General features: G+C 70.4%; 61 protein-coding genes (2 of these 61 running past the window's edge). 26 read left to right on the forward strand and 35 right to left on the reverse strand.

Annotated features, from left to right (window positions below; all coding sequences use genetic code 11):
• The 3 genes in view from AXK60_RS14110 to AXK60_RS14120 are tightly spaced (at most 36 nt apart) and all read right to left on the reverse strand, a layout consistent with a single transcriptional unit that may run on beyond the window.
• A protein-coding gene (locus AXK60_RS14110; protein ID WP_425315223.1) for a sirohydrochlorin chelatase crosses the window boundary here: on the reverse strand, positions 1 to 130 show its start. It extends 563 nt beyond the left edge of the window; 130 of the gene's 693 nt are visible here — the first part of the coding sequence; the start codon lies at positions 128 to 130; the stop codon falls past the left edge of the window.
• Entirely contained in the window at positions 127 to 981 is an 855-nt protein-coding gene (locus AXK60_RS14115; protein WP_068571780.1) for a TIGR02569 family protein, read from the reverse strand. The genes AXK60_RS14110 and AXK60_RS14115 overlap by 4 nt, the downstream gene beginning before the upstream one ends.
• A gap of 36 nt (positions 982 to 1,017) precedes the next feature.
• On the reverse strand, positions 1,018 to 1,458 hold the full coding sequence (locus tag AXK60_RS14120; protein WP_068571782.1) for a nitroreductase/quinone reductase family protein: 441 nt from the start codon (positions 1,456 to 1,458) through the stop codon (positions 1,018 to 1,020).
• Positions 1,459 to 1,496: 38 nt separating this feature from the next.
• Here AXK60_RS14120 and AXK60_RS14125 point away from each other — a divergent pair, with 38 nt between their 5' ends.
• On the forward strand, positions 1,497 to 2,084 hold the full coding sequence (locus AXK60_RS14125) for a hypothetical protein (RefSeq protein ID WP_139057973.1): 588 nt from the start codon (positions 1,497 to 1,499) through the stop codon (positions 2,082 to 2,084).
• Position 2,085: 1 nt separating this feature from the next.
• Here AXK60_RS14125 and AXK60_RS14130 read toward each other — a convergent pair whose 3' ends face one another.
• The gene (locus tag AXK60_RS14130) at positions 2,086 to 2,778 is read right to left on the reverse strand and encodes an alpha/beta fold hydrolase (RefSeq protein ID WP_068571896.1); all 693 of its coding nucleotides are present in this window, start codon (positions 2,776 to 2,778) and stop codon (positions 2,086 to 2,088) included.
• A gap of 98 nt (positions 2,779 to 2,876) precedes the next feature.
• Here AXK60_RS14130 and AXK60_RS14135 point away from each other — a divergent pair, with 98 nt between their 5' ends.
• Both AXK60_RS14135 and AXK60_RS14140 read left to right on the forward strand, forming a co-directional pair.
• Entirely contained in the window at positions 2,877 to 4,406 is a 1,530-nt protein-coding gene (locus tag AXK60_RS14135) for an acyl-CoA synthetase (protein ID WP_068571785.1), read from the forward strand.
• Between the two features lie 101 nt (positions 4,407 to 4,507).
• Positions 4,508 to 4,774: a (4Fe-4S)-binding protein gene (locus AXK60_RS14140; RefSeq protein WP_068571787.1), complete on the forward strand. Its 267-nt coding sequence runs from the start codon at positions 4,508 to 4,510 to the stop codon at positions 4,772 to 4,774.
• Positions 4,775 to 4,793: 19 nt separating this feature from the next.
• On the opposite strand, the gene AXK60_RS14145 is transcribed toward AXK60_RS14140, so the two are convergent.
• From AXK60_RS14145 to AXK60_RS14155, 3 genes are read right to left on the reverse strand one after another with little or no spacing between them, the layout of a single operon-like run.
• On the reverse strand, positions 4,794 to 5,408 hold the full coding sequence (locus AXK60_RS14145) for a DedA family protein (protein WP_068571898.1): 615 nt from the start codon (positions 5,406 to 5,408) through the stop codon (positions 4,794 to 4,796).
• Between the two features lie 9 nt (positions 5,409 to 5,417).
• Entirely contained in the window at positions 5,418 to 6,221 is an 804-nt protein-coding gene (locus AXK60_RS14150) for a COG4705 family protein (RefSeq protein WP_068571788.1), read from the reverse strand.
• Positions 6,218 to 6,961, reverse strand: a complete 744-nt coding sequence (locus AXK60_RS14155; RefSeq protein ID WP_082778046.1) for a phosphatase PAP2 family protein — start codon at positions 6,959 to 6,961, stop codon at positions 6,218 to 6,220. The genes AXK60_RS14150 and AXK60_RS14155 overlap by 4 nt, the downstream gene beginning before the upstream one ends.
• Positions 6,962 to 7,014: 53 nt before the next feature.
• Between AXK60_RS14155 and AXK60_RS14160 the strand changes: the two genes are divergently transcribed.
• Positions 7,015 to 8,367: a sensor histidine kinase gene (locus AXK60_RS14160; protein ID WP_231855412.1), complete on the forward strand. Its 1,353-nt coding sequence runs from the start codon at positions 7,015 to 7,017 to the stop codon at positions 8,365 to 8,367.
• Here AXK60_RS14160 and AXK60_RS14165 read toward each other — a convergent pair.
• The 5 genes from AXK60_RS14165 to AXK60_RS14185 all read right to left on the reverse strand — a co-directional run bounded on the left by AXK60_RS14165 (position 8,348) and on the right by AXK60_RS14185 (position 12,691).
• Positions 8,348 to 9,025, reverse strand: a complete 678-nt coding sequence (locus AXK60_RS14165) for a response regulator transcription factor (protein WP_068571900.1) — start codon at positions 9,023 to 9,025, stop codon at positions 8,348 to 8,350. The two genes, AXK60_RS14160 and AXK60_RS14165, sit on opposite strands and share 20 nt — an antisense overlap.
• Positions 9,026 to 9,073: 48 nt before the next feature.
• On the reverse strand, positions 9,074 to 9,316 hold the full coding sequence (locus AXK60_RS14170) for a hypothetical protein (RefSeq protein ID WP_068571792.1): 243 nt from the start codon (positions 9,314 to 9,316) through the stop codon (positions 9,074 to 9,076).
• A 74-nt stretch (positions 9,317 to 9,390) separates the two neighbouring features.
• The gene (moeZ, locus tag AXK60_RS14175; RefSeq protein WP_175400035.1) at positions 9,391 to 10,572 is read right to left on the reverse strand and encodes an adenylyltransferase/sulfurtransferase MoeZ; all 1,182 of its coding nucleotides are present in this window, start codon (positions 10,570 to 10,572) and stop codon (positions 9,391 to 9,393) included.
• Between the two features lie 97 nt (positions 10,573 to 10,669).
• Positions 10,670 to 11,671: a DUF3152 domain-containing protein gene (locus AXK60_RS14180; protein ID WP_068571796.1), complete on the reverse strand. Its 1,002-nt coding sequence runs from the start codon at positions 11,669 to 11,671 to the stop codon at positions 10,670 to 10,672.
• A 51-nt stretch (positions 11,672 to 11,722) separates the two neighbouring features.
• Positions 11,723 to 12,691, reverse strand: coding sequence for an alpha/beta fold hydrolase (locus tag AXK60_RS14185; RefSeq protein WP_068571798.1), 969 nt, complete (start codon positions 12,689 to 12,691; stop codon positions 11,723 to 11,725).
• A gap of 129 nt (positions 12,692 to 12,820) precedes the next feature.
• On the opposite strand from AXK60_RS14185, the gene fasR reads away from it, so the two are divergent.
• The 4 genes from fasR to AXK60_RS14205 all read left to right on the forward strand — a co-directional run bounded on the left by fasR (position 12,821) and on the right by AXK60_RS14205 (position 17,774).
• Positions 12,821 to 13,492: an HTH-type transcriptional activator FasR gene (fasR, locus tag AXK60_RS14190; protein WP_068571800.1), complete on the forward strand. Its 672-nt coding sequence runs from the start codon at positions 12,821 to 12,823 to the stop codon at positions 13,490 to 13,492.
• A 132-nt stretch (positions 13,493 to 13,624) separates the two neighbouring features.
• The gene (locus tag AXK60_RS14195) at positions 13,625 to 14,776 is read left to right on the forward strand and encodes an EfeM/EfeO family lipoprotein (RefSeq protein ID WP_068571802.1); all 1,152 of its coding nucleotides are present in this window, start codon (positions 13,625 to 13,627) and stop codon (positions 14,774 to 14,776) included.
• On the forward strand, positions 14,773 to 15,915 hold the full coding sequence (locus AXK60_RS14200; RefSeq protein ID WP_068571804.1) for a Dyp-type peroxidase: 1,143 nt from the start codon (positions 14,773 to 14,775) through the stop codon (positions 15,913 to 15,915). The genes AXK60_RS14195 and AXK60_RS14200 overlap by 4 nt, the downstream gene beginning before the upstream one ends.
• The gene (locus AXK60_RS14205; RefSeq protein ID WP_068571806.1) at positions 15,912 to 17,774 is read left to right on the forward strand and encodes a phospholipase C; all 1,863 of its coding nucleotides are present in this window, start codon (positions 15,912 to 15,914) and stop codon (positions 17,772 to 17,774) included. Before AXK60_RS14200 ends, AXK60_RS14205 begins: the two co-directional genes overlap by 4 nt.
• Before the next feature lie 68 nt (positions 17,775 to 17,842).
• On the opposite strand, the gene AXK60_RS14210 is transcribed toward AXK60_RS14205, so the two are convergent.
• Both AXK60_RS14210 and AXK60_RS14215 read right to left on the reverse strand, forming a co-directional pair.
• Positions 17,843 to 18,991, reverse strand: coding sequence for a DUF418 domain-containing protein (locus tag AXK60_RS14210; RefSeq protein ID WP_068571808.1), 1,149 nt, complete (start codon positions 18,989 to 18,991; stop codon positions 17,843 to 17,845).
• A 75-nt stretch (positions 18,992 to 19,066) separates the two neighbouring features.
• Positions 19,067 to 20,635 carry a DEAD/DEAH box helicase gene (locus tag AXK60_RS14215; protein ID WP_068571810.1) on the reverse strand — a complete coding sequence of 523 codons (1,569 nt, stop codon included), beginning with the start codon at positions 20,633 to 20,635 and terminating at the stop codon, positions 19,067 to 19,069.
• Between the two features lie 266 nt (positions 20,636 to 20,901).
• On the opposite strand from AXK60_RS14215, the gene AXK60_RS14220 reads away from it, so the two are divergent.
• From AXK60_RS14220 to AXK60_RS14230, 3 genes are all read left to right on the forward strand, one after another.
• Positions 20,902 to 21,573 carry a ferritin-like fold-containing protein gene (locus tag AXK60_RS14220; RefSeq protein ID WP_068571812.1) on the forward strand — a complete coding sequence of 224 codons (672 nt, stop codon included), beginning with the start codon at positions 20,902 to 20,904 and terminating at the stop codon, positions 21,571 to 21,573.
• Between the two features lie 78 nt (positions 21,574 to 21,651).
• On the forward strand, positions 21,652 to 21,879 hold the full coding sequence (locus tag AXK60_RS14225) for a DUF3107 domain-containing protein (RefSeq protein WP_068571814.1): 228 nt from the start codon (positions 21,652 to 21,654) through the stop codon (positions 21,877 to 21,879).
• 36 nt (positions 21,880 to 21,915) lie between these two features.
• Positions 21,916 to 23,157, forward strand: a complete 1,242-nt coding sequence (locus AXK60_RS14230) for an Rv3212 family protein (RefSeq protein ID WP_175400030.1) — start codon at positions 21,916 to 21,918, stop codon at positions 23,155 to 23,157.
• Between the two features lie 5 nt (positions 23,158 to 23,162).
• On the opposite strand, the gene AXK60_RS14235 is transcribed toward AXK60_RS14230, so the two are convergent.
• The gene (locus AXK60_RS14235; RefSeq protein WP_068571818.1) at positions 23,163 to 23,981 is read right to left on the reverse strand and encodes a ParA family protein; all 819 of its coding nucleotides are present in this window, start codon (positions 23,979 to 23,981) and stop codon (positions 23,163 to 23,165) included.
• 37 nt (positions 23,982 to 24,018) lie between these two features.
• Here AXK60_RS14235 and AXK60_RS14240 point away from each other — a divergent pair, with 37 nt between their 5' ends.
• The gene (locus tag AXK60_RS14240; protein WP_068571820.1) at positions 24,019 to 24,633 is read left to right on the forward strand and encodes a histidine phosphatase family protein; all 615 of its coding nucleotides are present in this window, start codon (positions 24,019 to 24,021) and stop codon (positions 24,631 to 24,633) included.
• A gap of 6 nt (positions 24,634 to 24,639) precedes the next feature.
• Here AXK60_RS14240 and AXK60_RS14245 read toward each other — a convergent pair whose 3' ends face one another.
• The 4 genes from AXK60_RS14245 to AXK60_RS14260 form a co-directional block, all read right to left on the reverse strand.
• The gene (locus AXK60_RS14245) at positions 24,640 to 25,068 is read right to left on the reverse strand and encodes a hypothetical protein (RefSeq protein WP_068571824.1); all 429 of its coding nucleotides are present in this window, start codon (positions 25,066 to 25,068) and stop codon (positions 24,640 to 24,642) included.
• Between the two features lie 137 nt (positions 25,069 to 25,205).
• The gene (locus AXK60_RS14250; protein WP_139057975.1) at positions 25,206 to 27,974 is read right to left on the reverse strand and encodes a hypothetical protein; all 2,769 of its coding nucleotides are present in this window, start codon (positions 27,972 to 27,974) and stop codon (positions 25,206 to 25,208) included.
• 307 nt (positions 27,975 to 28,281) lie between these two features.
• Positions 28,282 to 29,208: a hypothetical protein gene (locus AXK60_RS14255; protein WP_068571828.1), complete on the reverse strand. Its 927-nt coding sequence runs from the start codon at positions 29,206 to 29,208 to the stop codon at positions 28,282 to 28,284.
• 44 nt (positions 29,209 to 29,252) lie between these two features.
• On the reverse strand, positions 29,253 to 29,606 hold the full coding sequence (locus tag AXK60_RS14260) for a hypothetical protein (RefSeq protein WP_068571830.1): 354 nt from the start codon (positions 29,604 to 29,606) through the stop codon (positions 29,253 to 29,255).
• 419 nt (positions 29,607 to 30,025) lie between these two features.
• On the opposite strand from AXK60_RS14260, the gene AXK60_RS14265 reads away from it, so the two are divergent.
• The gene (locus AXK60_RS14265) at positions 30,026 to 30,907 is read left to right on the forward strand and encodes an MspA family porin (RefSeq protein WP_082778043.1); all 882 of its coding nucleotides are present in this window, start codon (positions 30,026 to 30,028) and stop codon (positions 30,905 to 30,907) included.
• 66 nt (positions 30,908 to 30,973) lie between these two features.
• Here AXK60_RS14265 and AXK60_RS14270 read toward each other — a convergent pair whose 3' ends face one another.
• Positions 30,974 to 31,432: a hypothetical protein gene (locus AXK60_RS14270; protein ID WP_068571833.1), complete on the reverse strand. Its 459-nt coding sequence runs from the start codon at positions 31,430 to 31,432 to the stop codon at positions 30,974 to 30,976.
• Between the two features lie 40 nt (positions 31,433 to 31,472).
• On the opposite strand from AXK60_RS14270, the gene AXK60_RS14275 reads away from it, so the two are divergent.
• Positions 31,473 to 32,468 (forward strand): diacylglycerol/lipid kinase family protein, encoded by a 996-nt coding sequence (locus AXK60_RS14275; protein ID WP_068571904.1) that lies wholly within the window; start codon positions 31,473 to 31,475, stop codon positions 32,466 to 32,468.
• A 385-nt stretch (positions 32,469 to 32,853) separates the two neighbouring features.
• The gene (locus tag AXK60_RS14280; protein WP_013125780.1) at positions 32,854 to 33,108 is read left to right on the forward strand and encodes a WhiB family transcriptional regulator; all 255 of its coding nucleotides are present in this window, start codon (positions 32,854 to 32,856) and stop codon (positions 33,106 to 33,108) included.
• Positions 33,109 to 33,165: 57 nt separating this feature from the next.
• Here the strand turns inward: AXK60_RS14280 and AXK60_RS14285 are convergent, their stop codons facing one another.
• Positions 33,166 to 34,659, reverse strand: a complete 1,494-nt coding sequence (locus AXK60_RS14285; RefSeq protein ID WP_068571835.1) for a sensor histidine kinase — start codon at positions 34,657 to 34,659, stop codon at positions 33,166 to 33,168.
• A gap of 84 nt (positions 34,660 to 34,743) precedes the next feature.
• Between AXK60_RS14285 and AXK60_RS27965 the strand changes: the two genes are divergently transcribed.
• On the forward strand, positions 34,744 to 34,818 hold the full coding sequence (locus AXK60_RS27965; RefSeq protein WP_371820987.1) for a 50S ribosomal protein bL37: 75 nt from the start codon (positions 34,744 to 34,746) through the stop codon (positions 34,816 to 34,818).
• Positions 34,819 to 34,898: 80 nt separating this feature from the next.
• Here the strand turns inward: AXK60_RS27965 and rsrA are convergent, their stop codons facing one another.
• The 3 genes from rsrA to AXK60_RS14300 all read right to left on the reverse strand — a co-directional run bounded on the left by rsrA (position 34,899) and on the right by AXK60_RS14300 (position 36,421).
• Positions 34,899 to 35,180 carry a mycothiol system anti-sigma-R factor gene (gene rsrA / locus AXK60_RS14290; protein WP_082778044.1) on the reverse strand — a complete coding sequence of 94 codons (282 nt, stop codon included), beginning with the start codon at positions 35,178 to 35,180 and terminating at the stop codon, positions 34,899 to 34,901.
• Complete coding sequence (locus tag AXK60_RS14295) at positions 35,177 to 35,848, reverse strand: sigma-70 family RNA polymerase sigma factor (RefSeq protein WP_082778045.1); 672 nt, start codon at positions 35,846 to 35,848, stop codon at positions 35,177 to 35,179. Before AXK60_RS14295 ends, rsrA begins: the two co-directional genes overlap by 4 nt.
• A 102-nt stretch (positions 35,849 to 35,950) precedes the next feature.
• Positions 35,951 to 36,421, reverse strand: coding sequence for a nitroreductase family deazaflavin-dependent oxidoreductase (locus tag AXK60_RS14300; RefSeq protein WP_068571838.1), 471 nt, complete (start codon positions 36,419 to 36,421; stop codon positions 35,951 to 35,953).
• Positions 36,422 to 36,724: 303 nt separating this feature from the next.
• On the opposite strand from AXK60_RS14300, the gene ybaK reads away from it, so the two are divergent.
• Together ybaK and AXK60_RS14310 are read left to right on the forward strand one after the other, a co-directional pair.
• Positions 36,725 to 37,213 carry a Cys-tRNA(Pro) deacylase gene (ybaK, locus tag AXK60_RS14305; protein WP_068571840.1) on the forward strand — a complete coding sequence of 163 codons (489 nt, stop codon included), beginning with the start codon at positions 36,725 to 36,727 and terminating at the stop codon, positions 37,211 to 37,213.
• An 80-nt stretch (positions 37,214 to 37,293) separates the two neighbouring features.
• The gene (locus tag AXK60_RS14310; protein ID WP_068571841.1) at positions 37,294 to 39,402 is read left to right on the forward strand and encodes an SDR family oxidoreductase; all 2,109 of its coding nucleotides are present in this window, start codon (positions 37,294 to 37,296) and stop codon (positions 39,400 to 39,402) included.
• Here the strand turns inward: AXK60_RS14310 and AXK60_RS14315 are convergent.
• Complete coding sequence (locus AXK60_RS14315) at positions 39,392 to 40,069, reverse strand: helix-turn-helix domain-containing protein (RefSeq protein WP_068571843.1); 678 nt, start codon at positions 40,067 to 40,069, stop codon at positions 39,392 to 39,394. The genes AXK60_RS14310 and AXK60_RS14315 overlap by 11 nt on opposite strands.
• 61 nt (positions 40,070 to 40,130) lie before the next feature.
• Between AXK60_RS14315 and AXK60_RS14320 the strand changes: the two genes are divergently transcribed.
• Together AXK60_RS14320 and AXK60_RS14325 are read left to right on the forward strand one after the other, a co-directional pair.
• The gene (locus AXK60_RS14320) at positions 40,131 to 40,523 is read left to right on the forward strand and encodes a VOC family protein (protein WP_197466734.1); all 393 of its coding nucleotides are present in this window, start codon (positions 40,131 to 40,133) and stop codon (positions 40,521 to 40,523) included.
• 81 nt (positions 40,524 to 40,604) lie between these two features.
• Positions 40,605 to 41,957 carry an NAD-dependent succinate-semialdehyde dehydrogenase gene (locus AXK60_RS14325; RefSeq protein ID WP_068571847.1) on the forward strand — a complete coding sequence of 451 codons (1,353 nt, stop codon included), beginning with the start codon at positions 40,605 to 40,607 and terminating at the stop codon, positions 41,955 to 41,957.
• A 21-nt stretch (positions 41,958 to 41,978) separates the two neighbouring features.
• Here AXK60_RS14325 and AXK60_RS27055 read toward each other — a convergent pair whose 3' ends face one another.
• From AXK60_RS27055 to AXK60_RS27060, 5 genes are all read right to left on the reverse strand, one after another.
• Positions 41,979 to 42,155: a hypothetical protein gene (locus AXK60_RS27055; protein ID WP_156485544.1), complete on the reverse strand. Its 177-nt coding sequence runs from the start codon at positions 42,153 to 42,155 to the stop codon at positions 41,979 to 41,981.
• Positions 42,152 to 42,484, reverse strand: a complete 333-nt coding sequence (locus AXK60_RS14330) for a hypothetical protein (RefSeq protein WP_068571849.1) — start codon at positions 42,482 to 42,484, stop codon at positions 42,152 to 42,154. The genes AXK60_RS27055 and AXK60_RS14330 overlap by 4 nt, the downstream gene beginning before the upstream one ends.
• Positions 42,485 to 42,553: 69 nt before the next feature.
• A complete protein-coding gene (locus tag AXK60_RS14335) occupies positions 42,554 to 43,312 on the reverse strand; it encodes an SOS response-associated peptidase (protein ID WP_068571851.1) in 759 nt (252 codons plus the stop codon).
• Positions 43,313 to 43,316: 4 nt separating this feature from the next.
• Positions 43,317 to 43,769, reverse strand: coding sequence for a redox-sensitive transcriptional activator SoxR (gene soxR / locus AXK60_RS14340; protein WP_068571853.1), 453 nt, complete (start codon positions 43,767 to 43,769; stop codon positions 43,317 to 43,319).
• A 33-nt stretch (positions 43,770 to 43,802) separates the two neighbouring features.
• Complete coding sequence (locus AXK60_RS27060) at positions 43,803 to 44,663, reverse strand: hypothetical protein (protein ID WP_175400031.1); 861 nt, start codon at positions 44,661 to 44,663, stop codon at positions 43,803 to 43,805.
• 70 nt (positions 44,664 to 44,733) lie between these two features.
• Here AXK60_RS27060 and aroA point away from each other — a divergent pair, with 70 nt between their 5' ends.
• From aroA to AXK60_RS27065, 5 genes are all read left to right on the forward strand, one after another.
• A complete protein-coding gene (gene aroA, locus AXK60_RS14350) occupies positions 44,734 to 46,023 on the forward strand; it encodes a 3-phosphoshikimate 1-carboxyvinyltransferase (RefSeq protein ID WP_139057976.1) in 1,290 nt (429 codons plus the stop codon).
• Between the two features lie 9 nt (positions 46,024 to 46,032).
• Positions 46,033 to 47,025: a ribosome small subunit-dependent GTPase A gene (gene rsgA / locus AXK60_RS14355; RefSeq protein WP_068571858.1), complete on the forward strand. Its 993-nt coding sequence runs from the start codon at positions 46,033 to 46,035 to the stop codon at positions 47,023 to 47,025.
• Between the two features lie 75 nt (positions 47,026 to 47,100).
• A complete protein-coding gene (locus AXK60_RS14360; RefSeq protein ID WP_068571860.1) occupies positions 47,101 to 47,694 on the forward strand; it encodes a molybdopterin-dependent oxidoreductase in 594 nt (197 codons plus the stop codon).
• Complete coding sequence (locus tag AXK60_RS14365) at positions 47,691 to 48,416, forward strand: FAD-binding oxidoreductase (RefSeq protein WP_244881111.1); 726 nt, start codon at positions 47,691 to 47,693, stop codon at positions 48,414 to 48,416. The genes AXK60_RS14360 and AXK60_RS14365 overlap by 4 nt, the downstream gene beginning before the upstream one ends.
• Before the next feature lie 2 nt (positions 48,417 to 48,418).
• A complete protein-coding gene (locus AXK60_RS27065; protein ID WP_068571862.1) occupies positions 48,419 to 48,670 on the forward strand; it encodes a DUF6510 family protein in 252 nt (83 codons plus the stop codon).
• A gap of 39 nt (positions 48,671 to 48,709) precedes the next feature.
• Here AXK60_RS27065 and msrA read toward each other — a convergent pair whose 3' ends face one another.
• A complete protein-coding gene (gene msrA, locus AXK60_RS14375) occupies positions 48,710 to 49,246 on the reverse strand; it encodes a peptide-methionine (S)-S-oxide reductase MsrA (protein WP_068571864.1) in 537 nt (178 codons plus the stop codon).
• A 443-nt stretch (positions 49,247 to 49,689) separates the two neighbouring features.
• Entirely contained in the window at positions 49,690 to 50,160 is a 471-nt protein-coding gene (locus AXK60_RS14380) for a GNAT family N-acetyltransferase (RefSeq protein WP_068571865.1), read from the reverse strand.
• A 112-nt stretch (positions 50,161 to 50,272) separates the two neighbouring features.
• On the opposite strand from AXK60_RS14380, the gene AXK60_RS14385 reads away from it, so the two are divergent.
• A complete protein-coding gene (locus AXK60_RS14385; RefSeq protein ID WP_068571867.1) occupies positions 50,273 to 51,763 on the forward strand; it encodes a carboxylesterase/lipase family protein in 1,491 nt (496 codons plus the stop codon).
• A 10-nt stretch (positions 51,764 to 51,773) separates the two neighbouring features.
• On the opposite strand, the gene AXK60_RS14390 is transcribed toward AXK60_RS14385, so the two are convergent.
• The 3 genes from AXK60_RS14390 to AXK60_RS14400 form a co-directional block, all read right to left on the reverse strand.
• Entirely contained in the window at positions 51,774 to 53,141 is a 1,368-nt protein-coding gene (locus AXK60_RS14390; RefSeq protein ID WP_068571869.1) for an FAD-dependent oxidoreductase, read from the reverse strand.
• A gap of 61 nt (positions 53,142 to 53,202) precedes the next feature.
• Positions 53,203 to 54,621, reverse strand: a complete 1,419-nt coding sequence (locus AXK60_RS14395; protein ID WP_068571871.1) for a fatty acid desaturase family protein — start codon at positions 54,619 to 54,621, stop codon at positions 53,203 to 53,205.
• Positions 54,622 to 54,654: 33 nt separating this feature from the next.
• Positions 54,655 to 55,169, reverse strand: partial view of a fatty acid desaturase family protein gene (locus AXK60_RS14400; protein ID WP_068571873.1) — the end only. It continues 772 nt past the right edge of the window; only the last 515 of its 1,287 coding nucleotides appear in the window; its start codon lies beyond the right edge, outside the window — the gene reads right to left on this strand; it ends in the stop codon at positions 54,655 to 54,657.

Here is a 55,169-nt window from a genome sequence, read left to right on the forward strand (position 1 = left end):
CGTCGACGAAGGCGACGTCGAGCGGGCCGGTCCGGGCGGCGACGGCGTCCGCGAGCTGGCGGACCATCGCAACGCCGTGTGCCGAGCGCGTGCCGTGGGCGACGAGGATCCGCCGGACGGGCTCGGTCAGAGGAGCCACCGGCCGATCTCGGCGATGTGCTCGAGCCCGGGCAGCGCGTCGGCCTCCGAGCGCGGATGCAGGGCGTGCACCGCGAGCCGGAAGATGAGGGCCCGCAACACCATCTGCGGCCACTCGGGCAGGTCGTTCCAGCGCATGAGCAGGCCGTCGTCGGCCCCGCCCCAGGAGAGCCCGTCGACGGCGACGACCGCGGACGCCCAGGCCGCGGGGCGCCAATAGGGCGTGAAATCGGTGATGCCCGGTGCAGCGGCGCCGGCGAACAGCACCGAGCTCGCGAGGTCGCCGTGCACCAGTTGGGGCTTCGACTCGACCGGGGTGCGCAGCGCGGCGAGCTCGCCGACGAGCTCGACGGCGCGGGCGCGGTGCTCCACGGTCTCGTCGAGTGCGCCGAGCTTGCGCGCCATCGACAGCGGTTTGTCGTCCCATGCGGCGCGGTCGGCGAAACCGAAGTAGTCGACGTCGGTGTACGGGGCCACCGCGGGCGCCGCGAGGAACCGGGGACGCTCGAGCTTCTCCGTCACCTCGTGCAGCCGGTTCGCCATCGAGATGATCTCGTCGTACCGCGGTTCGGGCGATCCCGCGATGAACGTGTCTGCGCGCCACGAGGACACGACGTACCGGCCGTCGGTGGCGCGGAACGGACGCGCCAGGCGCATGCCCTCGACGTAGATGTCCTCGCGGACTTTCGCCGACCACGCCGCGCGGGCGTGGTCGGCGATCAGCGAGAGCACGACCTCGCCGCAGCGCCAGCCGCCGTCCCACTCCGCCCCCAGGGCGATGGGTTCGGTCTCGTCCAGTCCGAAGGTGGAGAGGACGTGCGCGGGGGGTTCGACGGGGCTCACGATAGTGAATCTACCCGCGCGCGGCTGTCGAGGTGGCTAGGCGCGGCCCGGTTCGACGAGGACGATGGGGATCAACCTGTCGGTCTTCTCCTGGTACTCGGCGTACGGCGGGTACGCGGCGACGCCACGGGCCCACCACTCCTCGCGCTCGGCGCCGTGGATCTCGCGCACCGTCCCGGTCATCACAGCGGTACCGTCCTGAACCTCGACTTCGTCATTGCTCAGCAGTGCCGAGTACCAGACGGGGTTGTCGGGGGCGCCGCCCTTCGACGCGAACGCCGCGTAGACGCCGTCGTGCTCGACGCGCATGAGCGGGCGCCGGTAGAGCTTGCCGGACTTGGGGCCGCGGTAGGTGAAGATCACCACCGCCATCCCTGCGACCGACACCGAGGCGGTGGTCCCGGTCTCGTCGATCTTCGCCAGCTGGTCCGCAACCCAGCCGGCCTTCTCCGTTGCGTAATCACCTTCGAGGGCCATGTCCCCACCCTAGAACGATCTTCGGGACAATGGAGGGCGTGCCAGACTCCCGCCCCGTCGTGACCGTCTCCGTCCAGTTCCCCGACCTCACCGCCGGAGAGTTCGACGGTGTCCGTGCCCGCCTCACGGCCGAACGGCCGGACCGGCTCGTGGTGCCGCACGAGGCACATCGGTGGTACGCGGCATCGTCGGACCCCGAGACCGTGCGGGGACTGGTATCGGCGCTGCGCGCGGCGGTCGAGGGGCGCACGCTCTCCTTCGACGACGAGGAGGCGCTCGACGACCTGAGCCAGGAGTACGCCGACTGGCTGGAGGAGTCGGAGGAGGTCGACGACGCCGATACCGGAGCGGTCATGAGCTTCTCGGTACATCTCCCCGCACTGGACCGCGACGAGTTCGATGCACTCGCACAGGCGCTGCGAGCGGATCACCCGCGGCGGATCGTGCTCGGCGAGCAGCGCGGGCTCAGCCACCACGAGCTCTCCGAGCGCAACCGGATCGGCGCCCGCGTGCCCGGGATCCGCGCCGCGCTGCGGGGCGAGCGGGTCGGCACCGTCGACGCCCTCCCCCTGGTCGCGCTCCTCAACGACTACGCGTCCTGGCTGTCCGCGAATCCGGTGGGGTGAGTCAGCGGATCGCGGCCACGATCAGCCCACCCAGCCGCTCGGGGATCGAGAACTGGGGCCAGTGCCCGGAATCGATCCGCACCACCTCGCGGCCGGTGATCGCGGTGTACTCCTGGAAGTGCCCGCTCCACTGAGCGAGCTGCGCCTCGAGCGCGTTCTCGTCGAGGCCGCCCATCAGCAGCGTGACCGGGATCCCGTGGCGCCGAGCATCACCCAAGGAGATCGGATCGTGCGGGATGCGCTCCGGCACCGAGCGCGCCAGCGGAGCGGCCTGCGCTCGAACGGCGGGATCGAGGTCGTGGACGTCCTCGTCGTCGAAGAAGTCCCAGCCCGGAAACGGCACGACGCCGTCGACGACCTCGAACTCGTTGATCGGCGTACCGTCGGGCGGCGGGACGGTGTCGACGAACACGACGCGAGCCACGCGGTCCGGGCGCGCGTCGGCGGCACCCCACGCGGCGTTGCCGCCGCCGGAATGCCCCACCAGGACGACCGGGCCGTCGGCCGCGTCGACCGCCGCCGTCACCGAGGCGATCCAGTCGGCGAGCCCCACCTCGGCCGCGCTGTCCGACGGTGCGCCGAGCCCGGGCGGGCGGAGCGGGACCGGACGATGCCCCGCGGCGACGATCGACGGGAGGACCGCGTCCCAGCTCGCCGCGTCCAACCACAGGCCCGGAATGAGGATGACGTCCACGCCACCCATCCTTCCAGGCCTGCGACTTCGCTTGAACGCCTTCCACGGATCCGGCCCGGCGCTACCGTGGAGCCACCGACAAGTTAGAGGTGGTTCTCATGTATCCCGGAGCGTTCGCAGAGCTCACCCCCGGCAAGCCCGCGGCGATCGACGCCGCCACCGGCGACATCCTCACCTACGCCCGGCTGAACGACGAGTCCACGCGGCTGGCGCACCACCTCCACGCGCTCGGGCTGCGGCGCGGTGACACGATCGCGATCGTGGCGGGCAACGACCTGCGCATCTTCTGCGCCTACGTGGCGGCGATCCGCAGCGGCCTCTACGTGGCGGCGGTGAACTTCCACCTCACTCCCGGCGAGGTGAACTACATCCTCGAGGACTGCGAGGCGCAGGCCCTGTTCGCCGGAGCGGATGTGGCGCAGGCGGTCTCGCAGGCGCGCGAGCTGCCCGCGCTCGCCGGCGCGGGGCACACGATCGCGTGGGGCGGCGACATCGCCGGTTTCGACGACTACGACGCGGTCCTCGCCGCGGCGGACGCGGCACCGCTGATCGATCAGCCGCGCGGCACCGACATGCTCTACTCGTCGGGCACCACGGGCCGCCCGAAGGGCATCCGCATCCCGCTGCCGGAGGGGCGGGTGGACGAGATCCCCGACGCCTACACCGCGATCTTCGCGCCCGCGTACGGCATGGACGCCGACACCGTGTACCTCTCCCCCGCACCGCTGTACCACGCTGCGCCGCTGCGGTTCTGCGGCGTCACGATGTCGGTGGGCGGCACCGTGATCATGATGCACCGGTTCGACCCCGAGGAGGCCCTGGCGCTCATCGAGAAGTACCGCGTGACGCACAGCCAGTGGGTGCCGACCATGTTCGTGCGGATGCTCAAGCTGCCCGACGAGACGCGCGCGCGGTACGACACGAGCAGCCTCAAGGTCGCGATCCACGCCGCCGCACCGTGTCCGGCGGAGGTGAAGCGGTCGATGATCCAGTGGTGGGGCCCGGTGATCCACGAGTACTACGCGTCCACCGAGGCGGCCGGCGCCACCTTCATCGGCCCGCAGGAGGCGCTGGAGCGCCCCGGGTCCGTGGGGAAGGCCGGGCTGGGCGTCGCCCGGATCTGCGGGGCCGACGGTGCCGTGCTCCCCGCCGGGGAGATCGGTACGATCTACTTCGAGCGCGAGGCGATGCCCTTCCAGTACCACAACGCGCCCGAGAAGACCCGGGCCGCACAGCATCCCGACCACGACAACTGGGCCACCACCGGCGACATCGGCTACCTCGACGAGGACGGATACCTCTACCTCACCGATCGCAAGGACTTCATGATCATCACCGGCGGGGTGAACATCTACCCGCAGGAGTCGGAGAGCGCCCTGATCATGCACCCCGCCGTCGCCGATGTCGCGGTGATCGGCGTGCCCGACGCCGAGCTCGGCGAGACGGCGCTGGCCTGTGTGGAACTCGCGCCGGGTGCGACTGCGTCCGACGAGCTGGCGCAGGAGCTGATCGCTTGCGCCGGACGGGAGTTGGCCCGCTACAAGCTGCCGCGCGCCGTGCGCTTCGTCGAGTCCCTGCCGCGCACGCCCACCGGGAAGCTGGTCAAGCGACTCATCGCGCTCGACTAACTCTCCGCCGCGAGCGGAGGACGTCGGCCGCCGACGCTCCATCCGCGGAATCATCCGGCGAGCGTCCCTTCCCGGTGGAACCATCGAAGTCGGAGGTCGCCATGAGCAACGAAGCGGAGCGCCCACGGGTGCTCGAGTACCCCGGAAACGGATTCGTGATCACCTGGGAGCCGGCGCGATGTCGCCACGCGGCGGAGTGCGTCCGCGGGCTTCCCCGGGTCTTCGACAACACCCGCCGCCCGTGGATCGTCACCGACGGTGCGACCGCCGACGAGGTCGTCACCGTCGTCGACCGCTGCCCCAGCTACGCACTCGGCTACCGCACGGCCGACGGTCGCAGCCGCACGGCGCCCGATACCGTCCGCTGAGCGACCCCCGACGAGGACCTCACGCCTCGTCCAGGCCCTCTCGCCCACCACGCCGGCGGTAGAAGACCCACGCCGCGCTGCAGAAGGCCACACCCACCAGTGCGGCGATGACGTACGTCGGGCCGTGGCAGGCGTTGGCGATGGACTCCCAGCGGGTACCGACGGCGTAGCCGGCGACCGCGAGGGCCGCCGTCCACGGCAGGCATCCGGCGAAGGTCAGGAGCCCGAACCGCACGGGCGGCATGCCCGCGATGCCGGCGGGGAGGGAGATGAAGGTCCGGATCACGGGTAGCAGCCGGCCGGCGAAGACCGACACCGATCCCCGACGCTGGAACCACTCCTGCGCCCGGTCCAGATCCGACTCGTGCAGGCGCACGTAGCGACCCCAGCGGCGCACGGCGGGGCGTCCGCCCTCCCGTCCGATCCACCAGGCGAGGTAGCTCCCGGCGACGTTGCCGAGCGTGCCGGCCGCGATGACGGCGACGAGGTTGAGGTGGGCGCCGGGCACGGCGCCGGCGGCGAGCGCGCCCGCCAGCAGCATGGTCACCTCGGACGGGACGGGGATGCAGGCGGATTCGGCGAACATGAGCGCGAAGACCGCGAGCAGGCCGAAGCTGACGATGAACTGTTGCATCGTGCCCACCTACTTCCCGGTCCCGGCGGCACCGTCGGGCCGCGAGACCGGCGCGATGACGTCCCGTCGGGTCACGGTGAGGTACCCGACGAGCACGACGATCACGGCGAGGAAGACCGCGGACGTGACGGTGGTGCCGAGGCCCAGGCCGCCGTTGTCGCGGGGTTGCGAGAGCAGGTCGCCGATGGACGCGCCGAGCGGGCGGGTGAGGATGTACGCGGCCCAGAACGCGAACACCGCGTTCAGCCCGAAGCGGAGGTGCGCGACCGCGATGAGGGCGATGACCGCGGCGAAGATGAGCATGGATCGCAGGTAGCCGAGCTGGAGCTGCTCGGCCATGAGGTCGCCTGCGGCGGTGCCCAGCGCGAAGGTCACGAGCACCGTGAGCCAGTAGAAGGTCTCCCGGCGGCGCGTGACGATGGTGTGGATCGACAGCGTCCGCTCGCTCGCGTACCACGCGGCGAAGGCGACGATCAGCGCCACGGCGAACACCGCGGTGGTCGCCTGCAGCGGCACGCCCAGCTGATCGGTGAGGTTGTCGGTGATGAGGGTTCCGACGACGCTGATCAGCGTGACGACCAGCCAGTAGATCCACGGGGTGTATCCGCGGCGGCTGAACTGCACGGCGAGGGCGACGAGCAGGAGTCCGGTCATGAACCACGTCGTGTTCGCCAGGCCCCAGCCGAGGTGGCTGTTGAGGTAATCGGAGCAGGTCTCGCCCACGGTGGTCGCGAGGATCTTGATGACCCAGAAGTACCCGGTGACCAGCGGTACGCGGACCGCGAGTGCGCGGACGCCCGTCGTGGTGCTCATCGGTGCGTCCCCACCGTGCGACGGTGCGCCCCGCTCGTCGGGTGCTCCTCTTCCGAGGGCATCGGAGCGAGCCAGCCGCCCGCGCGGTCGGGCAGGCGTCCGGCCACCCGCTCGGCGACGAACGCGATCACGGTCGGGGCGAACGCGACGACGAGGGCCGCCGTCGCCGCACCGACGACGAAGCCCGCACTGACATCGGTCAGCCAGTGCACGCCGAGGTAGACCCGCGTCCACGCGACGAAGACGGTGACGACGAGTGCCGCGGCGACCGTCGCCGACCGCGCCGCCGACCGCCCGGCGATGCCGACCAGGGCGACCGCGAGCAGCAGCGCAGCCGTCCCGGTGACGTGGCCGGACGGGTACGACAGAGTCGCCTCGTGCGCACCGAGCTGATCCGCGGCCGGCGGCCGGGGACGGCCGACGACCAGCTTGATCATCTCGGCCACCGCCGCGGCTGCGGCGACCGCGGCGAGCACCGTCACCGCCCGCTGGACCCGGCGGTCACGGAACAGGAGGAATCCGGCGACGCACAGCGCCCACACCGGGATCAGTACCGGGCTGAACAGGTCGGTCAGCACGGAGACCACCGACGTGACGCCCGCGGAGCGGGATGGTTCGATGGCGTTCATCACGGCGGAGTCGACGCGCGTCGGCCCCGACGCCACGATCAGTCCGACGACCACGACAACGGCTATCAGCACGGAGTAGACCAGTACCCATGCCCGCAGATTCCGATTCATGCGACCAGGGTGAACCGCACCCGCTTAGCGGAACCTTAAACCTGCGGCAGCGCGTGATCCGGGTGCTGCGTCCGGTGCGCAGCCGGCTCACCCTGACAGCCACCGCACTCGTGACCGTCGCCCTGGTCATCGCCGGCGCCGTGATGGTCCTCGTCCTGCACCGGGTCCTGCTCGACTCCGCTGACAACACGAACACCGCACGCGCCACCGACATCGCCGCGGCGCTCGCCGAGTCCGGCCCCGACGGCATCGACGACGGCCTGCTCAGCCCGGGCCAGAACATCGACCTCATCCAGATCCTCGACAGCGAGGGCCGCGTCCTCCGGTCGAGCAGATCGCACCCCGGCGGCGCGCTCGGGGGCGTGGTACCTGCGGGAGCACGGACGGTGCTCGACGGTGCCACCGCCGCCCCATCGGACGCCGAGTACCGGGCGACGCGCGTCGGAGTGCGCACCGCCGCAGGCGACTTCACGGTCGAGGTCGGTACCGCGGAGTCCGCGCTGAACCGGCTCGTGCTCCTCGTCGCGGGACTGTGCGCGGCGGTGTTCCCGGTCGTCGTGGCCGCGATGGCGTGGCTGACCCATGTCTTCGTCGGCCGCGCCCTCTCCCCCGTCGAGCGGATCAGATCCCAGGTGGCCGAGATCAGCGACGCGGATCTCGCCGAGCGCGTGCCGGTTCCCGCGACCGGCGACGAGGTCGAGACCCTCGCCCGCACGATGAACGCGATGCTCGGTCGCCTGGAAACGGCACAGACGACGCAGCGGAGGTTCGTGGCCGATGCCTCCCACGAGCTCAACAGCCCCCTCACGTCGATCTTCGGACTGCTCGACCTCGCGGACCAGACCGACGAGCCGGTCGACGTCGACACCGTGCGGACGCTCCTCCTGCCCGAGGCGGACCGGATGCGCGGCCTGATCGCCGACCTGGCGCTGCTGGCCCGCGCGGACGAGAGCGGCGCCCCCGTGCCACGCACGGACGTCGACCTCGCGCGGCTGGTCGCCGACGAGGCCGAGCGGTTGCGCGCGCTGGGGCGGCACGGGATCGACGTGTCGACGGTGCCGGCGATCGTCCGCGGGGACCCGGGCCAGCTGGCGCGGGTGGTGCGGAACCTGACCGACAATGCGGCGCGGTACGCACGGACCCGCCTCACGCTGACGATGACGGCCGACGGGGGCACCGTCACCGTCGCCGTCACCGACGACGGGCCGGGGATACCGGAGGCGGACCGGCACAGGGTCTTCGAGCGATTCGTCCGACTCGACGCCGCGCGCTCGCGATCGAGCGGCGGCTCGGGTCTCGGGCTCGCGATCGTCGCGGAGATCGTCCGGGCCCACGACGGCACCTACGGGGTCGACGTGGACGGGCGGGGCGGCACCAGGTTCTGGTTCACGCTCCCGACGACGTGATCCGGTAGCCGACCCCGCGAACGGTCTCGATCGACCGGACGCCGAACGCCGCATCGATGCGCTTGCGCAGGTGATGGATGTAGACCTCGACGACGTTCTCGTCGCCGTCGTAGTTCACATCCCACACCGACTCCAGGATCCGCACCTTCGAGACCGCGGTGCCCGCGTTGCGCATCAAGAAGGCCAGCAGCGCGAACTCGCGCGGAGCCAGCTCGATCCGGGTATCGCCGCGATGGACCGTGTGCGCGGCCGGGTCGAGCCGCAGGTCGCCCACCATCAACACCGAGGGCCGTGCCGGGGCCCCGCGCCTGGCCAGCGCGCGCAGTCGGGCCACCAGCACGGCGACCGAGAAGGGCTTCGTGAGGTAGTCGTCGGCACCGAAGTCGAGTGCCTCCACCTGATCGAAGTCGCCGTCCTTCGCGGTCAGCATCAACACCGGCGTCCAGACCTCCGCACGCCGGAGGTCTCGCACCACCTCGAAACCGTTGCGGCCGGGCATCATCACGTCGAGGACGATCAGGTCGAACTCGCCGGCGAGCGCCTCGTCGAAGCCGGCCGCGCCGTCGACGGCCACGGCGGCGGTCCAGCCCTGGGCGACCAGCGTGCGGCGCACGGTCTCCGCGATCGCGGGATCGTCGTCGACGACGAGAACTCTCACGCCGCCATCATCGTCGACTCGCGCGACCGGCGTCGACACGGTCTCCGATCAGCTCAGGCTGAGAGGCCGGAACACGGGCCGGAACGCGCCGCCGGACGCGACCGTGTAGCGGACCCGCCAGGTCGTCGAATGGTCGGCGTTCGCGGCGGAGTCGGTGAGCCGGGCGGCGACCCCCGATCCCTCCGGGACCTCGCCTCGGTCGCGGAGCACGTGTTCCACGTACTCGAGCACCAGGTCGTGCGGCCACCCCGTCGGCGCCGTCACGTACGCCGAGCGCTCTCGATCGCTCATGCCCCGAACGATAGGGCGCGATCGCCTCCCGCGCGACCGTTAGCGCAGGTCAGAACCTCGCGCTAGCGTACCTCTCAGTAGACCGGCAGTGACGGATCCACGGTGCGGGCGTAGGCGTTGATGCCGCCCTGCAGGTGCACCGCGTCGCGGTAACCTGCGCCCTTGACGGTCGCCAGGACCTCGGCGGAGCGGATGCCGGTCTTGCAGTACAGCACCAGTTTCTTGTCGGCGGAGACCTGCGCGAGCCCCTCACCGGACTCGAAGGCGCCCTTGGGGACCAGCTTGGCACCGTCGAGGTGGACGATGTCCCACTCGACGGGCTCGCGCACGTCGATGAGCTCGAAATCGATGCCCGCGGTGCCCATCCCGGCCAGCTCGGCGGGAGTCACGGTGCTGCCGGCCGCGGCACGCTCGGCCTCGTCGGAGACGACCCCGCAGAACTCCTCGTAGTCGATGAGCTCGGTGATCGTCGGCGACGCCGGGTCCTTGCGGATACGAATCGTGCGGTAGCTCATCTCGAGGGCGTCGTAGACCATCAGCCGGCCCAGCAGCGAGTCACCGATGCCGGTGATCAGCTTGACCGCCTCCGTACCCATGATCGACCCGATCGACGCGCACAGGATCCCGAGCACGCCGCCCTCGGCGCACGAGGGAACCATGCCGGGCGGCGGCGCCACCGGGTACAGGTCGCGGTAGTTCAGGCCCTGCTTCTCGCCGTTCGGGCCGTCGGGCGCGTCCTCCCAGAAGACCGACACCTGCCCCTCGAACCGGAAGATGGAGCCCCACACGTAGGGCTTGTGCGCCAGCACCGCCGCGTCGTTGACGAGGTAGCGGGTGGCGAAGTTGTCGGTGCCGTCGAGGATCAGGTCGTACTGCTCGAACAGCTCGACCGCGTTCTCCGGCTCGAGCCGCACCGGGTGCAGGTTCACCTGCACCAGCGGGTTGATCTCGGCGATGGAGTCGCGGGCGCTCTCGCCCTTCGGGCGGCCGAGGTCGGAGACGCCGTGGATCACCTGGCGCTGCAGGTTCGACGCGTCCACCTCGTCGAACTCGACGATGCCGATGGTCCCGACACCCGCCGCGGCGAGGTACAGCAGCGCGGGGCTGCCGAGGCCGCCGGCGCCGATGAACAGCACCTTGGCGTTCTTGAGGCGCTTCTGCCCCTCGACGCCCATCTCGGGGATGATCAGGTGCCGGGAGTACCGCGCGACCTCGTCGCGGGTCAGATCGGCGGCGGGCTCGACGAGCGGGGGCAGTACGGTCACGTCCTGCTCAACGACGGTGCGCCCGCCACCATTCCCGGGGCGCCCCCCCCGGGGCGGGGGACGGGGTCACCGTCGGCCCGCGGAACGATTACTTGAGAGTGGGCGCGACCCAGGCGTTGGGCCGGCAGGTGAGGTCGTTGTCGTAGCCCTCGGACTTGTCCAGGTCGAAGATGTCGCGGTTCTTCACGCCGAAGGACTGCTGCATCATGATCGGCGCGAGCGCCCCCTGCGCGGGGCAGGGCACGTGCTGCGCGTACCCGATGGCGTGCCCGACCTCGTGGTTGATCGCGTACTGCCGGTAACCGGTGAGGTCGCCCTCGAAGGCGGTCGCGCCCCGGACCCAGCGCGCCAGGTTGATCACCACGCGCCCCAGCTCGCCGTTGTAGCAGGACGACTCGAGCTGGATCGTGTAGCCGCAGGCCGAGCGGGTGGTCATCGGCGAGGTCAGGGAGATGGTGAAGGTCGGGGTGCCCTTGTCGATGCGCTGGAAAGCGACGGCGGGGTCGTGGATCCAACTGCGCGGATCGGACAGCGTCTTGTCGATCATCGCGGCGAAGGCCTGGTCGCCGCTCAACGCGCTCATGTCCACGCCGTCCTCGACGGCGATCATGTAGGTGAAGGTCTGCTGCCTCCCCTCGCCGACCTTGGGCGTCGCGCCGGGCACCACGTGCCAGATCCCCTGCCCCTTCTCGGTGAACTGGCCCCCGACCGGCAGCATCCCCGCGGGCGGCACGGGCCCCGGGACCACCTTCGACGGTGCGCCGACGATCGTCTTCTCCGGCGTCGGGTTGCGCGAGAGGTTCTCGGTCGCGCCGTCGGTCCGGTGCTCCGTGGCGAACGGATTGCCCCAGAAGGTGACGACGAGCGCCACGGCCGTCAGCACCGCGAGCACCGGCACGGCGTACGCGCGCCAGCCGTAGGTACGCAGGATCCGGCCGAGCCGGCCCTGCTTGGCGTAGCGACGCTCGCGCAACGGCCGGTTGCGCTGATCGCCCGAGGTCGCAGCGGTCGAGTTGATCGGATCCCACTCCGCCCGAAGCGGCGCACGCCCGTCCGGCCGGGGACGCCTCGGGTTCGAAGGACTACTCACGTCGTCAACAATTCCACGACCGGTGCCCCCCGAGTGGAACCGACACGCGCCTCACGTCTCCCCGACGGCCCGCTCCGTCGCGACGATGAGATCGCGAACGATCCGCGCCGTCTCCTCCGGACGCTCCATCTGCGCCACATGGCCCACGTCCTCGAACACCGTCAGCGTGCTGCCCTTGATGTGCCGCACCACCTTGGGCGCCACCCCGACGCTCACCAGCAGGTCACGCGCGCCCCAGACCACCGCCGTCGGCACCGAGACGGCGCGGGCCGCGGCCCAGTGCGACGCACCGAGGTCCACCAGCCAGCTGCGCACGAGCGCGTTGAAGCTCGCCGCGAGCGCGTCGGGCGCCCAGGGCATGGATGCGCGGGCCACGGCCTGGTCGACGGCCTGTCGCCGCCGGACCGGCCCCATGACCCGCGGATCGACGAGGATCTCGCCGAAGGTCCGATCCACCTGTTGCTCGGGGTAGGCGCTGGCGACGAGCCGGAAGCCCGCCGGCCCCAGGCCCGGGATCCGCACCAGCGACAGTGGCAGGAACTGCAGCCGCCGCACGCGCGGGCGCAGATCCGGGAAGGCCGGCGAGATCAGCGTGAGCGAACGCAGCAGGTCGGGCCGCAGCATCGCCACGCGCACAGCGATCGCACCCCCGAGGGAGTTGCCGATCAGGTGCACGCCGGGTCCACGCACCGCGACGAGGGTCTCGAGGTACGCGATCACGGTCCACGCGAACTCCTCGATCCCGTAGTCACCGTCGGCCGGCGGGTCCGAGAGCCCGAATCCGGGCAGGTCCAGGGCGTACGACGCGGCGGTCGGCGCCAGCACCTGACCGAGGTCGGTCCAGTTGATCGACGAGCCGCCCAGGCCGTGGATCATCACGGCCGTCGGTCGCGGGTCCGGCGGTGCCGTCGTCTCCGCAGCGGCGTCGACGTGCCGCACGAACACCCGCCGCCCGCGGAGGGTGACGAACTGTCCGGGCCAGACATCGCTGGTCCGGTTCACCTGCGCGAGAGCCGACACACCGGGCAGCTTGCCAGAGCAAGCCGAGGTCGGCGAACGCGGCGGGAGTATTGTCGACGAGCCGGGCCGTGACGAGTCCCGGGCGATGCGGGGCAGTATGCGAGCCCCGGGAACGGTGAGGTGGAGCACATGGCGGATCTGGGCGCGACGACCGCGGCGGGCGATTCCCGCGGCGGAGCGAATCCAGCACCCCGCCGCACAGCCCGCCTGCCGCGCAGCGCGCGGCGTATCCAACTGCTCGAGGCCGCGAGCAGCGTGTTCGTCGACCTCGGCTACCACTCGGCGGGCATGGACGAGATCGCCGTCCGCGCCGGCGTCAGCAAGCCGGTGCTCTACCAGCACTTCCCCGGCAAGCTCGAGCTGTACGTGGCCGTACTCAAGGCACACGGCGAGGCGCTGGTCACCGGCGTGCGCGAGGCGTTGAGCAGCTCGACCGACAACCACGAACGCGTGATCGGCGCCGTCCGGTCCTTCTTCGACTTCGTCGACCGGGACAGCCAGGGCTACAAGCTCATCTTCGAGTCCGACGTGCTCGAGCCCGTCGTCCAGGAGCGCGTCGAGGGCGCCGTGGAGCTGTGCATCGACGCGGTGTACGACCTGGTCTCGCAGGACTCGGGCCTGGACCCGTACCGCGCGCGGATGCTGGCCGTCGGCCTCGTGGGCGCGAGCCAGGTGAGCGCGCGCTACTGGCTGTACGCCGACCGTCCGATCCCGAAGGACGAGGCGGTGGCCACCACCGTCCAACTGCTGTGGGGCGGCTTGAGCCACGTTCCGCTGCAGGCGCAGCGCCGCACACCCTGACGCGCCCGCCTCAAGACTCGGTCAAGCCCCCGTCACCGACGTCCCAGTGCGCCGTGAACGCTCGGTGAAGTCCTTCGGACGCCGCAGTATCATGTCCGGGTTTGCCCGATTCGTGCTGGCTAGCGTCGACGGGTGCCGGTTCCCCGACGGTGGGTCGCGCCCACCGCGTTCACGCTCGCCGCGGTCGTCGCCGTGGCCGGTGGCGCGTATCTGCTGACCACGCCCGCCCCGTCGTCGAGCCCTGCCGCGCCCGCAGGCACCGTCGGATTGACCGCGAAGCTGGACGGCTGCGCGGCGCCGTCCGGCACCGTCGACGCCGGGAACCGGACCTTCGCGGTCACGAACACCTCCACGCGGTCGCTCGAATTCGCGCTCGCCGGGCCCGACGGTGCCGTGTACGCCGAGCTCGACGCGCTCGCTCCGCAGGCCACCCGGCTGCTGCGCGTCGCGCTGGGCTCCGGCGAGTACCGGTTCGAGTGCTACTTCGCGGAGACCGACGCCGTCACCGGGGCGTCCTTCCGAGTCCCGGGCGACGCGCCGCGCGGGCCCGCCGTGATCCCGACCTCGACACAGGACCTCACCCCCGCGACGCTCGACTACCAGACCTGGGTCGGCGGGCGCCTGCCGGCGCTGCGCGATGCCGTCGCCGCCCTCGCCGCCGCGCCGGACGTCGAAACCCAGCGCACCGCATGGCGCGCGGCGCACCGGCTGTACGAGACGCTCGGTGCGGCGTACGACGCCTTCGGCGATTGGGACGGGAAGATCAACGGCCGCCGCACCACCGGCGACGCGACCGGCTTCCACGCGATCGAGGCAGCGCTCTGGGCCCCCTCCCCGACGGTGCCCGCCGCACTGGAGCGGGCCCTCGTGACCGATGTCGCGGGGCTGCTCTCCGACTACCCCTCGCTCGCGGTGAATCCCCTGCAGATCGGCCTGCGCGCGCACGAGATCACCGAGAACACCATCGAATTCACCCTCACCGGTGCCGACGACGCCGGCTCGCACACGGGCCTCGACACCGCCCGCGCGAACCTCGAGGGCACCCGCCGCGTGCTCGACGCGCTGAACCCCGTGTTGACGACGCGCTACCCCCGGCTGGCCGAGGCCCGTACCGCGCTCGACCGCGCCGACGCGGTGTGCGCGGACCTCGCCGCCCGGTTCCCCGGCCGCCCGCTCCGCGAACTCCCCCTCGCCGACCGGCAACGGCTCAACACCGCGTTCGGCGGCCTCGTCGAACTGCTCGCCCCGATCGCCGCGATCGCCGACGTCCGGCGGACCAAGTGAGGGCGTCGCGGCGCGGCTTCCTCGGCGGGACCGCCGCGGCCGCGGGAGCCGTCGGCCTCGCGGCGTGCGCGCGGGACGAGTCGGCTCCGAAGCCCGCGCCGGTGGCCGAACAGCGGCATGCCACCTACGCCGCCTTCGACCTGACCTGTACCTCCGCCGCCGAGACGGATGCGCTGCTGCACGCGCTCCGCGAACGGATCGGCGCGCTGCGGCAGCCGCGCACGCCCGTCGCCACCGCCATCACGGCCCCGCCCACCGACTCCGGCACCCTCGGCCCCGACCTCGACGGCGCCCCCGACCTCACCGTGAACATCGGTTACGGGGCGAGCTTCTTCGACCGCTGGCACGCCGACAAGCGGCCGGCCGGCATCCGTCCGATGCGCGAGTTCGACGACGACCGGCTCGATCCGGCGCGCTGCCACGGCGACCTCATCCTGGAGATCCGCGCCGCGGATCAGGACACCGTGCTGCACGCGCTGCGCGACCTCAGCCGCGCCGGGCGGGGCGGGCTCGCGCCGCGGTGGCGGCAGGACGGCTCGCAACCGTCCCCCAGGCCCGACGGTGCGCCCCGCAACCACTTCGGCTTCAAAGACGGGACGTCCAATGTGCGCCCGGAGGAGTTCGACCGGCTCGTGTGGCTCGACGATGCCGCCCAGCCCTGGACCCGCGGCGGCACCTTCCTCGTGGTGCGCCTGATCCGCATGCTCACCGAGTTCTGGGATCGGATCTCCCTGTCCGAGCAGGAGAACATCTTCGGCCGCGACCGCGCGAGCGGCGCCCCGCTCGACGGCAGCACCGAACTCGACGCGCCGCAGTACGCCGACGATCCGGGCGGCGACGTGATCCCGCTGACCAGCCACATCCGGCTCGCGAATCCGCGGACGGCGGAGACCGACGGCTCGCGGATCTTCCGGCGCGCCTACAACTACGCCGGCGGACTCGACGTCAACGGCAACCTCGACCTGGGTCTGGTGTTCACGTGCCTGCAGCGCGACGTGGTCGCGCAGTTCGAGGCCGTCCAGGAACGGCTGAGCGGCGAACCGCTCACCGACTACATCGCCCCGTTCGGCGGCGGCTACTTCTATCTTCCGCCCCGCGACGCGGGAACGGACTGCTCCACGACAGGAGGCATACTGTGAACCCCTTCCGCTACCGGGGAACTCGTTCCCGCACCAGTCGGGCCGCAGCGCTCGCCGGTGCCGCGGCGATCACGCTGGCGGCCGGCGCGATCGGCGCACCGTCGGTGCTCGCCGATCCCGGTGACACCGCCACCCCGATCAAGCACGTGGTGGTGATCTTCAACGAGAACATCTCCTTCGACCACTACTTCGGCACCTACCCGGTGGCCGCCAACACCGCCGGCGAGAAGCTGCAGGGCTCGGGCCTCGACGCCCCGCGGTTCACCGCCGCGCCCGGAACCCCCACGGACGTGAACACCTTCACCCGCGCCGGGCTCGCCGGCGACGCGAACCCCAACAAGTACAAGCCCTTCCGCTTCACGCCGGGCCAGGCGGTGACGTGCGACCAGAACCACGAGTACACGGCCGAGCAGGAGGCCGCGAACGGCGGCGCGATGGACAAGTTCGTGGAGTTCACCACGAAGGACAAGTGCGCCTCGTCCGGCCCAGGGATGTTCGAGCACCCAGGTTCGGTGATGGGCTACTACGACGGCAACACCGTTGCCGGCCTGTGGAACTACGCGCAGAACTACACCCTGAACGACAACTTCTGGTCCACCCAGTTCGGCCCGTCGACGCCGGGCGCGATCAACCTGATCTCCGGGCAGACCTTCGGCGTCGAGTCCTACGACGCCGCGACCGGGAAGAAGACCACCGCGCCGGACAAGTACACCGTCGGGGCCCCGAACGCCGCGGGCGTGGGCACCCTGTACGAGGACCCGGACCCGCTGTACGACGACTGCTCGAACAAGAATCGCACCGGCAAGGACGCGCTGGCGGCCATGCAGGGCAAGAACATCGGCGACCTGCTGAACGAGAGGTCGGTGTCCTGGGGCTGGTTCCAGGGCGGCTTCCGCCCGTCGACGGCGGCCGCTGGTGACGCCCGCGCGCTGTGCAACACGACGCACCGCAACGTGGCCGGGAACGCGTCGATCGACTACAGCCCGCACCACAACCCGTTCGCGTACTACAAGTCCACGGCGAACGAGCACCACGTCGCGCCCGCGAACGTCGCCGAGGTCGGGCACGCCGGACCCGCGAACCACAATTACGACCTCACCGACTTCGACGCCGCATTGAATGCCGGCAGCCTGCCCGCGGTGAGCTTCCTCAAGGCCGGCGAGTACCAGGACGGCCACGCCGCCTACTCGGACCCGCTCGACGAGCAGACCTTCGTCACCACCTACGTCAACCGGCTGCAGCAGTCCAAGGACTGGGCGTCGACCGCGGTGATCCTCGCGTACGACGACTCGGACGGCTGGTACGACCACCAGGCTCCGGTTATCCTCTCGGGCAGCAAGGATCCCAAGCTGGACAAGGCGATCTGCGCGAACGCCGCGGCGCCCGCACTCGCCGGACAGTCGGTGCGCTGCGGCCCCGGCACCCGCCAGCCCTTCCTGCTGATCTCGCCCTTCGCCCGCAAGAACACGGTGAACCACGACGCCATCGAGCAGGCCTCGATCACCAAGTTCCTCGAGGACAACTGGCGCACGGGCCGGATCCAGGACTCCGCCGACGAGCGGTCCGGAAAGCTCGACGGCCTCTTCGACTTCGGGGCGAACCGCACCGACAAGGTGTGGCTGAACCAGGTCACAGGCGCCGTGGTCGACTCCCCGCCGCCGGCCGATCAGGGCTCGCAGGCCGCCGCGGTGAAGGGCGCACCGTCCAGTGCCGCAGCCGCGCCGTCCGCCACGCAGGCCGCGGGCGAGTCGAAGGACTCCTCGTCGAACACGTGGCTGTGGGTGGGTATCCCGGTGGTCGTCGTGATCCTCGTGGGTGTGGGCGTCTGGGCGCTGCGCAGCCGCCGGTCGGAGTCGTAGCCTCCGGTCTCAGCCCGAATGCGGTCGTTCTCCTGCGGTATCCGTGGGGGAACGACCGCACTCGCGGCTCACGCGGCGCGACGCATGAGCATCTCGATCGGGCCGCGGGAGAACCGCCGGGTCCACAGCGCCGACGCGGCGAGCAGGAAGGCCATCACCGCGATGTAGACGGCCACTGTGAAGGCCAGGCGGTGCTCAGAGCCGTACCGGGCCGCCAAGCCCAGTCCCCAGCCGTAGCAGAGCGCCGAGGCCACGAGGTTCTGCAGCACGTAGCAGCTCAGGGCGGTCCGGCCGACATTGCTCAGTGCGCCGCCGACGGGGCCGACCGCCCGCCGCTGGTAGAACTCCGCGATCAGCGCGAGCAGTCCCAGCGCGACCACCGGGGCCAGGACGTACCGGCCGACGAACACTGCCGGCCCGGCGAGATCCAGCGGCGCACCGCCGATCCCGACCGTGAGGTCCGCGACCGCTGCCACCGCACCGATCGCCATCAACCGGTGGCGCAGGGCCGCGCCGCCCGGCTCGAAGATTCCCGCCTGGAACAGACGTGCGCCCGTGAGGAACACGGCGATGGTCAGCGGGATCATGAAGATCGTCTCCGCGCGGAACAGGAGACCGTGGTCGACGCGGAAGAGCACGAGGTCCCAGAAGGAGCCGTCGGCATAGGGATTGGGGCCGGGGGTGTTCGGTCCGGAATCAGCGTCGGGCAGCATCATTCCCACCACCGCGAGCGCCACCACCGCCAGGTGCACGGCGACCGCGGCGATCACCCACCGCGTGCGCGCGACCGGGCGCAGGATCAACAGCGCGGACACCAGGAACGAGACCAGCGCGTAGCCCATCAGCACGTCGAACTCGGCGGCGAGCAGGAAGTGCAGCAGGCCGTCGAGGAACAGGACCAGGGCGCGGCGCCAGTACCGTCCCGGCCACGGCCTGTCGTGCCGCTGGGCGGACGCCTGCTGGATCGCCAGGCCCACCCCGAACATGAGGCTGAGCAGGCCGAGGAACTTCCCCTGCGCGAGGGTCTGCAGCACGCGGATCGGCAGCGACTCGCCGCCCACCGTCTCCAGGTACCCGACCATCCCCTGCGGGTCGGTGAAGATCCACACGTTGGTGCCGAAGGTGCCGAGGATCGCGATGCCACGAGCCACATCGAGCGAGGCGATGCGCCGCGAGGTAGGCGCCTGGGTGTCCGATGGGGCGGAGGTCGAGGTCATGACCTCACGTTCCCCGAAGACACGACGACCCCGCGACCACCGGAAGGTGATGGCGGGGTCCGTCGTTCGGGGGACCTACTCGGCCGCGGCCTCGGCGGGCGCGGCGCCCTCGGGCTTCTTCGCGCCGGAGCGGCGGCGACGGCGGCGCTTGCGAGCCGGGGCATCGCCCTCGGCACCCGAGCCCTCGGGACCGGCGGCGGACGGCGCACCGTCGGACGTGGGAGCCTCCGTGACGGCCTCGGCGGGGGCGGCACCGTCGGACTTCTGACCGCCGCGCGTGCGCGTGCGGGTCCGGGCGCGGGGCTCGCGCTTCTCGCGGGGCTTGCGCTCCACGACCTCGCCCTCGGCACGCTTGCGCACGCCGGGCAGGCTGCCCTTGACCTTCGGGTCGATGCCGAGGTCGGTGAACAGGTGCTCGCTGGAGCTGTAGGTCTCCGCGGGCTCGGGCTTCCCGAGGCCGAGGGCCTTGTCGATGAGCTCCCAGCGGTGCAGCTCGTCCCAGTCGACGAAGGTGACGGCGGTGCCGGTCTTGCCCGCGCGGCCGGTGCGGCCGATGCGGTGCACGTAGGTCTTGTCGTCCTCGGGGCACTGGAAGTTGATGACGTGGGTGACGTCGTCGATGTCGATGCCGCGGGCCGCGACATCGGTGGCGACCAGCACGTCGATCGAACCGTCGCGGAACTTGCCCAGCGCCTTCTCGCGCGCGACCTGGCCCAGGTCGCCGTGGACGGCGCCGACCTTGAAGCCGCGCTCGGCGAGCTCGTCGGCCACCTTCTGGGCGGTGCGCTTGGTGCGGGTGAAGATCATCGCGGCGCCGCGGCCCTCGGCCTGCAGGATCTTCGCGACCATCTCGACCTTGTCGAGGGCGTGCGCGCGGTACACGAACTGGGTGGTGCGCTCGTGCACGGCGGAGTCGTCGTGGTGCTCGGCGCGCACGTGGGTGGGCTGCCGCAGGAAGGTGCGGGCCAGGGTGATGATCGGGCCGGGCATGGTGGCCGAGAAGAGCATGGTCTGGCGGTCCGTGGGGACCATGCCGAGGACCTTCTCGATGTCCGGGAGGAAGCCGAGGTCGAGCATCTCGTCGGCCTCGTCGAGCACGAGGATCTGGATCTTGCCGAGCACGAGGTGGCCCTGCTTGGCCAGGTCCAGGAGGCGGCCCGGGGTGCCGACGACCACGTCGACGCCCTTCTGCAGCGCCTCGATCTGGGCCTCGTACGGGCGGCCGCCGTAGATCGAGGTGATCTTCAGGTCGCGCTCGCCCTTGGTGGTCTGCACGCGGACGCCGTCGGCGGCGCGCTCGAGGTCCTCGGTGACCTGCACGCACAGCTCGCGCGTCGGCACGATGATGAGGGCACGCGGCGTACCGTCGAGCGCCCGCAGGCCGTCCTCGCCGACCTCGGCGCGGGCCTGCGTGATGAGGCGGTTGAGCAGCGGGACGCCGAAGCCGTAGGTCTTGCCCATGCCCGTGCGGGCCTGACCGATCAGGTCGTTACCGGCGAGTGCGAGCGGGAGCGTGAGCTCCTGGATCGCGAAGGTGCGCTCGATGCCGCGCTTGCCGAGGGCGTCGACGATGCCCTGGTCGACGCCGAGTTCGGCGAAGCTGGGCGAGACGTGATCGTCGCCGATCACGTGGACGTCGGGCATGCCCTCTTCGGTAGCGGGCTCGGTGTGGATGTCGTTATTGGTGGTGGTGATGATGTCTGCCTTTCATGGGCGGCGTATGCGTCGCGTGTTTCCCGCGCGCACTGTTTCCGGCCATGAATCCGGGCCCGGATCGTGACGATCCGCGCCGTGTCCTCGACTTCAACGCCCCGGTTCGGAGCGGAGTGCGCGCACAACTACCGGCGACCTCGCTGGATCGCACGTTCACCATGGTACCCCGCGTCGCGGCTCGCACTAGCATGTGCACTATGAGCGAACAGTCGCAGGATCGGGGAACCACCGCCGAGCACCCGGGCGTGGCGGCACTGTTCGCGGTGCTCGCGTACGGCGAGCTCGCCGCCTTCCAGCGCCTCTCGAAGGAGTCCGAGATGGCGCCGGACCTGCGCGGCCGGATCGCCGTGGCCTCGATGGCGGCGGCGCAGATGCGCAATTTCGAGCTGCTCGACACCGAGCTGGACCGTCGCGGGCAGGACGTGACCGTCGCGACCGCGCCGTTCGTCCCGGTGATCACCCGCTACCACGAGCGGACGACGCCGCGGAACTGGAACGAGGCGCTGGTCAAGGCCTACATCGGCGACGGCCTGGCCGCCGACTTCTACTCCGAGGTCGCGCGGGCCCTGCCGGGCGAGCCTGCATCGGTGGTCGCCGCCGTGCTGTCCGACACGCGCGAATCCGAATTCGCCGTCTCCCGGGTGCGCGGCGCGATCTCCGCGAACCCCGCGCTGCGGTCGCCGCTCACACTGTGGGGCAGGCGGCTCCTCTCCGAGGCCATCACCCAGGCGCAGGAGGTGCTCGCCACGCGCGACGAGCTCGCCGCGCTGCTCTTCGAACACTCCGCCGATCTGCCCGGCGTGGCGCAGTTCTTCGAGTCGCTGCAGACCCGGCACGCCGAGCGGATGGCGACCCTCGGCCTCGGCTGAGCGCCTTCGATGGCTGCTCTCAGCTGAATCGCCGGGCTCGCGGCGCCTCCACGGCGCGGGGACGGATAACCTCGTGCCATGGAGATCAAGATCGGTATCGCGGAGTCGAACCGCGAACTCGTGCTGCAGAGCAAGGACTCGTCCGAGGACGTCAAGAAGGCCGTGGGCGATGCGCTCGCCGGCCGCACCGAGCTGCTGGAGCTCACGGACGAGAAGGGCAAGCGCTACCTGGTGCCCGCCGCCCGCGTCTCCTACGTCGAGCTCGGCGCGAACGAGAGCCGCTCCGTCGGCTTCAACGCCAGCTGACGGGTCCTGCGACCTCCCGCCAGTAGGCTCGGGGCCGTGGTGAAACCCGAACGCAGGACCGGTGTCGATCTCGCGGTGTCGGCCGTGATCGTGATCGTGGTGATCGTGGCGGGCTTCGTGGCGTGGAACGCCGGCTCGGCGGGCAAGGCCGTCAGCGAGACGGCCCCGGCCCCGTCGACGGTGCCCGGCTCGCTGATCGAGCTCCCCGCGGCGCTCCACGAGGCCTGGACCACGGAGGCGGACCGCCCCGTCCTCGCCCTCGGCGGCACCGTCGTGACCGCCCGCGGCGGCGAGGTCGCCGGGCACGATCCGGCGACCGGCAAGCGCACCTGGCGGTACGCGCGCGGCGACACGCAGGTGTGCGGATTGACCGCCAACGCCGGCCTGGTCCTGGCGTTCTACCGCGACGTCCGCGGCTGCGGCGAGGTCATGGCCCTCGACCCGGTCACCGGACAGCGCCGCGCGAGCCGGTCGGGGCGAGAGGACCACGAGGTCACCCTCACCGGCGACGGCAACTACGCGATCGTCCAGGGGCCCACGCGGGTCGACGTGTTCCGCTCGGACCTCGTGCGCACCGTCGAGTACGGCAAGCCCGACGTCCCCGTGAACCCCGGCGTGCAGCCCCGCTCGGGCTGCACCATCGGCTCCGCCCTCCCCTCCGGTGCCTCGATCACCGTCCTCGAGACCTGCCCGACGGAGCCCTACCCGCGGCTCACCGTCATCGGGGCGTCCCCGAAGGAGGCGAGCGAGCCGCAGGAGACCTCGTCCGTGGTCGCGTCCGCCCTCGGCTCCTCCGAGCCCGTCGACGGGGACCGTCCCCGCCTCGTCACCGCCACCGCCGCCGGTGCCGTGGCCTATCTGCCCGCGCAGGACGGCCGGTCCGCGCGAGTGGTCACCGTCGACCTGCAGGGCCGCGAGCTGCGCTCCGTGGATGTGACGACGCCGGCCGGCGGCGCGCCGCGGGACGTGCCCGTGGTGACCGAGGCCGGGATCGCGTCGTTCTTCACGGGGACCTCGACCGTCGTCGTCGACGCCCCGTCGCTCGTGGCCGAGATGGTGATCCCGGGCACACTGGGGCCCGGCGCGGTTGTGGGCGGCCAGATCGTGGTTCCCGGCCCGACGTCGCTCACCGCCTACGATCTCAACTCCCGGACGCTGGTCCGGTCGACGCCCGTCGCTCGGCCCGGCTATTCGACGGGGCCTGTCCTGCTCACGCTGGCGAGCGACGCGCTGGTGAGCCAGTGGGGCGAAACGGTACAGGCGTACCGTCCGGCCTGATCTCGTTACTCGGCCGCCCAGGTGACCAGGGGCGCACCGTCGGCGACGTGAGCCCGGATGCTCTGCGCCAGTTCGCGATAGGCGGTGGCACCCTTGTTCTTCCGGCCCGCGAGCACGGTCCGGCCGGCGGCGTTCGCCTCGGCGAACCGGACGGTGCGCGGGATCGGCGGGGAGAGCACCGCGAGGCCGTAGCGGTCGGCGACGTCGGAGAGGATGTCGCGACTGTGCGTGGTGCGCGCGTCGTAGAGCGTGGCGATCGCGCCGAGCATGCCCAGCTCCGGGTTGGTGATGGCCTGCACGTCGCGCACAGTCTTGAGCAGCTGCCCCACGCCGCGGTGGGCGAGGGTCTCGCACTGCAGCGGGATGGCGACCGCGTCGGCGGCGGTGAGGCCGTTGAGCGTGAGCACGCCCAGGCTGGGCGGGCAGTCGATGATCACGACGTCGAAGCGGTCGGCGACGTCCGCGAGGGCCCGCTTGAGCGCGTACTCCCGGCCCGCGCGCATGAGCAGCAGCGCCTCCGCGCCGGCGAGGTCCAGCGTGGCCGGCAGCACCGTGACGCCGTCCTCGGTCTCGAGCAGCACCTCGTCGATCCTCTTGTCGCCCAACAGGACGTCGTGCACGCTGTTCTCGATGCGATCGGGGTTGTGGCCGAGCGAGAAGGTCAGGCAGCCCTGCGGGTCGAGGTCGACGACGAGCACGCGGGCGCCCAGCTCGACGAGCGCCGCACCGAGGCTGGCGACGGTCGTGGTCTTCGCGACGCCGCCCTTCTGGTTGGCGACGGCGAGGACGAAGGGGGCGCCGTCGGGCGGCGTGGCACCGGTCATGCTGCGAGGGTACCCATCGATGCGCAACGATGAGCGGATGAGCACCGCAGCACGCCTCGTGTACATCCGCCACGGCGAGACGGAATGGTCGCGGTCGGGCCGCCACACCGGGTCGACCGACATCGACCTGACCGACACCGGAGCGGAGCAGGCTGCCGCGCTGGCGTCCGTGCTGGACTCGCTGGCGCTGCGGAACCCGACCGTCTGGGTGAGCCCCCGCCACCGCGCCGCCCGCACCGCCGAGCTCGCGGGCCTGACGGTGACCGGGGTCGACCCCGACCTCGCCGAGTGGGACTACGGCGACTACGAAGGGCTCACCAGCGCCGAGATCCGCGTCGACGATCCGGGGTGGACGGTGTGGCGGTCCGGGGCGCCCGGCGGGGAGTCGATGGCTGACGTGGCCGCGCGGGTGGACCGGGTGCTCGACCGGTCGCGCGTCGCGATGGCCGACGGCGACGTCGTCCTCGTCGCGCACGGGCACCTCGGACGGGTGCTGACGGCGCGGTTCCTCGGCCAGCCCGCGGATTTCGGCCGCAACGTGATGATCCTGCCCGCCTCCGCCGCCGTGTTCGGGTACGACCGCGACGACGTGCCGCAGCTGACCCGGTTCGGGCTCACCGGGTATGCCGCCGCGCATTACAGTGGGCGTTGATCCCGTTCAGGCGTACCGTTCAGCCAGCTCCAATTCGTGCAGCATGAACCGCTTGTTCCTGTCCAGCAATGGTTCCCCGAGGATCACACGTTGGCCGATCTGCACGCACGTACCGATCAAGTCGAAAGCGAGCTCATCGTCAACCGTCCGCTCACCGAGCGTGAATCCATAGACGACCGGCTTCTGGTATTGAATCAATCCCGAGTCGGACGGAGTGAAGAACTCCCAACGCACGGTCGGGATCCGCTCAATCATGACGTCGCCAAGGTATGTGCCAAGATCGTTGCAGACCGAGTACCAGCGCGCCGAGAGCATACCTGGAGCCTCCGCAAGCGCGGGAACCCTTCCCTCAACGTGAGTGATAAACCAATCGGTGACCAACTGAATGGACTCATCGCTATCCAATACTGGCAGCCCATTGAGAGCCAGCAACACCTTGATTTCTTGGATCCGTTGAGGCTTTTGAGACAGCCAGCTCTCGTACTGCCTACGAGCCCCGTCTCGACTATCCTCGCGCGGAGGAGTCGGAGAAATCACGTGAAACTCCGAATAGTCACCCCAATTTACTGAACTCACATCATCCTCCACGGGATATTGGCCGCATTCAATGCAGCGATCAACTTCGGATCGGGACCACCCTCGCCCGTAATCACACTCTTGAAGAACACCCACTCTACACCACCAGAGAAGCCGGGCACATTTCCTGCCGCAAGAGCCGCATCCTTCGCGACCTGGTCCTGAACTGCACTCAGTCGCGTAAATCCCGTCTTCACCTCTATGGCGTTCCCTGACGGTGTCAGCAGGTCGACGCGTCGCACCCCCAGCCCAGGAACCTTGAAGCGCGCCGTGTCGACGTCGGCTCCTTTATAGAAGTTCCGCTCGAGCCATCTAGCCGCCTCAAGCCCAGCCGCGTTGTTGACTGTGATTTGAGCGGCTTGCTGTTTCCCTGCGGCGACAGCTTTCGCTTGGGCAGTGGCGATCGCCTTGAGCATGGCCTGTTCGGCGGTTTCACCTCCAGCGACTTCGACTCCCCGCCGCAGTCCGATGGAGGTAAGTTTTCCGATCGGAACTATGCCAACGAGGTCATACACCCAGCCATCCATTGGGTATACAGCGCCCTGATCGGCAAGTCCGGTTTCATGACTTCCGTCGGCGTTAAAGATGGTGCTTAGAGTTCCTCCGGGAATATCCTCGGAAGCAATGATGCCGCCGTCGCGGCCAGCGACGATATTTACTATTGCGCCGTCCGGCCTGCGGAACTCGAAACCACCATTAGCTAGGCGAGTCACCCTCGCAGGTGTGACGCCATCAATGTTTGGCAGGGACCCGATCTCCGCGTAAGCCTTGGCGAGGTCAGCCCGGGCCTCCTCAACCTTCTTCTTGAGGTAGTTGTTCGGGTTCTCCTGGTAATCTTCCTGCGCGCGACGCAAGCGATCAAGGGCTGGGTTCACCCTATTTTGAAGTATTTGTTGCCGCGCAGCTCCGATAAGATCTGATACCTCGGAGATTGCAGATCGTTCGGGCTGGGTGTTCGCTTCAACCTGGCGAAGCAACGGGCCCATGGGGTCTGTTGGTGCGTCCGGGTCCTGGACGCGCGCGGCGACGGACTCGAGCGGCGCCAACGGGCTGGATGATCGCGTCTTGCCCGTCGCCTGCAAAATGCTGTCGAGGGGGCTCGGCGTCGGATTGTCCTCTCCTCTGGCTTGCGCGAGCGCATCTCTCATCGGTCCAGCGATCATCCTCTGCGCGGCGGACTGTGACGGGCTTTCCGTAGGTGCCGATACGGGCGGTTGCAGGGTGGGCCGCTCGGCGTCGGGCAGCTCATTGGTGGGCATTGTCGAGGCAGGGTCCGGGCGTCCCGGGAGGGATGAATCGATCGGCGGTGGGCCGTCGTTTCCTGGCGGGTCGGCGAGGATCGGGTTGTTGTTGCCCTCCGGGCGGTTGATGGTTTGGATGAGGTCGTTGCCGTCGCGTGTGTAGCTGGTGGGGATCTTCTGGCCGGTGACGGTGTCGTAGGCCCAGGGTGTGAATCGGTTGACTTCGTTGCCGTCGCGGTCGTAGGTGGAGAGTGAGCCGTCGTCGTTGACGTCGACGCTGCCGCCGTCGGGGCGGTCGACTTCGTTGATGTTGAAGCGGTACTTGGACGGTGCGTCGGCGTTCTCGGACAGGATGAACGTCCGCTTCCCGTCGGGGGTGGTCCACTCCTTGTAGTTTTCCCCGTCGACCTGATCGTTCGGAGTCATGTCGTTGGTCGGAGCAGATCCATCCGGGTTGAGCGGGCCAGCCTTACGACCACGGCGGCCGGCCATCAACGCTGACACTTCGCCAACGAGGTATGCCCACGACGGGGCGCCGTCCTTCTTCTCGCCACCGTCCGGCCCGGTGCTGCCGCCGTTGTTGCTTGAGTCGTTGTTGCCGGGGTTCCCGGGGGCTCCTGCTGCGCCGTTGCCGGCGCCGGGGACCGCGCACTGCGACTCGGTCTTGGTGACCGTGACAGTGGGGCTGCTGGGCTGCCCGGACTGGGTCTGCTGCCCGGGCTGCTGATTGTCGGTCTGACGGGGCCCGCCGGGCGCGGTGGTCTGCACCGCCGGGCTCTGGTTCGGCTGACCTTGCCCGTTGCCCTGCGCAGGCCGCTGGCCGCCCTGGTTGCCTTGGCCGGGTTGTTCGTTGCCGGGGATGTTCGGTGCCTGCTGGCCGGGGCTGCCGAACTGTGGGGTCTGGGCCTGGATTCCGGGGCCGTTGTCCCCGCCGCTACCGGCCGGTGAGGGAGAGGTGGCGCCGGTGTTGCCACCGGTCTGCTGCCCGCCTTGGTTGCCCTGCTGCCCGCCGGGGGTTTGGGTGGGCGGGTCGAACGTCAGGGTCGGTCCGGGGCCGGGCGGGCAGGTCGCATCCCCCGGGCAGACCGCGTTCGCCACACCCGCGCCGACGCCGGTGGTGGCGGCGAATCCCATCATCCCGACAGCGACGACGATCCCAGCGACCGCAGCCGCCGCACGCACCTGCGCGGCCGCGGGCGCAGCGGTGACACCGGTCTCGCGGAGCTTCCCGAGGCCGGCGAAGAGGATCTTCCCGACGATGACCATCACGAGCCAGAAGGTCAGGAACACCACCGGCACCGGGGTGAACCGGGGTGCTTCGATGGAGAACAGGACACCGCCGAACAATCCGGCGATGCCGATGATCGTGAGGAACGCTCCCTGCAGACGCTGCTGGAGCACCGACTGCGACGAGTCGTCGGACGCGCTGCTGGTCGGTTCGGTGGCGGTGCGGGCGTGCCGCGGGCTCCCGGGTGGGAGCGGCACCGGCTGCGGTTGCCGCGGCGGTGGGGTGGGTGTGGGCATCAGAACACTCCAAAATGCGGGGAAGTGGATCGGAGATTCGGCGAAGTGCCGGGTGATGGATGCCAAGCTTCCACACGATTCGACGTTGTCAATCGCCGAATCCGACTGAACACGCGTTTTCGCAGGCCAGGACTGGTTTGTTTAGTGGTGTTTAGTGGGGTGACTAAACACGGCACCCCGGTTCGGGGCTTGTTCAACGGCCCACTGAACAACGCATATCGCCCATCATCGTGCGGTGCAGCGGCCTCCTCGGCGACTCCGGATGCTGGCCGGGTGTCACGGTCTTGGCGGGCGTTCATCGCCGGCCTCATGCGGTCACGGCGCCGAGGGCGAGGCCGAGGCCGAGGGTCATCGCGATGAGCGCGATGAGCACGGCGGCGATCATCTGATGCACGCGGAGCGTGCGCAGGGACGCAGCTTGCGAGGCGGCCCAGAATTCGGTGACGGTTCCGGGCGGGATATGCGCAGTGGTCGCCGCTCCGAACCAGAACGCCGCACTCTGCGTGCCCGCAGCGCCAAGGTCGGGGCTGAGTGCGATCAACGCGTCCGCGGTCAAGGTCAGGCGCACGTGGTCGTAGAGCCACGCGCGGGGCCGGCCGGCGGTCGCCCAGCGCTGGGCGTCCTGCTCGAGTGCGCTGCGGGAGATGAGGACCGGCCGGGCCTGCTCGACCCACGTCGACAGGCGCGACCAGGTCTCGATCACGCGCAGATCCGTCAATCGCACGAGGTCCTGGTTCTCGTCGCCGGGGTCGGGAGTCAGGCTCAGAACACCGATCTCAACAAGCTCTGCTACTATGCGGCCCGCGGCGGCGGGCAGCTCGGGGACGCGAAGAGTGAGAACTCCGGTCGACGAGACTGCGACACAGCTCAGAAGGAGAAGCCGAGCCGCGTCGAGTTGCACAGGCTCGCTGGTATCGGTGTCGAGCGCCCACTGCTCGGCCGCGGTCGCGATCTGCGTGAGCACCGGCAGCGCGGGATCACGGCCGGTCGCCGTGCTGAACAACTGCTGCCACTGCGAGACCGTCACCACCTCGGCGACCACGTGCCGATTACTGGTGGCGCGGGCGGTCAACCACACCAGCATCGGCTCGACCGTCTCGAACTCAGCGGGTAGATGCCGACCGGTACGCCAGTTCGACACCGTCGCCGCGCTGACCCCGACAGCGTCCGCCACCGCGCGCACCGTCGGCGAACCGGCCAGAGTGAACAGCCGACGCAACGCCGAGGCGAACACCGCAGCACCATCCCCGCTCCGACCAGGCTCGGCAGGTGGGGTCATCACCGGGCGCCGCTACGGGCGGCGTTCCACACCGCACTCGCGCCACCCACCACAAGGTTGCTCGCGAGCATCATCACCAGCACGAACACCACGAAGACCAACGGCATCGTCCACCGCTCGCCCCACGCGTTCAGATGCGAGACGGCGAACCCGCAGCCGATCAACAGCACCAGTCCGATGACCAGCCCGGCGGCCTTCCGCGCCAGGGCGCGGAGCTCGTCATCGGCGGACTTCCCATCAGGTTCGCCCCCGGTGGCCGCACTCGGGGGCGGCGACGCCGATCTGGACGCACCGGGCTGGGGCCCCGGTGCCGGTTGTTGCACAGCTAGCGGCCGGGCCTCGTCCGCGGACATGGGCCTCCCCTTTCGGCAAAACTTGCTACATCACGGGCACATCAGCCGGGCTATCGCGATCCGGTAGATCCAACCGTAGCGGATAGTTGTCTCATTGCCGTAGTTCAAATTCGTTATCACCCACGGTTAGCTCGCCTACCGAGGATCGACTCTCGGAGCCACCGTCGCCGCCGCGCACCACAAACACCGCAGGTCAATACACCTGAATCCGGAAACCTTGCCCACCTTGCACCCGTAGACCGGCCGCACACCGCGACCCCACCGGGTCTGTGATCGCGATCACGTGGATGCGATATCCACGCAACTGTGATCGATCTGTTATCTACCCGGATTGCGTACACGTGCCCAGTGTGGTGCCATTGGGGCTGTTGTTGCAGATGTGACATCTGTGAATTGACTTCACCCAGGGAGACTTCGACATGCCAACCTCCGCACGTACCCACACGTCTCGGCTGCCGCGGACGCTGATCGCGCTGTGTGCCGCTGCGGCGGCGGTCACGCTCGCCGCCGGCCCGGCTGTTGCCGCGCCCGCTCCAGCACCCAAGCCGTCACCTGCGGCGGCTACAGTGGCCCCGCCGCCGGCGCCCCTGATGCGCGTGCCGGTCCCCGGACAGATCCGCACCGGCGAGTTCGCCGACACCAGCCGCGAACTGATCACCCGGGACGGATGGAAGGTGACCGTCTCCAAGTTCGGCGAGAAGCTCGACAGCGTGCCACCGCTGAATCGATCACCCCAGAGCTTCGAAGGATTCAGCTCCGTCGGCGGCGAAGCGAAGATCGAGATCGCCGACGCAAAACACAAGCCTGTCAACAAGATCAAGTCGGCAACCCTCACAACAGGAGTTCAAGTCGGCTGCGCAGTCACCGCTGACAGCCTGACCGTTGGCGGATCCCTATCCAACGCCACCACCGCCTCGATCACCCCCACCGTGACCGCATCCGGCACCGTCACCGGACAAGGCCAAGGCGGCTCCAGCGGCGGCCAAGGCGGCGGCAGCGTCTCCGGCACCGGAACCGGCAGCCTCTCCGGCACCCTCTCCGACACCGTCACCGAAACCGGCAACATCTCCGGCATCCTCAAACCCGGCACCACCAAAGACATCCCGTACGCCAAGAAGGCCGTCGTCGGCCCCAACGCGCAGGTCATGTCCCGCGACATCCGCATCGCCGTGGACAACTGCATCGGCGGCGTCCAAGTCCGCACCTACGCCACCGTCGCCATCAGCACCGACGCCACCGACGACACACTGACCACCTTCGGCAAGCCGATCTTCCTCACCCGCCCCGAACAGAATCGGTAGTCGCGCAAGGCGCGGCGAGTGACGGAGGGCCCGACGCTGTCTTTCGTACCGGGCCCAAGACCCCGGTCAGTCCCGGCGGTACTCCCCCTCGAGCCACGCCACCGTCGGCGGGCTGAACAGCAGGACGAGCACGACGATCGCTGGGGCGAGGAGGGGGTAGCCGAGCAGCGGCGAGCTCTGGGCGAAAGCGCCGCTGATGCCGGTGAAACCGAGCAGCAGGTTGGTGAGCACGCCCACGGTGCGGCCCCAGCGCTTGCCGCGCAGCAGCGCGACGCCGCCGGCGAGCACTGCGGCGCCCATCGGGATCATCCAGAAGGCCAGGCCGTAGGCGCCGGTGGTGGTGGCGGCGCTGCCGGTCAGCCCGCGCACCAGCTCGACGACGCCCACGACCAGCGCGATCGCGCCCTCGAGCGCCACGAGGCCGCCGGCCACGAGGACCGTGCCGGGCGCGGCGGTACGCGTGGCGCCCGAGCGCTTCGCCGTCGAGCGCGTCGCGCGGGGCCGGTCACCGTCGTTGGTCGTCACGGCACCAGGGTATCGGGGCGGCGTGGGTAGGCTGCTCGGTGTGCGCGCCCTGTTGATCTCGAACCCCAACGCCACGTCCATCACCGCGGCGGGACGAGACCTCGTCGCCATGGCGTTGGCGTCCACGCTGGACGTGACCCTGGCGCAGACCGAACACCGCGGTCACGCGGCCGAGCTCGCCGCCGCGGCCCGCGCGGACGGCACCGATCTGGTGATCGTGCACGGCGGCGACGGCACCGTCAACGAGGTGGTGTGCGGAATCCTCGGGCGGGAGGGCCTGCCCGGCGAGGCCGCCCCGGCCGCCCCCGAATCCCTGCCGGCCGTCGCGGTGATCCCCGGCGGGAGTGCGAACGTCTTCGCCCGGTCCCTCGCGGTCCCGCGCAATCCGGAGGAGGCCACCGTCCACCTCACCGACCTGCTGGCGCGCCGCAGCTTCCGGACCATCGGCCTGGGCTGCGCCGACGAGCGCTACTTCCTGTTCAACGCGGGCATGGGCGTCGACGCCGAGGTCATCGCGAACATGGAGGCGCTGCGCGCCAAGGGCAAGGCCGCGACCTCGGGGCGGTACGTGCGCACCTCCATCCGCACCTTCTTCCAGGCGGCGCGACGCGAGCCGCAGCTCACCGTCCACTTGCCGGGCGAGCAGCCGGGCACCTGGCAGGACATCGACGGGGTGCACTTCGCGTTCGTCTCGAACGCGAGCCCGTGGACCTTCCTCAACAACCGCGCCGTCGTCACCAACCCGGGGACCGATTACGGCACCGGGCTGGGCGTGTTCGCGTCGCGCTCGATGCGCACGATCCCGAACCTGATGCTGGTCCGGCAGATGCTCTCGGCCCGCCGCACCAAGGGCCCGACGGTGCGCCATCTCGTCCGGCACGACGACCTGCCCGAGTTGCGCGTGACCAGCGACGTCCCGGTCGCGGCTCAGGTCGACGGGGACCATCTCGGCGAGCGCACCGAGGTGCGGTTCTGGTACTCGCCCGAGCGGATCCGGGTCGTGGCGGACCTGCCCCCGTTGCCGCGCGTGCGCTGACCGGCACGGCGGCGAGCGCAGCCTCCCGGCCGGGGCTTCCCACGGACTCGACATGAGGCCAGCACCACGGGCGGATTGAGCGATTGATCACCAAGCGCAAGAAAACTGTTGCAAACCTGCAGCGTGTGCGGATATTCTTGCGGGCACGCCGCTGAACCGGCAGCAGTGTAGTAGACCGCTCGTAGGCACGGTCTCACCGCCCCCGCTGTGAGATAACCCACCTCTGAGTCGGAATCTCTTGACTACTGCCGGGAACGTGGAAATATTCATGACGTAACAACGCGGAAACAGTTCGGTTCCCCCCGCGTTAACAGCCTGGAAATTCGGTGCCGGATCGGCACCTGCGATGAGTGGCGCGCCCGCGCGCCTGAAGGAGTGTACTGACATGGATTGGCGCCACAAGGCCATCTGTCGCGACGAGGATCCCGAGCTCTTCTTCCCCGTGGGGAACAGCGGCCCGGCCATCGCGCAGATCGCGGACGCCAAGCTGGTCTGCAACCGCTGCCCCGTGACCGCCGAGTGCCTGTCCTGGGCGCTGGAGTCCGGTCAGGACGCCGGTGTGTGGGGCGGCATGAGCGAGGACGAGCGTCGCGCGCTCAAGCGTCGCAACGCGCGCACCCGCACGCGCACCGCTGTGTAGGAAGCACCACTCGAAGAGGGCCCGGTGGATCTCCACCGGGCCCTCTTCGTGCGCCGGTCAGGCGGGCTGGAGCGGTACCTGCACCACCGCGTCCGTCCCACCGTCCCAGGTGGTCAGGCGCAGCTCACCGCCCAGCTCGGACGTCACGAGCGTCTGCACGATCTGCAGGCCCAGGCGGTCGGAACCGTCGAGTGTGAAGCCGGGCGGAAGGCCCGCACCGTCGTCCCGGACGGTGACCTCGAGCATCCTGGTGGACCGGTGCGCGAGCAGTTCGACGGTGCCCGACTCCCCCGGCCCGAAGGCGTGCTCGATCGCGTTCTGGATGAGCTCGGTGACGACCATGACCAGCGGCATCGCGCGGTCGGCGTCGAGTAGGCCCACGTCGCCACGCCGCACGACGGTGACCGTCCCCGCGCCCTCGGCCGGCGCGACATCGCCCATGATCGGGATCAGCCGGTCGATCACCTCGTCGATGTCGACGTGTTCGTCCACGCTCATCGACAGGGTCTCGTGTACGAGCGCGATCGATGCGACGCGGCGCACGGACTCCTGGAGGGCGCGCTTGGCCTCGTCGTTGCGCGTGCGGCGGGCCTGCAGCCGGAGCAGGGCCGAGACCGACTGGAGATTGTTCTTCACCCGGTGATGGATCTCCCGGATGGTCGCGTCCTTGGAGATCAGGGCGCGGTCGCGGCGCTTGAGCTCCGTCACGTCGCGGAGCAGCACGGCGGCGCCTGCCGGCCGGCCGTTCGGATGCAGGCCGAGCACGCGCAGTACGACGGTCACGCCGCCCTTCGTCAGCTCGATCCGCGAGCCCTCCCCGCGCTGCAACGCACCGTCGAGCGCGACGGCCAGGTCCTCCGATTCGAAGGAGTCCCCCACCAGCTCCGCGGTGACCTCCACCAGACCACTGCCCTCGAGGTCGCTGGGCGCGCCCATCCGACGGTAGGCCGATTGCGCGTTCGGGCTCGCGAACACGACCTTGCCCTGCGCGTCGACTCGGACGAAACCATCGCCGGCCCGGGGTTCCGCCTCGCCGGTGGGCAGCTCCTCCCGCTCGGGGAAGGTGCCCTCGGCGACCATCGTGCACAGGTCGTCGGCGCACTCGGTGTACGCGACCTCGAGCGGGCTGGGAGTGCGCGGGTGGGTGACGTTGAAGTCACGGGTGAGGACGGCCACGACCTCGCCGTCCGAGGACACCGGGACCGCCTCGCGTCGCACCCGGGAGGGGCCCGTCCAGGCCGGGGTCACGCCACGCACCACCACGGCGCCCTCGAACGCGGCGTGCAGCGTGGGGGCCTCCCAGGGCGGGACGACGACGCCGACACCGTCGGAGTCGTAGACGGTCGAGGTCGTGTTGGGGCGGCACTGCGCGATGCAGATGTACGACGGGTCGGTCCGGTCGCCCTCCGGGTCGTTGCGCACCCACAGCCGCAGGTCCGCGAACGACAGATCGGCGAGCAGCTGCCACTCGCCGGCGATGCGCTGCAGGTGGCGCGCGGCACGGCCGGGGAGGTCCGTGTGGATCGCCAGGAGGTCGGCGAGGGAGGCCATGGGACCGCCTTTTTGTCGTCGTCGGTGCCGTCGTGAAACAATAGCCGGTACTGCGAATGAGCTCGGGACAGGAAGGAGACCGCCATGGGAAAGCGTGGACGTAAGAAGCGCGGGCGCAAGAAGAACGCCGCCAACCACGGCAAGCGTCCGAACTCCTGAGCCATCAGGGATTCACCGCACTTGCGCACGAGGGCCCGCCGACGCGATGTCGGCGGGCCCTCGTCATGTGTGCGGACCGGTCACTCCGGGCGGAATCGCACCTCGGTGTGCCGGATGCTGATCGTCAGCCGCTCGCGCAGCCCCTCGGGGGCGCGCTCACCGCCGCACTTGCGGTTCACGAGCGACTTGATCTGCTGCTCGATGCCGTAGTGCGACAGGCACTGCGAGCAGCCGTCGATGTGCGCCTTGAGCCGCTCCTTCGCGGCGGAGTCGCACTCGTTGTCCAACAGCAGCCAGACGTCCGCCATCACGGCGGAACAGTCGAGCTCGAGGTCCGGGTTCCCGTCCGACGAATAGGTCACTTCTCCACCTCCTGATCGGCGGCGTCGACCTCGTCGTCGGCGGCGCCCCGCAGGAACCCTCGCTCCCGCGCGACCCCCTCCAGCTCGGCACGCAGCTGACGCCGGCCGCGGTGCAGCCGCGACATCACCGTGCCGATGGGGGTTCCCATGATGTCCGCGATCTCCTTGTACGGGAAGCCCTCCACATCGGCGTAGTACACCGCCATGCGGAAGTCCTCCGGGAGCTTCGAGAGCGCTTCCTTGATCTCGTCATCGGGCAGCGCGTCCAGGGCCTCGATCTCCGCGGAGCGCAGGCCGGTGGAGCTGTGCTCCGCCGTGGCCGCGAGCTGCCAGTCGGTGATCTCGTCCGTGGGGTACTGCGCCGGCTGCCGCTGCTTCTTGCGGTAACCGTTGATGTACGTGTTGGTGAGGATGCGGTACAGCCACGCCTTGAGGTTGGTGCCCTTCTTGAAGCTGCGGAAGGCGCTGTAGGCCTTCACGTAGGTCTCCTGGACCAGATCCTCCGCGTCCGCCGGGTTGCGGGTCATCCGCAGCGCGGCGCCGTACAGCTGGTCGAGCAGCGGCAGCGCCTCGGCCTCGAAACGCGCCGTCAGCTGCTCGGGCGTCTCGGTCGTCTCGTCGGGCGCCGAGTCCAGTTCCGCTACGTCCGCGTTCTCCCGGTCGGTCATACCGACGAAGGCTACCGGTCGCTCGAGGACCGCTGCTCCGCTACCTGCACTCACGACCTCTGCAACAGCGCGGTCCGCCCGCTTGTTCCCGTGCCGTCCGGATCAACCCAGCCGGAGCCGGACCATGGGCAGACCGTCGACGGGGTGCTGCACCGCCTTCTCGATCGCGCCCCGCAGCCGCTCCCACGCCACCGGGTGCGCGGTGCGGTACCGCTCGAGCACCTCGTCGGAAGCCGTGGGGTCCAGCAGTTCGGCGCGCGCCGCTCGGTCCCGGTTCCCGACGGTGACCCGGCAGTCCGGGTGAGCGCGCAGGTTGCGGTACCACTGCGCGGTCTCACCGAAGCCGCTGCACACCACCACGGTGTCCACGTCCGGCCGATCGACCACCTCGAGCACCACGTACCGCGGCTCGCCGGACTTCCGGCCGACGTGTTCGATCATCACCATCCGCGGGCCCATCAACCGCCCCAGCCCGTGCTGGAACAGCCAGATCGGCGCGCGCACCAGCCGGCGGGTCCGCAGCGCCCGCGCCGCCAGCGCGGAGGGACTCAGGTTCTCGGCGATCCATCCCACGTCCGTCGACGGTACGCCGCAATCCGGGGCCCCGGGTACCGTCGGGCTCCCCCCTCGATCCGTCCTCTCCCCGCCGTTCCGTCCCCTCCCCACCAGTTCACCGCCCGCTCCCCCCGATCCGTTCCCTCCCCTCGAAACAACGGGCGTTTCGGTGGGGAGGGAACGATTCGGGTGGAGGGAGAAGCGTCCAACCTGACTGTGCTCGACGTCGTCATACGCCCAGAACACGGAGGCGGCTTCGTTTCGTCGTGCGAGTCTTCATACCGTTCGTCCACCACGAGTCCACCTGATTGACTGGGCGGCATGGGGAAGAAGAACGCGGCGGCGACGCCGGCGATCGCGGCGCTGCAGGCGGCGGGGATCGAGTTCCGGGTGCACGCGTACGAGCACGATCCGCGGGCCGAGTCCTTCGGCGGCGAGGCGGCGCAGGCATTGGGGAACGACCCGGCGCGGGTGTTCAAGACGCTGGTCATCACAGACGGGAAGCAGCTCGCCGTGGCGATCGTGCCGACCTCCGGCAAGCTCAGCCTCAAGGCCGCGGGCGCTGCGCTGGGCCTGCACCGACCGGCCATGGCCGACCCCACTGACGTGCGACGGGTCACCGGCTACGTGCTCGGCGGGGTGTCCCCGCTCGGGCAGCGCAGGCGGTTGCCGACAGCCGTCGACGAGTCCGCACTGGGCTTCGAGACCGTCTTCTGTTCGGCCGGCCGACGGGGCCTGGAGGTGGAGCTGGCACCGTCGGACCTCGTGGCCGCGACGTCCGCCGTGCTCGCGCCCCTCGCCGCCCCGTGACCGGGCGTGGTAGTCAATAGGTGAGTGCGGGCGGGCAAGGCGGGTTTGGCGGTGGCCGCGCCGGAAAGTAGGTTCGTGATATGGCCAGCTACTTCGTCACGGGCGGGACGGGCTTCATCGGCCGTGCCGTGGTGGCGCGGCTCGCCGCCGCGGAGCACGGGAGCACGATCTACCTGCTGGTGCGCGACGCGTCACTGCCGAGGTTCGAGCGGCTGATCGCGGACCTCGGCCACGAGTTGGCGCCGCAGGTCGTGCCGGTGGCGGGCGATGTCACGGAGCCGGGCCTCGGCATCACCCCCGGAGACCTGCCCGAGCACGTCGACCACGTGATCCACCTCGCCGCCGTCTACGACATGGAGGCGCCGGAGGAGATCCAGCAGCTCACCAACGTCGGCGGCACCCGCAACACCCTGGAACTGGCGGAGCGGCTCGGCGCGACGATGCACCACGTGTCCTCGCTCGCGGTGGCCGGAAACCACGAGGGGTGGTTCGCCGAGTCCGACTTCGACGTCGCCCAGGACTTCCCCACCCCCTACCACCGCACCAAGTACGAGGCGGAGCGGCTCGTCCGCGGCTCGTCCGTGCCCTGGCAGGTCTACCGCCCGTCCATCGTGGTGGGCGACTCGATGACGGGGGCGATCGACAAGATCGACGGCCCGTACTACTTCTTCCCGTTCCTGCGCCTGATGGGCACGATCCCGCACCACCTGCACGTCCCGTTCGCCAACCTCGGGTACACGAACATCGTGCCGGTCGACTTCGTCGCCGCCGCTCTGGTCGCACTGGTGACCGCTCCGCCGGCGCCGGGCACCGTCTACCACCTGGCGGACCCCAAGGGCCAGAGCATGGCCGCGATCTACGAGGCGATCGCGCCCGCGTTCTCCGGCCCCAAGACGCTGCCGCTGCCCAGCGCGCCGCTGGGCGAGTTGGCCGCGCGCATCGGGCGCCGTAACGAGGTGCGCGCGTTCCGGGACACCGTCGCCCGCCAGATCGGGATCCCGCCGTCGATCCTGGATCACCCGTTCTACAACACCCGCTTCGACTCGGAGGCCAGCTACCGGGTGCTGAGCCGACTCGGGGTGGCGCTGCCGCGCCTGAAGTCCTACGGTCCCCGCCTGTTCCGCTACTGGGCCGAGCACCTCGATCCCGCCAGAAACCGCCGCGACGACCCCCGCGGCCCGCTCGTGGGCAAGCACATCCTGCTCACCGGGGGGTCCTCGGGCATCGGCCGCGAGGCCGCGAAGCAGGCAGTGCTCAAGGGCGCGAACGTGTTCATCGTCGCCCGCAAGCCCGAGGACCTCGCCGACGCGGTGCTGCGCATCGAGGCGGAGCCGGGGCTGCCCGGTGTCCCGAAGGGCATCGTCCGGCCCTACCAGTGCGATGTGACCGACCCGGAGGCCGTGCGCACCACCGTCGCTCAGATCCTCGCGGAGCACGGCCACGTCGACGTCCTGGTCAACAGCGCCGGGCGATCGATCCGGCGCGCGACCGTCGACTCGGTCGACCGCGCCCACGACTACCAGCGCACGATGGCCGTGAACTACTTCGGCGCCGTGTACCTGATCCTGGAACTGTTGCCGCACATGGTCGCCCGCAAGTCCGGGCACGTGGTCAACGTGTCGTCGATCGGCGTGCAGGTGCGCGGGCCGCGGTTCGCGGCGTACATCGCCTCGAAGTCGGCGCTCGAGGCGTTCAGCGACATCACCGCGGCCGAGACGATGTCGGACCACGTGACCTTCACCAACATCCACATGCCGCTCACCCGCACCCGGATGATCGAGCCGACCGACGCCTACGACAACGCCATGGCGCTGTCGGTGGAGAAAGCCGGCCAGATCGTGGTGCGCGCCATCGTCGAGCGGCCGCGCCGCATCGACACCCCGCTGGGCACACTCGCCCAGTTCGGCCAGTTCCTCTCGCCGCGGATCGCCGCCGCCGCGCAGCACCAGGGCTATCTGCTCTTCCCCGAGTCCGCCGGTTCGGACGACGACGGGGCCGGCGCCGCGCAGGTCGTGGAAGTCGATGTGGCCGAGGTGGATACGCCGCGCGGTCGGCTCGCCGCCACGAAGGACCTGTCGAAGGACATCTCCACCGCGGCGGTCAGCCCGCTGTTCGGCATCTCCGGTGATCAGGGCCTGCGCCGCCTCGCCCGCAAGACCCTCAACCGCCTCCCCGGCATCAACTGGTAGCGCCGGACTCCATCGTGTGCGCAGGCGCGAGCAGCGTCCGCGGCGTGACGCCGGTCAGCGCGCGCACCTCGCGGGTCAGGTGGGCCTGGTCCGCGTAGCCCGACGATGCCGCCGCGACGCCGAGCGCGTCGCCCGCACGGATCAGGGTCACCGCGCGCTGGAACCGGAGGATCCGCGCGAGGGTCTTCGGGCCGTAGCCGAACGATCGCCGGGCCAGACGGTGCAGCGCCCGCTCCCCGAGCCCGGCCTCCGTCGCGATGCCGGCGACGGGGCGCCCCGTCTCGAGCCGGGCCGCGATCCCGGTGATCCGTCGGTCGAGGACCACGTCGTCGAGGAGCTGCGCCGCGATCTCCTCGGGGTCGTGCGAGACCTTCAGCCGGCGGCGCGGGAGGACCTCGGCCAGGGGGACGCGCACGCCGGTGAGCTCGTCGGCGGCGACGCCCAGCAGCTGCGGGAGAACACCGGGCGGGAACCGCAGGCCGTCGAGTCGCGCACCGTCGGACCTCATGACGTGCGCCGCGACGGCGTCCGGACCGGCGACGACGGGCGCGCCGTCGATCACGATGACGTCCATGCAGCCGTCGGGCAGGATCAGCGCGGTCCCGGCGCTCCCCGTCGAGGACCACCGGACCGCGCCGGGGATCCTCGACGCGCGTTCGCGGTACACGCAGTCGAGTATGTCCGAAACCTTCAAGACCCGTCGGCACCACCGCGCATACGGTGATCCCATGACTGAACGCCTGCGCTTCGACGCCATCGGCATGGTCGCGGACGACCTCGCCGCCACCCTCGCCTTCTACCGCCTGCTCGGCCTGGACATTCCCGACGGTGCCGAGCACGAGCCGCACGTGGAGGCACAGCTGCCCGGCGGGATGCGGCTGATGTGGGACACCGCCGCGGTGATCCGGACGATGGAGCCCGACTGGGTGAAGCCGACGGGCCAGAGCGCCACGCTGTGTGTGCTCTGCGCCTCGCCCGCCGTGGTCGACGAGGTGTACGCGGAGCTTCTCGCTGCCGGCCATCCCGGTGCGATGGCACCCTTCGACGCGCCGTGGGGACAGCGGTACGCGGGCGTGCTCGACCCGGACGGGTACCAGGTGCAGTTGTTCGCGTGGCAGTAGCGTCGGAGACGACACACGGGATGTGTTGGGGCGCCTATCGTGGGGGACGAACCCGTTCCGTCCCCCACGAGGAGATCCGACATGGTCGACGTCCAGTACGCAGTCACGAACCCGGCGACCGGCGAGGTGCTGCAGACCTACCCGACCGCTGAGCCCGCCGAGGTCGAGGCCGCGCTCGACGCCGCCTCGCGCGCCGCGCGCACCTGGCCGCAGGAATCCACCGTCGCCGAGCGCGCGGCCCTCGTCCGGCGCGTCGCCGAACTGCACACCGAGCGCCGGGAGATGCTCGCCGGAATCATCCAGCGGGAGATGGGAAAGCCGCTCGAGGACGCGTTGGGCGAGGTCGACTTCTCGGCGGCGATCTACACGTACTACGCCGACAACGCGGAGCGCTTCCTCGCCGATCAGCCGCTGGAGTTGTTGGAGGGCGAGGGTTCGGCGGTGATCCGCCGCTCCCCGATCGGCGTGCTGTTCGGGATCATGCCGTGGAACTTCCCGTACTACCAGGTGGCGCGGTTCGCGGGCCCGAACCTGGCGGCGGGCAACACGATTCTGCTCAAGCACGCACCGCAGTGCCCCGAATCGGCGGAGGCGATGCAGCTGATCTTCACCGAGGCCGGCCTGCCGTCGGGCGCGTACGTGAACATCCGGGCGACCAATGAGCAGGCCGCCGACATCATCGCGGACCCCCGCGTCGCCGCGGTGTCACTGACCGGCTCGGAGCGGGCCGGAGCGGCGGTCGCGGAGGTCGCCGGCCGGAACCTCAAGAAGTGCGTCCTCGAGCTGGGCGGTTCGGACCCGTTCATCGTGCTCTCCACCCACGATCTGGACGCGACGGTCGACGCCGCGGTCGCAGGCCGTCTCGACAACACCGGCCAGTCCTGCAATGCGGCCAAGCGGTTCATCGTGGCCGCCGACCTGTACGACGACTTCGTCGCGAGGTTCACCGCGAAGATCCTCGCCGCGGGCGAGGGCATCGCGCCGCTGTCCTCGGAGCGCGCCGCGATCGGGCTCGAACAGCAGGTCAACAGCGCCGTGGAGGCGGGCGCGCACCTCGCCATCGAGGGGCAGCGCGACGGTGCCTTCTACCCGCCCGCCGTCCTCACGAACGTCACGGAGGACAACCCCGCGTTCCGGCAGGAGCTGTTCGGTCCCGTCGCCACGGTCTACCGCGTGGAGGGCGAGGGCGAGGCGCTGGCACTCGCCAACGACACCCCGTTCGGCCTCGGGTCCTACGTGTTCACCACCGATCCCGAGCAGGCCGCCCGCGTCGCCGACCGGATCCAGGCGGGCATGGTGTTCGTCAACGGTGTGCTCGCCGAGGGAGCCGAACTGCCCTTCGGCGGCGTGAAGCGCTCCGGGTTCGGCCGCGAGATGGGCCCGCTGGGAATCGAGGAGTTCCTCAACAAGAAGCTGATCCGCACCATCACGTAGCTCGACGGGGCGGTTGCCGGTTCAGGCCGGGAGCCGCCCCTCGGCGACGTCGATCACCCACTGCGGGGTCGTCTTGCCCTCTTGTCGATCGATGTTCACAAGGATGCTGGCGCTCGCCTGGCGTGCCTCAGGGGTTCGACCCCGAAGCTCGAAATCAGCCTCGTCCCGCTCACGGGCACTGTCTTCGATGCTCGTCATCGCCGGGCGCCTTTCTTTCTGTTGATATTGTTGCGCCTTCGGGAGCCGATCGCCACCACACGCAGGATTTCCCGCTCGCTCGTGGTCACGAGCGGGGACACGGACAGCGCATCCAGAATCCGTAGTCCGAACGCTTGCCCGATGTCGTCGGACTTCAACGACTGCTCCGCAGCCCACTCGAACCGTTTCCACCATTCGGTGCGCGCCTCATGCTCTGCTTTCAGCAGGCGATCCATCTGCTCCGACCGTTGCCTCTGCCACAGCGTCCCGACCACACCGACAGCGGTCAGCCCCGCCACGATCAGCATCACCCAGTAGTGTGCCGCCATCGCCCCCTCCCCCAAGGGTTCGATTTCTTCGATGCTCCGCAGCGTAGATCGAGGGTCCGACAGGTTCCGTCAGAGCAGGCTGAGCTGGCCGGGCCCGGAGCCGGGCTCGGTGCGCTCGATGAGGGCGGCACCATCGTTCTTGACGGAGTTGACCAAGGCGGACACCGGGCGGATCTCGATGCGCTCGGCCACGTCGAGGGCGGGCGGGAGCAACAGCGCCGGGTCGACGGGACCGTCGGGATCGAGCCACTGGTCGAACAGTTCGGGGGTGAGTACGAGCGGCATCCGGTCGTGCACCGCGCGCAGCGGGCCGACGGAGTCCGTGGTCAGCACCGTCGCCGAGAGGACGGGCGGCACGTCGAGCCCGGCGTCGGCGGGACGCCACACCGACCACAGTCCCGCGATGTACATCCGGGTGCCGTCCTGCGGGGTCAGGTACATCGGCTGCTTGCGCGGCTTCTTGCCATCCGGGTCGAGCACCTGCCACTCGTACCAGCCGTCCATCGGGATCAGGCAGCGCTTGTTCTTGATCGCGGTGCGGAACGCCGGCTTCTCGGCGACGGACTCCGCACGCGCGTTGAACAGCGGCGGGCCGCTCAGCGACTTCTGCCAGTGCGGCAGCAGCCCCCAGCGCATCGCGCGCAGCCGACGGGTCGGGGCATCGTCGGGCTGCTCGCGCGAGTGCCGCGCGACGACGGTGACGATGCTCGTCGTGGGCGCGACGTTGTAGCCCGGCACGTCGAGCTCGACGCCCGCCGTCTCATCCACCGCGTCGATCTCGCCCGCCAACAGCGCCGGATCCGTGGTCACCGCGTACCGTCCGCACATCGGACTACTCCTCGAAGCTGTCGAACACGCGCCGGGGCCCGACGCCGGTGGTGGCCAGGGCGTCGTGCGGGTTCGCGAGTGCGCAGGAAGCCATGGACAGGCAGCCGCAGCCGATGCAGTCGGTGAGGTTGTCGCGCAGGCGGGTCAGTTCGTCGATCCGGTGGGACAGATCGTCGTGCCAGTAGCGCGAGAGGCGCTCCCAGTCCGTCCGCGTGGGCGTGCGGCCGTTCGGCAGCGTCTCGAGCGCCTCGCGGATCGTGGACAGGGGGATGCCTACGCGGTGGCTGATCCGGATGAACGCGACGCGACGCAGCATCTCCCGCGGATACCTCCGCTGGTTGCCGGAGGTCCTGCGTGCGGTGATCAGCCCCTCGCGCTCGTAGAAGTGCAGCGCAGACACCGCCACGCCACTGCGGGCGGCGAGCTGTCCGACGCTGAACTCCCGAGTGGTCTCCACACCCCGGATTCTACCTGAACATTAGTTCAGAGATCAGCGCGCCTTCGGGGCCGCCGACGACGGTGCAGCCGGCTTCGCCGACGGCGCGGCCGGCTTGGCCGACGCGGGCGCGCCCGGCTTCGCAGAGGCCGGCGCCGCGGGCTTCGCCGACCCGCTCGCGGCGGGAGCGGGGGCCGCCTGCTGCGGCTCCGGCGGGTTCTTCAGGATGGTGCTCTGCACGCGAAGCAGATCGACGGCCAGCTGATCGTCGGCACCCACGAAGGGGGCGGCCTCGCGGGACTGGCGCCCACCGCGCAGCGACATGGTGACTCCGTTGACCACGCCGGTGTACTGCCGTGACTGCAGGTACTCGACCTGGTTGCCGCGCTTGCTCTTCTGCGTGAACTCGAGGCCCAGGCCACCGGGGATGCCGGTCGCGGCGATCTCGCGCACGGTGACCTCATTGACGACGCCGTCCTTGACGGCCTTGAACGACGCGCACTTCGGGAGCGCGGCGCGCAGCGGCGCCACATCGATCGCGAACTTGGAGACCACCATCGACCAGGTGGTCCCACGCGAGCTTCCGTTGGTCTGCGCCGTGTCGGTGCCCTTGGGGATCGGCAGGCCCGCGTAGAGCACCTTGCAGTCGGCCGGATCGACCTTGGCGGTGTTCAGCGACGCCCACGCGCCGTTCCAGCCCGCGGCCGCACCGGACAGCACGGCACCGCCGAAGTCCATCGAGTCGGGGAGGTTGCCGGAACCGATGACCAGCTCGCCGGCCTTGTTCTTCGGCGGCTCCGCCGGCTTCGGATCGGCCGACGCGACGGGCGCGAGGAGCCCCGCGACGGTCGCCACAGCGGCGAAGGTGGCGGCCGTCGAGACAGCCCTGCCCACGGACGTACGATTACGCTTCATCGAGGATCTCCCGGCGGTGATGACCTGACCTGTTCTGCCCAGCAAGGTAGCACGCGGTGAGGTCGCCCTCATGTGCGAGGATGGGCCGGTGGACCTGTTGGAGCTGTGGCCTGCGCCCTTCGCCGTCGGCCCGGTGACGGGCACGATCGCCCTCCCGGGCTCGAAGTCGATCACTAATCGCGCGTACATCCTGGCCGCTCAGGCACCGTCCGCCTCGACGCTGACGAACGCCCTCCGCAGCCGCGACACCGACCTCATGGCCGCCGCGTTGCAGACACTCGGAGCCGAGGTCGCGTTCGCGGGCGGGACCACGGTCACCGTCACCGGCGGTCCGCTGCACGGCGGCGTCGTCGACTGCGGACTCGCCGGCACCGTGATGCGCTTCCTCCCCTCCCTCGCGGCCGGGGCGCGCGGCACCGTCGACTTCGACGGTGACCCGCAGGCCCGGGCCCGGCCACTGGGCACGGTGCTCGACGCGCTGCGCGGGCTCGGCGCCCGGATCGACGGCGACGGGCTGCCCTTCACCGTCCACGGCGACGGACCGATCCGCGGCGGCACCGTCACCATCGACGCGTCGGCGAGCTCCCAGTTCGTCTCGGGCCTGCTGCTCAGCGCGCCGAGCTTCGTCGAGGGTGTCGTGGTGCACCACGACGGCAAGCCCGTCCCGTCCATGCCGCACATCGACATGACCGTCGACATGCTGCGCACCGCGGGCGCCGAGGTCGACACCTCCGAGGCGAACACCTGGCGCGTCGCGCCTGGCGGGATCCGCGCGCACGACTGGACGGTCGAGCCGGACCTGTCGAACGCCACCGTCTTCCTCGCGGCGGCGGCGGTCACCGGCGGCGCCGTGACCGTCCCGCACTGGAACCCGGCGTCGACGCAGCCGGGTGTGCAGTTCGCCGACATCCTCACGGCGATGGGGGCCGGGGTCTCGTACGCCGACGGTGCGATCACCGCCAGTGGGACCGGCGCCCTGCACGGCGTGGACTGGGATCTGCGCGACATCGGCGAGCTCACGCCCACCGTCGCCGCGCTTGCGGCCCTGGCGGATTCACCATCGCACCTGCGGGGCATCGCGCACCTGCGCGGCCACGAGACCGACCGGCTCGCCGCGCTCACCGCCGAGATCACCGCGCTCGGCGGGCGCTGCACCGAGACCGAGGACGGCCTGCACATCGAGCCGGCGACGCTGCACGGCGGCGTCTGGCACAGCTACGCCGACCACCGCATGGCCACCGCGGGCGCGATCCTGGGGCTGGTCACCGAGGGCGTGCAGGTCGAGGACATCGCGACGACGGGCAAGACCATGCCCGACTTCCCCGCCATGTGGAACACGCTGCTGGGCAACCGGTCGTGAGCCGGCTCGTTGGGTAAGCGCGAGTACGACGAGACCGATGTCCGGGTGCGCCCGGGCAAGAGCAGTCGTCCACGCACCAAGAACCGGCCCGACCACAGCGACGCCGAGACGGCGATGGTCGTCTCCGTGGACCGCGGCCGCTGGGGTTGCGCCCTCGGCGGCGACCCGGAACGGGTGATCACCGCCATGCGGGCCCGCGAGCTGGGCCGCTCCCCCATCGTCGTCGGGGACTCGGTCGGCGTCGTCGGCGACCTGACCGGCCGCAAGGACACCCTGGCGCGGATCGTCCGGGTCGACGAGCGGAAGACGGTGCTGCGCAGGACCGCCGACGACACCGACCCGTACGAGCGGATCGTCGTCGCCAACGCCCACCAGCTGCTCATCGTGACCGCGCTCGCGGACCCGCCGCCGCGCACCGGCTTCGTCGAGCGCACCCTCATCGCCGCCTACGCGGGTGGACTGACGCCGGTACTGTGCCTGACCAAGGGCGACCTGGCCGACGCGGAGGAGTTCACCGCCGCGTTCGCCGACCTCGACCTGACGGTGATCGCCGCCGGCCGCGGCGACCCGCTCGACGAGGCGCACGATCTGCTGACCGGACGCGTCACCGCGCTCATCGGGCACAGCGGCGTCGGGAAGTCGACTCTGGTCAACCGCCTCGTGCCGGATGCCAACCGCGCCACCGGCGTCGTGTCCGGAGTGGGCAAGGGGCGGCACACGTCCACACAGTCCGTGGCGCTGTGGCTGCCCGCGGGCGGCTGGGTGGTCGACACCCCCGGTATCCGCAGCTTCGGGCTCGCGCACATCTCCACCGACGACGTGGTCGCGGCCTTCCCCGACCTGGCGGAGGCCGTTCTCGATTGTCCTCGCGGGTGTACACATCTCGGTCCGCCCGCCGATCCGGAGTGCGCCCTCGACGGACTGGAGGGGACGGCGCACCGTCGGGCGATGGCGGTCCGCGGCCTGCTGGCCGACCTGACCGCCACCCCCGACTGGGCCTGACGGCTCGCGGATTCCCCCGGCGCACGGGCGAGTTCGGCGCTATGCTCGTGCAAATCCGGTGAGCGAGGCGGTGGGATGGCGATCATCAATCAGGGCTTCGGCGGCCGGCGGCGCCGGGACGATCCCGCGTTGCCGCCCGGGCAGACTCTGGTGGAGGACTGGCCCGTACTCTCGGCCGGGCCCACACCACAGGTGAGCACGGAGCGGTTCGAGTTCTCCGTGTACACCGAGACCGGCGAGAAGCACTCCTGGGACTGGGACGGACTGCTCGCGCTGGGCGTGGAGGACATCACCACCGACATCCACTGCGTGACGCACTGGACCAAGCTCCAGATGCCCTGGCGCGGAGTGCCACTCGATGCGATCTTCGAGAACATCGAGACCACACAGGATTTCGTCATGGCGCACAGCTACGGCGGCTACACCACGAACGTGCCGCTCGACGAACTCCTGGACGGCCAGGCGTGGATCGCCATCGAGGCCGAGGGCGCGCCGCTCGACCCCGAGCACGGCGGTCCCGCACGGCTTCTCGTGCCGCACCTGTACTTCTGGAAGAGCGCCAAGTGGATCCGCGCGCTGCAGATGATGCCCGACGACGAGCCCGGTTTCTGGGAGCAGAACGGCTACCACCTGCACGGCGACCCGTGGAGCGAGGAGCGGTACTGGTGACCGCGCGGCGGGTGGCCTGGCACCGGGCGCGGCTGGTCGAGGCGAGCGCCGAGACCGCAACGGCCCGGCGACTGACGTTCGAGGTGCCCACCTGGCCGGGCAACGACGCAGGCGCACACGTCGACCTGCGGCTCACCGCACCCGACGGCTACCAGGCGTCCCGGTCCTACTCGATCGCGTCGTCCGGCTCCGGCACCCGGCTCACGCTGGTGGTGGCCGAGGTCGCCGACGGCGAGGTCTCCCCCTACCTCGTGCGCGACCTCGCGGTGGGCGACGAGGTGGAACTGCAGGGGCCGCTGGGCCGCTACTTCCTCTGGAGGCCGGACGATCCCGCGCACGCCGGCCCGGTGCAGCTGATCGGGGGCGGCTCGGGCGTGGTGCCGCTGATCCCCATGGCCGCGGCCAACGAAGGCGCGGAGCGACCCGTCGAGTTCCGGCTGCTGTACTCCTTGCGGACGGGGGCCGACGCCTTCTTCGGCGCCGAGCTCGCCGGGTTCGGACGCACCCGCGTCGATGTCGTGCGGACTCGCGAGTCCGACGGTGCCCGCCCCGCGGGCCGGCTCACCCAGGACGAGTTCGCGGAGGCGACGATTCCCGCAGCGCAGTCCCCGGCACTGTTCGTGTGCGGGCCGACGCCCTTCGTCGAGACGGTCACAGCGTGGGCGGTATCGCTGGGGCACGCCGCGTCGGCGATCCGCACCGAACGATTCGGAGGTGGTTGATCATGGCCGAACTGGACGGGAACGCCGCGGCGGGGCCGCTGGCGGAGGTCTTCGGCGTCGACCTGAGCGCGGCCGCCGCCGAGTGCGCCGGATGCGGCGCCCACGGCGAGATCGCGATCGCGCGGGTCTTCGCCACGGCGATGGGCCTGGTCATGCGCTGCCGCGCGTGCGAGGCGGTGCTCGCCGTCCTCGTGTCCCGAGACGGACGGTGGCGATGCCGGCTGACCGGCATCGCCACCCTCGATCTGCGGTGATCCCCGCGCCCGGACGTCAGCCGAGGCGCGGGGCGATGATCACGCCGTCGCCCGCTTGGGCAGCTTCCAGCCGGGCCGCGGGAAGTGGCAGGTGTAGCCGTCCGGGTACTTCTCGAGGTAGTCCTGATGCTCCGGCTCGGCGTTCCAGAACGGCGCCGGCGCCTCGATCGTGGTGACGGCCTTGCCCGGCCACAGCCCCGAGGCGTCGACATCGGCGATGGTGTCGCGCGCCACCTTCTCCTGCTCCTCGCTCAGCGGGAAGATCGCGGAGCGGTAGCTCGAGCCCCGGTCGTTGCCCTGCCGGTCCTTCGTGGACGGGTCGTGGATCTGGAAGAAGAACTCCAGCACGTCGCGGTAGCTGGTCTTCGCCGGATCGAACACGATCTCGACCGCCTCCGCGTGACCGGGATGGTTGCGGTACGTGGCGTGGTCGTTGCTGCCGCCGGTGTAGCCCACCCGCGTGGCCTCGATGCCCGGCTGCTTGCGGAGCAGGTCCTGCATCCCCCAGAAACAGCCGCCCGCCAGCACCGCGGTCTCGCGGCCGGGGGTGGTGGTGATGGTGCCGTTGTCAGTCATATCAGCTCCTAGTCCGGCTCTTCCCCGATGGCTTCGGGGCGCCACCGATCTCAACAACGACGGTACCCGGCGCATTCCGGCCGCGGACGTCGACGGCGGCGCGCGGTCCGGGCGGCCGGAGCGGGCGGGCGGAGCGGCTGCGGGCGGGCGGGCCGCCCGGGCGAATCGGGGGCGGGAAGCCATCCGCACCCGAAATGCGCCAGCGCACCCGGCATGCCGGGTGCGCCCGGGTGAAACGGGTGCGGGAGTGCATCCGCACCCGAAATGCGCCAGCGCACCCGAAATGCGCGGGCTCTCGAATTGCGCCGTCTCGAACTCCGGGCTCGGGGCGTGCCGGGCGTGCCGTCCGGTCCGGTCCGTACTCGGGATGGTCGCTGAGAAGTGACCTCCAGCGGCGCCGCCCCTGTGCGACCTGGGACTTCCCTGCCCGGCGCCGCTCAGGGCTACATCTCAGCGGTCATCCTGGTGAGAAAGACGCTGTTGGGGTCCGCGATGTACCCACCGAAGGGCGGGCACACCGCGAAGCCGTGCGCGATGTACAGAGCCCGGGCCGGCGCGAAGAACTCCTGGCTGCCGGTCTCGAGCGACACCCGCTCGACACCGCGTGCGCGTGCGTCGTCGAGGACGTGCCGGAGCAGCAGGTGACCGATGCCGAGGCCGCGTGCGGAGGGAGCAACGCGCATGCTCTTGAGCTCCTCATGATCGGGCTCGACCGCCGCGAGTGCGACGGTGCCGGCGAGCTCGCCGTCCCGGTGCAACGTCCACAGGCGAACACCCGGGGCGCGGAGCGCAGCGAGGTCGAGGGCGTGCCGGCTCTCCGGCGGTGCGGTCGGCTCCATGTCGCGCAGGTGGGCGAGGAGGAAGTCCGCGAGGGCCGGGTCGTCGAGGTCCGCGCGCGTGATCGAGATGTCCATGTCCGATCGAGGCTAGACCGGCTGGGCCTGCGGCGGGTGGAAGACTCTCCTGCGGAGGGATCACCCGACGGTGTGCGGCCGCGCGCCGCCCACGGACTGGAGGACGATGCGCATGACGGCGGACGGACACCCCGAGGTCGCGACGGACGCGGGCGTGGTCCGGGGCCGCTGGCGGCCGACGACGGGCGGGCGGGGTGCGCCGCGGTCCGCGGCGTTCCTGGGTATCCCCTTCGCGGAGCCGCCCGTGGGTGACCTGCGGTTCGCCGCCCCGGTCCCGAAGGCGCCGTGGGAGGGCGTGCTCGACGCGGCGGCGTACGGGGCCACCGCGCAGCGCGGCGACCCCGGAGTCGTGCTCATTCCCGAGCCGTCGATCCCCGGGGACTCGACGCTCAACGTCAACGTCTTCACGCCCTCGCCGGAACGCCCGGCCGACGGTGCCGGCCTGCCCGTGCTGGTCTGGATCCATGGCGGCGGCTACTTCGCAGGCTCCCCCGCGAGCCCCTGGTACGACGGGCGGAACTTCAACCGCGACGGCGTGGTCACGGTGACGATCTCCTACCGCCTCGGCTTCGACGGCTTCGGGTGGATCGAGGACGCACCGTCGAACCGCGGGGTGCGGGACTGGCTCGCAGCGCTGGATTGGGTGCGGCGCAACATCGCCGCGTTCGGTGGCGACCCCGGCCGCGTCACGATCGCCGGACAGTCCGCGGGCGGCGGCGCGGTTCTGACGCTCCTCGGCATGCCCGTGGCGCAGCACCTGTTCCACGGCGCGATCGCCCTGTCCGGCGTGCTCACCGACGCAACGGCCGCGCGTGCCGAGGCCTTCGGCCGGGACCTCGCGGCGCGGGCCGGCGTCGCACCGACTCGGGCGGGCCTGTCGACGGTGCCCGAGGAGCGCATCCTCGATCTGCAGAAGAAGGCCACGTCGATCGGGATCCGAGGGCTGCGCGCCGCATTCACCCACGGACTGCAGTTGGGGCCCACCGTCGACGGCGACCTGCTCCCCCGCCCCACTACCGAGGCCCTGCGCGGCGGCGCGGGCGCCGACAAACCGCTGGTGATCGGGACCGTCGACGACGAATTCGCGATGGCCTTCACCGAGGGGCCGATGGCCCGGATCACGCCGCTCGTCCCGACCGGTGCGATCCTCGCCGCGCTCGCCGTCCCGAAGCGTCAGCGCGCCCCGTACCTCGCCGCGAACAGCGACATCGCGGCGCGTGGAAAGGCGCGCCTCGCCGGGCGGGCCTTGAGCGACAAGATGTTCCGCGTCAGCGTCCCCCGCATCGCCGGCTTCCGCGGCGACGCGCCGACCTGGACCTACCGGTTCTCCTGGCCGTCAGGGCGATTCGGGCTCGCCGGGCACTGCCTGGATGTGCCCTTCTTCTTCGACTGCCTCGACGGCTCGGCGGTGGAGCCACTCGCCGGAGCCCACCCGCCGCAGTCGCTCTCCGACGAGATCCATTCCGCGGCAGTCGCCTTCGTCACCGCACAGGATCCGGGCTGGCCCCGGAGTACCGCCGGCGGACCCGTCAGCCGCGTCTTCGACCTGCCGAGCACGAACCGGCCCGACGCCTACGCATCGGTGCGGCCGCTGCTGGGCTGAACCGGCCGGATCAGTCCGTAGCCGCCTGCGCCGCGTCGATCATCGCGTCGACACTGGTGAGCTTCACGCGCGGCCGATCGTCCTCCTCCGCGAGGGCGGTCTCGTGCGCGTCGATGGCCATCCATCCGTCGTACTCGACGAGGTTCGGCACGCGCTCGACGACGAGCTTCTCGACCTGGGCACCGTCGAAGTCGCTGCGCGCGAGCCTGCCCTCCGCGACGTCGGCGAGGAGGACGGAGACCGTGTCGCGCGCGCAGTCGCGGTTCGTGGGGATGACGCCCGACGGTCCGCGCTTGATCCAGCCGACCACGTAGTGGCCCGGGAGGGGCGCACCGTCGTACCCGACGATCCGCGAGTCGGCGTTGCGGAACACGCCCCGCTCCGTGTCGAACGGGATGCCGGGGATCGGGGTGCCGTGGTAACCGACGGCGTGGATGACCAGGCCCGCCTCGTGCTCGGCGACCGCGCCGGTGGGCTGCGCCTCGACGGTGCCGTCCTCGCCGAGGGCGAGCTCGTTGGTGGCGATGGAGACCGTGCGAACGGCGTCGTCGCCGCCGATGCCGACCACGGAGCGCAGGAACTTCAGCACGATCCGACGGTCCGCCCCGGTCGGCTCGAGCGCGGCCAGCTTGCGCAGTTGCTTGATGTTGTTGCGCTCCACCGGCGGGCGGGCCTTGTCGCGCTCCTTGTCCTCCGCCGGTACGTCGGCCGGGTCGACGATCACGTCGACGCCCGGCAACTTGTCCAGCTCGGCTACCTCGGAGGGCGTGAACGCGGCCTGCTCCGCGCCGCGACGGCCGAGCACGACGACCTCGCGGATCGCCGAACCGCGCAGCGCCGCCAGCGCGTGCTCGGCCATGTCGGTGCCCTCGAGCTTCTCGGTGCCGGTGACCAGGATCCGGGCCGCGTCGAGCGCGACATTGCCGTTGCCGATGACCACGGCACGCTCGACGCCGAGGTCGACGTCGAGGTCGCGGCGGTCGGGGTGGCCGTTGTACCAGCCGACGAAATCGCTCGACGGGTGGTTACCGGGGAGCCAGGCACCGTCGACCTCGAGCCGCCGGCCGCCGGACGCGCCGATCGCGTAGATCACGGCGTCGTACCACTGCGCGAGCTCGGAGGCCTGGATGTCGGTCGCGACCTCGACATTGCCGAAGTAGCGGAAGTTCTCGTGCTGCGCGGTGCGGTCGAAGATCTTGGTGACCGACTTGATCGCGGGATGGTCGGGCGCGACGCCGTAGCGGACCAGGCCGAACGGCGTGGGCAGCCGGTCGAACACGTCGACCTGCACCTCGATGTCGTCCTGCTCCAACAGGTTCCCGGCGGCGAAGAAGCCCGACGGCCCGGAACCCACGATCGCGACGCGCAAGGGCTTCATCAACAAACACTCCCGACGAGGACGACTCGGCAGTCTTCTTAGGCTGCCCAAAGTAAGAAGTCTACGCCACGCCGGAGCTCCGGCGCCGACGGCGACCCGCACGCTTCGCCTCGGACCGTGCCCGCTTCTCTTCAACCTTGTGCCGCGCTGCCTCGGCGATCGCCGTGCGGAGCCCGACGCGCTCCACCTCGAGCTGCGCGGCGTGCGCCGCCTCGCGGGCGTGCGCCAGGCGGTCCTGCGCCGCCTCCTGGGCGTGCACGAGCCGGTCGTGCGCGTTCTCCTGCGCGAGGACGAACCTGTCCTGCGCGTTCTCCTGGGCGACCACGAGTCGCTCGCGGATCGCGGCGAACCGCAGCTCCGACGCCGTCTCCGGCGCGTCGTCCGCGGTGGCGCGCAGCCAGCGGTCCGGCAGCGAGAGCTTCGCGATGGTGCGCTGGGACAGGTAGTACTGGCGCAGCAGCGGGCCCTCGGTGTACGGGATGTCGTACTTCTCGCAGATCGCCCGCACCTTCACGCTGATCTCCGCGAGCCGGTTCGACGGCAGGTCGGGGAACATGTGGTGCTCGATCTGGTAGCTCAGGTTGCCCGTCATGAAGTCCATGGCGCGGCCGCCCGAGATGTTCGCGCTGCCCAGCATCTGCCGCAGGTACCACTCGCCCGGCGTCTCGTCGACGATGGACTCGGTGGTGAACTTCTCGGCACCGTCGGGGAAGTGCCCGCAGAAGATGACCACGTAGGTCCAGATGTTGCGGACGATGTTCGCCGTGAGGTTCGCCGACAACGTGCGCCCGAAGGAGCCGCCCACCGCCTTGCTGACCGCCGGGTACAGGACGAAGTCCTTACCCAGCTGCCGCGCGGCCTTCACACCCAACTCGCGCAGCTGTTTCCGGGTCTGCGGCCACGGCTTGTTCCCGGCGATGGCCTCGGCCAGCTCGATGTCGTGCAGGGCGATGCCCCACTCGAAGGTGAGCCCGAGGAACAGGTTGTTGAGGAACTGGGCGGACCGCTTGGCCTCCCACTGCTCGTCGCGGGTGACCCGGAGGACGCCGTAGCCGACGTCCAGATCCATGCCCACGACATTGGTGTACTTGTGGTGCAGGAAGTTGTGCGAGTGCTTCCAGTGCGCGCCGGGACAGGCCATGTCCCACTCCCACGTGGTGGAGTGGATCTCGGGATCGTTCATCCAATCCCACTGCCCGTGCATGACGTTGTGCCCGAGCTCCATGTTCTCGATGATCTTGGCGACCCCGAGCATGCCCGCGCCGGCGGCCCAGAACCATCGGCTCTTGGAGCCGAGGATGGTGAGCCGGCCCGCGGCCTCGAGCACGCGCTGCGCCCGGATCACGCCACGGATGTACCGGGCGTCCCGTTCGCCGCGCGACGACTCGACCTCGGCGCGGATGGAGTCCAGCTCCCGCGCGAGCTGCTCGATGTCGGCGTCATCGAGATGTGCGTACTCGCCGACATCAGTGATAGCCACGTGTCTAAGGCTACGCGCGTCCGGCCCGCCCCGTTACTTCGCTGCCGCCAGTTCCTCGACGTGCGAGACGAGGCCGCGACGGTTGCCGTCTGCATCGATCTCGCCCTTGACCACGGTGGTCTCGCCGGACTCGTCGTAGAAGCGCTTGTTCGAGTGCGTCTCGGGCGCATCGTCGACGGTGGCCGTCAGGTACTTGTCCGGCAGCGAGAGCTTGATGACGGTGCGCCAGGACTCCGCGTACTGCTTCCACATCGGCCCGGTGTTGTAGGGCAGGTCGTACTTCTCGCAGATCTCGACCAGGCGCGAGTTGATGTAGTTGTAGCGGTTGGAGGGCAGGTCCGGGTACAGGTGGTGCTCGATCTGCCGACCCAGGTGCCCGGTGATGAAGTGCAGCGCGTTGCTGCCCTCGAAGTTCGCGGTGCCCAGCATCTGACGCAGGTACCACTCGGGGAGGGTCTCGTTATCGATGTCCTCGATGGTGAACTTCTCGGCGTCGTCCGGGAAGTGGCCGCAGAAGATGGTCATGTGATCCCACACGTCGCGCACCG

Source organism: Tsukamurella pseudospumae, from assembly GCF_001575195.1.
Taxonomy (GTDB): Bacteria; Actinomycetota; Actinomycetes; order Mycobacteriales; family Mycobacteriaceae; genus Tsukamurella; species Tsukamurella pseudospumae.

Coding starts and splice junctions, on each gene's coding strand:
- AXK60_RS14390 (WP_068571869.1), bottom strand. CDS start 53,141: ATGAAGCCCTTGCGCGTCGCGATCGTGGGTTCCGGGCCGTCGGGCTTC.
- fasR (WP_068571800.1), top strand. CDS start 12,821: ATGGCGGATCTGGGCGCGACGACCGCGGCGGGCGATTCCCGCGGCGGA.
- AXK60_RS14210 (WP_068571808.1), bottom strand. CDS start 18,991: ATGACCTCGACCTCCGCCCCATCGGACACCCAGGCGCCTACCTCGCGG.
- AXK60_RS27065 (WP_068571862.1), top strand. CDS start 48,419: ATGGCCGAACTGGACGGGAACGCCGCGGCGGGGCCGCTGGCGGAGGTC.
- AXK60_RS14310 (WP_068571841.1), top strand. CDS start 37,294: ATGGCCAGCTACTTCGTCACGGGCGGGACGGGCTTCATCGGCCGTGCC.
- AXK60_RS14380 (WP_068571865.1), bottom strand. CDS start 50,160: ATGGACATCTCGATCACGCGCGCGGACCTCGACGACCCGGCCCTCGCG.
- AXK60_RS14220 (WP_068571812.1), top strand. CDS start 20,902: ATGAGCGAACAGTCGCAGGATCGGGGAACCACCGCCGAGCACCCGGGC.
- AXK60_RS14360 (WP_068571860.1), top strand. CDS start 47,101: ATGGCGATCATCAATCAGGGCTTCGGCGGCCGGCGGCGCCGGGACGAT.
- AXK60_RS14225 (WP_068571814.1), top strand. CDS start 21,652: ATGGAGATCAAGATCGGTATCGCGGAGTCGAACCGCGAACTCGTGCTG.
- AXK60_RS14385 (WP_068571867.1), top strand. CDS start 50,273: ATGACGGCGGACGGACACCCCGAGGTCGCGACGGACGCGGGCGTGGTC.
- AXK60_RS14240 (WP_068571820.1), top strand. CDS start 24,019: ATGAGCACCGCAGCACGCCTCGTGTACATCCGCCACGGCGAGACGGAA.
- AXK60_RS14120 (WP_068571782.1), bottom strand. CDS start 1,458: ATGGCCCTCGAAGGTGATTACGCAACGGAGAAGGCCGGCTGGGTTGCG.
- AXK60_RS14155 (WP_082778046.1), bottom strand. CDS start 6,961: ATGAATCGGAATCTGCGGGCATGGGTACTGGTCTACTCCGTGCTGATA.
- AXK60_RS14135 (WP_068571785.1), top strand. CDS start 2,877: ATGTATCCCGGAGCGTTCGCAGAGCTCACCCCCGGCAAGCCCGCGGCG.
- AXK60_RS14285 (WP_068571835.1), bottom strand. CDS start 34,659: ATGGCCTCCCTCGCCGACCTCCTGGCGATCCACACGGACCTCCCCGGC.
- AXK60_RS14215 (WP_068571810.1), bottom strand. CDS start 20,635: ATGCCCGACGTCCACGTGATCGGCGACGATCACGTCTCGCCCAGCTTC.
- AXK60_RS14280 (WP_013125780.1), top strand. CDS start 32,854: ATGGATTGGCGCCACAAGGCCATCTGTCGCGACGAGGATCCCGAGCTC.
- AXK60_RS14260 (WP_068571830.1), bottom strand. CDS start 29,606: ATGTCCGCGGACGAGGCCCGGCCGCTAGCTGTGCAACAACCGGCACCG.
- AXK60_RS27060 (WP_175400031.1), bottom strand. CDS start 44,663: ATGAAGCGTAATCGTACGTCCGTGGGCAGGGCTGTCTCGACGGCCGCC.
- AXK60_RS14335 (WP_068571851.1), bottom strand. CDS start 43,312: ATGTGCGGACGGTACGCGGTGACCACGGATCCGGCGCTGTTGGCGGGC.
- AXK60_RS14150 (WP_068571788.1), bottom strand. CDS start 6,221: ATGAGCACCACGACGGGCGTCCGCGCACTCGCGGTCCGCGTACCGCTG.
- AXK60_RS14250 (WP_139057975.1), bottom strand. CDS start 27,974: ATGCCCACACCCACCCCACCGCCGCGGCAACCGCAGCCGGTGCCGCTC.
- aroA (WP_139057976.1), top strand. CDS start 44,734: ATGTGCGAGGATGGGCCGGTGGACCTGTTGGAGCTGTGGCCTGCGCCC.
- AXK60_RS14325 (WP_068571847.1), top strand. CDS start 40,605: ATGGTCGACGTCCAGTACGCAGTCACGAACCCGGCGACCGGCGAGGTG.
- ybaK (WP_068571840.1), top strand. CDS start 36,725: ATGGGGAAGAAGAACGCGGCGGCGACGCCGGCGATCGCGGCGCTGCAG.
- AXK60_RS14145 (WP_068571898.1), bottom strand. CDS start 5,408: ATGCAACAGTTCATCGTCAGCTTCGGCCTGCTCGCGGTCTTCGCGCTC.
- AXK60_RS14320 (WP_197466734.1), top strand. CDS start 40,131: ATGACTGAACGCCTGCGCTTCGACGCCATCGGCATGGTCGCGGACGAC.
- AXK60_RS14295 (WP_082778045.1), bottom strand. CDS start 35,848: ATGACCGACCGGGAGAACGCGGACGTAGCGGAACTGGACTCGGCGCCC.
- AXK60_RS14265 (WP_082778043.1), top strand. CDS start 30,026: ATGCCAACCTCCGCACGTACCCACACGTCTCGGCTGCCGCGGACGCTG.
- AXK60_RS14140 (WP_068571787.1), top strand. CDS start 4,508: ATGAGCAACGAAGCGGAGCGCCCACGGGTGCTCGAGTACCCCGGAAAC.
- AXK60_RS14235 (WP_068571818.1), bottom strand. CDS start 23,981: ATGACCGGTGCCACGCCGCCCGACGGCGCCCCCTTCGTCCTCGCCGTC.
- AXK60_RS14330 (WP_068571849.1), bottom strand. CDS start 42,484: ATGGCGGCACACTACTGGGTGATGCTGATCGTGGCGGGGCTGACCGCT.
- AXK60_RS27055 (WP_156485544.1), bottom strand. CDS start 42,155: ATGACGAGCATCGAAGACAGTGCCCGTGAGCGGGACGAGGCTGATTTC.
- msrA (WP_068571864.1), bottom strand. CDS start 49,246: ATGACTGACAACGGCACCATCACCACCACCCCCGGCCGCGAGACCGCG.
- AXK60_RS14170 (WP_068571792.1), bottom strand. CDS start 9,316: ATGAGCGATCGAGAGCGCTCGGCGTACGTGACGGCGCCGACGGGGTGG.